At 67.3% G+C, this 57,671-nt stretch carries 50 protein-coding genes; 20 read left to right on the forward strand and 30 right to left on the reverse strand.

Annotated elements, in window-relative coordinates; translation table 11 throughout:
- Nucleotides 1-101 precede the first annotated feature (101 nt).
- Nucleotides 102-671, reverse strand: a complete 570-nt coding sequence (locus ACFWBU_RS13650) for a 2-isopropylmalate synthase (protein WP_240952125.1) — start codon at nucleotides 669-671, stop codon at nucleotides 102-104.
- A gap of 346 nt (nucleotides 672-1,017) precedes the next feature.
- Here ACFWBU_RS13650 and ACFWBU_RS13655 point away from each other — a divergent pair, with 346 nt between their 5' ends.
- Nucleotides 1,018-1,653, forward strand: coding sequence for a GNAT family N-acetyltransferase (locus tag ACFWBU_RS13655; protein WP_378528497.1), 636 nt, complete (start codon nucleotides 1,018-1,020; stop codon nucleotides 1,651-1,653).
- A gap of 12 nt (nucleotides 1,654-1,665) precedes the next feature.
- Here the strand turns inward: ACFWBU_RS13655 and zapE are convergent, their stop codons facing one another.
- Nucleotides 1,666-2,679, reverse strand: coding sequence for a cell division protein ZapE (gene zapE, locus ACFWBU_RS13660; protein WP_169652362.1), 1,014 nt, complete (start codon nucleotides 2,677-2,679; stop codon nucleotides 1,666-1,668).
- 224 nt (nucleotides 2,680-2,903) lie between these two features.
- Between zapE and ACFWBU_RS13665 the strand changes: the two genes are divergently transcribed.
- The 3 genes from ACFWBU_RS13665 to msrB all read left to right on the forward strand — a co-directional run bounded on the left by ACFWBU_RS13665 (nucleotide 2,904) and on the right by msrB (nucleotide 6,289).
- The gene (locus ACFWBU_RS13665) at nucleotides 2,904-4,463 is read left to right on the forward strand and encodes an alpha/beta hydrolase (RefSeq protein ID WP_378528498.1); all 1,560 of its coding nucleotides are present in this window, start codon (nucleotides 2,904-2,906) and stop codon (nucleotides 4,461-4,463) included.
- 73 nt (nucleotides 4,464-4,536) lie between these two features.
- The gene (locus ACFWBU_RS13670; RefSeq protein WP_378528499.1) at nucleotides 4,537-5,787 is read left to right on the forward strand and encodes a glycosyltransferase family 87 protein; all 1,251 of its coding nucleotides are present in this window, start codon (nucleotides 4,537-4,539) and stop codon (nucleotides 5,785-5,787) included.
- A gap of 73 nt (nucleotides 5,788-5,860) precedes the next feature.
- The gene (gene msrB, locus ACFWBU_RS13675) at nucleotides 5,861-6,289 is read left to right on the forward strand and encodes a peptide-methionine (R)-S-oxide reductase MsrB (protein ID WP_169620703.1); all 429 of its coding nucleotides are present in this window, start codon (nucleotides 5,861-5,863) and stop codon (nucleotides 6,287-6,289) included.
- Here the strand turns inward: msrB and ACFWBU_RS13680 are convergent.
- Complete coding sequence (locus tag ACFWBU_RS13680) at nucleotides 6,252-6,977, reverse strand: HAD family hydrolase (protein ID WP_169620702.1); 726 nt, start codon at nucleotides 6,975-6,977, stop codon at nucleotides 6,252-6,254. The two genes, msrB and ACFWBU_RS13680, sit on opposite strands and share 38 nt — an antisense overlap.
- Nucleotides 6,978-7,067: 90 nt before the next feature.
- Here ACFWBU_RS13680 and ACFWBU_RS13685 point away from each other — a divergent pair, with 90 nt between their 5' ends.
- The gene (locus tag ACFWBU_RS13685; RefSeq protein ID WP_378528501.1) at nucleotides 7,068-8,039 is read left to right on the forward strand and encodes an L-lactate dehydrogenase; all 972 of its coding nucleotides are present in this window, start codon (nucleotides 7,068-7,070) and stop codon (nucleotides 8,037-8,039) included.
- 54 nt (nucleotides 8,040-8,093) lie between these two features.
- Here ACFWBU_RS13685 and ACFWBU_RS13690 read toward each other — a convergent pair whose 3' ends face one another.
- The 4 genes from ACFWBU_RS13690 to hemE are packed head-to-tail and all read right to left on the reverse strand — an operon-like array spanning nucleotide 8,094 to nucleotide 13,598.
- Nucleotides 8,094-10,385 (reverse strand): molybdopterin-dependent oxidoreductase, encoded by a 2,292-nt coding sequence (locus tag ACFWBU_RS13690; protein WP_378528530.1) that lies wholly within the window; start codon nucleotides 10,383-10,385, stop codon nucleotides 8,094-8,096.
- Between the two features lie 59 nt (nucleotides 10,386-10,444).
- Nucleotides 10,445-11,140, reverse strand: coding sequence for a hydrogen peroxide-dependent heme synthase (gene hemQ, locus ACFWBU_RS13695; RefSeq protein ID WP_378528502.1), 696 nt, complete (start codon nucleotides 11,138-11,140; stop codon nucleotides 10,445-10,447).
- 5 nt (nucleotides 11,141-11,145) lie between these two features.
- Nucleotides 11,146-12,504, reverse strand: a complete 1,359-nt coding sequence (locus ACFWBU_RS13700; RefSeq protein ID WP_378528503.1) for a protoporphyrinogen oxidase — start codon at nucleotides 12,502-12,504, stop codon at nucleotides 11,146-11,148.
- Nucleotides 12,501-13,598 carry a uroporphyrinogen decarboxylase gene (gene hemE / locus ACFWBU_RS13705; protein WP_169620698.1) on the reverse strand — a complete coding sequence of 366 codons (1,098 nt, stop codon included), beginning with the start codon at nucleotides 13,596-13,598 and terminating at the stop codon, nucleotides 12,501-12,503. Before hemE ends, ACFWBU_RS13700 begins: the two co-directional genes overlap by 4 nt.
- A gap of 133 nt (nucleotides 13,599-13,731) precedes the next feature.
- Between hemE and ACFWBU_RS13710 the strand changes: the two genes are divergently transcribed.
- From ACFWBU_RS13710 to ACFWBU_RS13720, 3 genes are read left to right on the forward strand one after another with little or no spacing between them, the layout of a single operon-like run.
- Nucleotides 13,732-14,304 (forward strand): DUF3000 domain-containing protein, encoded by a 573-nt coding sequence (locus tag ACFWBU_RS13710; protein WP_169620697.1) that lies wholly within the window; start codon nucleotides 13,732-13,734, stop codon nucleotides 14,302-14,304.
- Between the two features lie 54 nt (nucleotides 14,305-14,358).
- On the forward strand, nucleotides 14,359-15,789 hold the full coding sequence (locus ACFWBU_RS13715; RefSeq protein ID WP_378528504.1) for a wax ester/triacylglycerol synthase family O-acyltransferase: 1,431 nt from the start codon (nucleotides 14,359-14,361) through the stop codon (nucleotides 15,787-15,789).
- Nucleotides 15,790-15,849: 60 nt separating this feature from the next.
- Entirely contained in the window at nucleotides 15,850-17,145 is a 1,296-nt protein-coding gene (locus tag ACFWBU_RS13720; protein ID WP_296551142.1) for a ribonuclease D, read from the forward strand.
- A 7-nt stretch (nucleotides 17,146-17,152) separates the two neighbouring features.
- Here ACFWBU_RS13720 and ACFWBU_RS13725 read toward each other — a convergent pair whose 3' ends face one another.
- Together ACFWBU_RS13725 and ACFWBU_RS13730 are read right to left on the reverse strand one after the other, a co-directional pair.
- Nucleotides 17,153-18,163 (reverse strand): alpha/beta hydrolase, encoded by a 1,011-nt coding sequence (locus ACFWBU_RS13725; protein WP_378528505.1) that lies wholly within the window; start codon nucleotides 18,161-18,163, stop codon nucleotides 17,153-17,155.
- Nucleotides 18,160-18,969, reverse strand: a complete 810-nt coding sequence (locus ACFWBU_RS13730) for an oxygenase MpaB family protein (RefSeq protein ID WP_378528506.1) — start codon at nucleotides 18,967-18,969, stop codon at nucleotides 18,160-18,162. Before ACFWBU_RS13730 ends, ACFWBU_RS13725 begins: the two co-directional genes overlap by 4 nt.
- 352 nt (nucleotides 18,970-19,321) lie before the next feature.
- Between ACFWBU_RS13730 and ACFWBU_RS13735 the strand changes: the two genes are divergently transcribed.
- The 3 genes from ACFWBU_RS13735 (at nucleotide 19,322) to ACFWBU_RS13745 (ending at nucleotide 24,265) form a co-directional block, all read left to right on the forward strand.
- A complete protein-coding gene (locus tag ACFWBU_RS13735; RefSeq protein ID WP_169620693.1) occupies nucleotides 19,322-20,542 on the forward strand; it encodes a thiolase family protein in 1,221 nt (406 codons plus the stop codon).
- 2 nt (nucleotides 20,543-20,544) lie between these two features.
- Nucleotides 20,545-22,686: a 3-hydroxyacyl-CoA dehydrogenase NAD-binding domain-containing protein gene (locus tag ACFWBU_RS13740; RefSeq protein ID WP_378528507.1), complete on the forward strand. Its 2,142-nt coding sequence runs from the start codon at nucleotides 20,545-20,547 to the stop codon at nucleotides 22,684-22,686.
- 181 nt (nucleotides 22,687-22,867) lie between these two features.
- Complete coding sequence (locus tag ACFWBU_RS13745; RefSeq protein ID WP_169652367.1) at nucleotides 22,868-24,265, forward strand: sugar porter family MFS transporter; 1,398 nt, start codon at nucleotides 22,868-22,870, stop codon at nucleotides 24,263-24,265.
- Between the two features lie 13 nt (nucleotides 24,266-24,278).
- Here ACFWBU_RS13745 and dxs read toward each other — a convergent pair whose 3' ends face one another.
- From dxs to ACFWBU_RS13770, 5 genes are all read right to left on the reverse strand, one after another.
- A complete protein-coding gene (gene dxs, locus ACFWBU_RS13750) occupies nucleotides 24,279-26,270 on the reverse strand; it encodes a 1-deoxy-D-xylulose-5-phosphate synthase (protein ID WP_378528508.1) in 1,992 nt (663 codons plus the stop codon).
- 157 nt (nucleotides 26,271-26,427) lie between these two features.
- Nucleotides 26,428-28,035, reverse strand: a complete 1,608-nt coding sequence (locus tag ACFWBU_RS13755) for an MDR family MFS transporter (RefSeq protein ID WP_206038721.1) — start codon at nucleotides 28,033-28,035, stop codon at nucleotides 26,428-26,430.
- Entirely contained in the window at nucleotides 28,032-28,496 is a 465-nt protein-coding gene (locus ACFWBU_RS13760; protein WP_169620689.1) for a MarR family winged helix-turn-helix transcriptional regulator, read from the reverse strand. Before ACFWBU_RS13760 ends, ACFWBU_RS13755 begins: the two co-directional genes overlap by 4 nt.
- A gap of 128 nt (nucleotides 28,497-28,624) precedes the next feature.
- Entirely contained in the window at nucleotides 28,625-29,917 is a 1,293-nt protein-coding gene (locus ACFWBU_RS13765; RefSeq protein WP_296551153.1) for a class I SAM-dependent RNA methyltransferase, read from the reverse strand.
- Nucleotides 29,914-31,911: an APC family permease gene (locus ACFWBU_RS13770; RefSeq protein ID WP_378528509.1), complete on the reverse strand. Its 1,998-nt coding sequence runs from the start codon at nucleotides 31,909-31,911 to the stop codon at nucleotides 29,914-29,916. Before ACFWBU_RS13770 ends, ACFWBU_RS13765 begins: the two co-directional genes overlap by 4 nt.
- 180 nt (nucleotides 31,912-32,091) lie before the next feature.
- On the opposite strand from ACFWBU_RS13770, the gene ACFWBU_RS13775 reads away from it, so the two are divergent.
- From ACFWBU_RS13775 to eutC, 4 genes are all read left to right on the forward strand, one after another.
- Nucleotides 32,092-32,757, forward strand: a complete 666-nt coding sequence (locus ACFWBU_RS13775; protein WP_378528531.1) for a potassium channel family protein — start codon at nucleotides 32,092-32,094, stop codon at nucleotides 32,755-32,757.
- Nucleotides 32,758-32,791: 34 nt separating this feature from the next.
- Entirely contained in the window at nucleotides 32,792-33,445 is a 654-nt protein-coding gene (locus ACFWBU_RS13780) for a TrkA family potassium uptake protein (RefSeq protein ID WP_169620687.1), read from the forward strand.
- 148 nt (nucleotides 33,446-33,593) lie between these two features.
- Nucleotides 33,594-35,006: an ethanolamine ammonia-lyase subunit EutB gene (locus tag ACFWBU_RS13785; protein ID WP_378528510.1), complete on the forward strand. Its 1,413-nt coding sequence runs from the start codon at nucleotides 33,594-33,596 to the stop codon at nucleotides 35,004-35,006.
- Nucleotides 35,003-35,776 carry an ethanolamine ammonia-lyase subunit EutC gene (gene eutC / locus ACFWBU_RS13790; RefSeq protein WP_378528511.1) on the forward strand — a complete coding sequence of 258 codons (774 nt, stop codon included), beginning with the start codon at nucleotides 35,003-35,005 and terminating at the stop codon, nucleotides 35,774-35,776. Before ACFWBU_RS13785 ends, eutC begins: the two co-directional genes overlap by 4 nt.
- A 21-nt stretch (nucleotides 35,777-35,797) precedes the next feature.
- On the opposite strand, the gene ACFWBU_RS13795 is transcribed toward eutC, so the two are convergent.
- Both ACFWBU_RS13795 and ACFWBU_RS13800 read right to left on the reverse strand, forming a co-directional pair.
- Nucleotides 35,798-36,451: a DUF3159 domain-containing protein gene (locus tag ACFWBU_RS13795; protein WP_169652460.1), complete on the reverse strand. Its 654-nt coding sequence runs from the start codon at nucleotides 36,449-36,451 to the stop codon at nucleotides 35,798-35,800.
- A 105-nt stretch (nucleotides 36,452-36,556) separates the two neighbouring features.
- The gene (locus ACFWBU_RS13800; protein ID WP_169620683.1) at nucleotides 36,557-36,934 is read right to left on the reverse strand and encodes an OB-fold nucleic acid binding domain-containing protein; all 378 of its coding nucleotides are present in this window, start codon (nucleotides 36,932-36,934) and stop codon (nucleotides 36,557-36,559) included.
- 133 nt (nucleotides 36,935-37,067) lie between these two features.
- On the opposite strand from ACFWBU_RS13800, the gene ACFWBU_RS13805 reads away from it, so the two are divergent.
- The gene (locus tag ACFWBU_RS13805) at nucleotides 37,068-37,832 is read left to right on the forward strand and encodes an alpha/beta hydrolase (RefSeq protein ID WP_378528512.1); all 765 of its coding nucleotides are present in this window, start codon (nucleotides 37,068-37,070) and stop codon (nucleotides 37,830-37,832) included.
- On the opposite strand, the gene ACFWBU_RS13810 is transcribed toward ACFWBU_RS13805, so the two are convergent.
- Together ACFWBU_RS13810 and dut are read right to left on the reverse strand one after the other, a co-directional pair.
- Complete coding sequence (locus ACFWBU_RS13810; protein ID WP_378528513.1) at nucleotides 37,829-38,785, reverse strand: DUF3710 domain-containing protein; 957 nt, start codon at nucleotides 38,783-38,785, stop codon at nucleotides 37,829-37,831. The two genes, ACFWBU_RS13805 and ACFWBU_RS13810, sit on opposite strands and share 4 nt — an antisense overlap.
- Before the next feature lies 1 nt (nucleotide 38,786).
- Complete coding sequence (dut, locus tag ACFWBU_RS13815; protein ID WP_169620680.1) at nucleotides 38,787-39,257, reverse strand: dUTP diphosphatase; 471 nt, start codon at nucleotides 39,255-39,257, stop codon at nucleotides 38,787-38,789.
- Nucleotides 39,258-39,406: 149 nt separating this feature from the next.
- On the opposite strand from dut, the gene ACFWBU_RS13820 reads away from it, so the two are divergent.
- Nucleotides 39,407-39,841 (forward strand): DUF3093 domain-containing protein, encoded by a 435-nt coding sequence (locus tag ACFWBU_RS13820; RefSeq protein WP_169620734.1) that lies wholly within the window; start codon nucleotides 39,407-39,409, stop codon nucleotides 39,839-39,841.
- Nucleotides 39,842-40,015: 174 nt separating this feature from the next.
- Here ACFWBU_RS13820 and ACFWBU_RS13825 read toward each other — a convergent pair whose 3' ends face one another.
- Entirely contained in the window at nucleotides 40,016-40,318 is a 303-nt protein-coding gene (locus ACFWBU_RS13825; RefSeq protein WP_169620679.1) for a DUF4193 domain-containing protein, read from the reverse strand.
- A gap of 381 nt (nucleotides 40,319-40,699) precedes the next feature.
- On the opposite strand from ACFWBU_RS13825, the gene cei reads away from it, so the two are divergent.
- Nucleotides 40,700-41,383: an envelope integrity protein Cei gene (cei, locus tag ACFWBU_RS13830; RefSeq protein WP_296551167.1), complete on the forward strand. Its 684-nt coding sequence runs from the start codon at nucleotides 40,700-40,702 to the stop codon at nucleotides 41,381-41,383.
- 92 nt (nucleotides 41,384-41,475) lie between these two features.
- Here cei and ACFWBU_RS13835 read toward each other — a convergent pair whose 3' ends face one another.
- Nucleotides 41,476-42,354, reverse strand: coding sequence for an inositol monophosphatase family protein (locus ACFWBU_RS13835; RefSeq protein WP_378528514.1), 879 nt, complete (start codon nucleotides 42,352-42,354; stop codon nucleotides 41,476-41,478).
- A gap of 167 nt (nucleotides 42,355-42,521) precedes the next feature.
- Here ACFWBU_RS13835 and ppgK point away from each other — a divergent pair, with 167 nt between their 5' ends.
- Both ppgK and ACFWBU_RS13845 read left to right on the forward strand, forming a co-directional pair.
- A complete protein-coding gene (gene ppgK, locus ACFWBU_RS13840; protein WP_169620676.1) occupies nucleotides 42,522-43,316 on the forward strand; it encodes a polyphosphate--glucose phosphotransferase in 795 nt (264 codons plus the stop codon).
- 133 nt (nucleotides 43,317-43,449) lie between these two features.
- Entirely contained in the window at nucleotides 43,450-44,823 is a 1,374-nt protein-coding gene (locus ACFWBU_RS13845) for an RNA polymerase sigma factor (protein WP_169620675.1), read from the forward strand.
- A gap of 452 nt (nucleotides 44,824-45,275) precedes the next feature.
- Here ACFWBU_RS13845 and ACFWBU_RS13850 read toward each other — a convergent pair whose 3' ends face one another.
- The 10 genes from ACFWBU_RS13850 to ACFWBU_RS13895 form a co-directional block, all read right to left on the reverse strand.
- Nucleotides 45,276-45,866, reverse strand: a complete 591-nt coding sequence (locus ACFWBU_RS13850) for a thiamine pyrophosphate-dependent enzyme (RefSeq protein WP_378528515.1) — start codon at nucleotides 45,864-45,866, stop codon at nucleotides 45,276-45,278.
- The gene (locus ACFWBU_RS13855; RefSeq protein WP_378528516.1) at nucleotides 45,863-46,381 is read right to left on the reverse strand and encodes a hypothetical protein; all 519 of its coding nucleotides are present in this window, start codon (nucleotides 46,379-46,381) and stop codon (nucleotides 45,863-45,865) included. The genes ACFWBU_RS13850 and ACFWBU_RS13855 overlap by 4 nt, the downstream gene beginning before the upstream one ends.
- Nucleotides 46,378-49,752 (reverse strand): molybdopterin cofactor-binding domain-containing protein, encoded by a 3,375-nt coding sequence (locus ACFWBU_RS13860; protein WP_378528517.1) that lies wholly within the window; start codon nucleotides 49,750-49,752, stop codon nucleotides 46,378-46,380. Before ACFWBU_RS13860 ends, ACFWBU_RS13855 begins: the two co-directional genes overlap by 4 nt.
- Nucleotides 49,742-50,233 (reverse strand): (2Fe-2S)-binding protein, encoded by a 492-nt coding sequence (locus ACFWBU_RS13865; RefSeq protein WP_378528518.1) that lies wholly within the window; start codon nucleotides 50,231-50,233, stop codon nucleotides 49,742-49,744. The genes ACFWBU_RS13860 and ACFWBU_RS13865 overlap by 11 nt, the downstream gene beginning before the upstream one ends.
- A gap of 28 nt (nucleotides 50,234-50,261) precedes the next feature.
- Nucleotides 50,262-51,278, reverse strand: a complete 1,017-nt coding sequence (locus ACFWBU_RS13870) for an ABC transporter substrate-binding protein (protein WP_378528519.1) — start codon at nucleotides 51,276-51,278, stop codon at nucleotides 50,262-50,264.
- Nucleotides 51,279-51,544: 266 nt separating this feature from the next.
- A complete protein-coding gene (locus tag ACFWBU_RS13875) occupies nucleotides 51,545-52,495 on the reverse strand; it encodes an ABC transporter substrate-binding protein (RefSeq protein WP_378528520.1) in 951 nt (316 codons plus the stop codon).
- A 198-nt stretch (nucleotides 52,496-52,693) separates the two neighbouring features.
- Entirely contained in the window at nucleotides 52,694-53,494 is an 801-nt protein-coding gene (locus ACFWBU_RS13880; RefSeq protein WP_378528522.1) for a GntR family transcriptional regulator, read from the reverse strand.
- Between the two features lie 91 nt (nucleotides 53,495-53,585).
- Nucleotides 53,586-54,920: an NtaA/DmoA family FMN-dependent monooxygenase gene (locus ACFWBU_RS13885; RefSeq protein ID WP_378528523.1), complete on the reverse strand. Its 1,335-nt coding sequence runs from the start codon at nucleotides 54,918-54,920 to the stop codon at nucleotides 53,586-53,588.
- Between the two features lie 102 nt (nucleotides 54,921-55,022).
- Nucleotides 55,023-56,114, reverse strand: a complete 1,092-nt coding sequence (locus ACFWBU_RS13890) for an LLM class flavin-dependent oxidoreductase (protein WP_378528524.1) — start codon at nucleotides 56,112-56,114, stop codon at nucleotides 55,023-55,025.
- A gap of 27 nt (nucleotides 56,115-56,141) precedes the next feature.
- Nucleotides 56,142-57,638 (reverse strand): asparaginase domain-containing protein, encoded by a 1,497-nt coding sequence (locus tag ACFWBU_RS13895; RefSeq protein ID WP_378528525.1) that lies wholly within the window; start codon nucleotides 57,636-57,638, stop codon nucleotides 56,142-56,144.
- Nucleotides 57,639-57,671: the final 33 nt, after the last annotated feature.

Here is a 57,671-nt window from a genome sequence, read left to right on the forward strand (position 1 = left end):
CCCCCTTCCTCAGGAAGGGGGCCTTCGTCGTATCCGTCCGGTGGACGCGGCCCTCGATCAGGAACGCGACCGGCGTCGCATCCGAGTCGAGGGCCCGCGGACTACCGGCCCGCCGCCGCCGTGTGGGTCCGGTTGATTCCGGCGATCATCGCGCGAAGAGTCGATTCCACGCCGCTCTCCCCCATGCCCATCACCCACGTGCGACGTGCGCCGGACCCGCAGAGCAGGAACGTCACGTGCAGGTCGCCGAGATCGTGCCGGTGGAACGAGTGGATCTCGATGCCGAAACCGAGGTCGTAGAGCATCGCCGTCATCCCCGCGACGGGACCACACGCGAGCGCGGACGCGGAGTGGATCGTATCGCCCACCGCGATCGTCGCTTCGAACGCCGATCGGCCCGCCGGCAACGTGGTGGCCGACCAGTCACCCAATCGAAGGGGACCGCGCTCGGAGGCGTACACCGCGAGGAACTCCGGCCACGACATTCCGGCGGCTTCGGCACGCAGCGGGAGCGGAAGCGGGCGGCCGTACCGCGCAGCGAAAGGATCGAGGGGCGTAGCACTGCCGGGCGCGCACGCCGGTGCGGCACGCAGAGCGGTTCGACGAGAATCCGACGGACGCGCAAAGGCAGCATCGAAATCGGAGGAGATGAAAGAAGTGAAGGCGTTCATTTCGGGAGGTCTTCCGCGAGAAGGAAGGACCGACGCATAGCTCAACGACCCGCAGCGAGGGGTCGGTCCGAATCAGACCCCGCTACGGCGGTGAACTACGAGTACGCGCTTCATAGGTGCCGACCTTAAAGGGTTTGTGAACGTTCCGCAACAATGAGTTGTGCACGATGTGACGGAAACGTGACCGCAGCAGGTGGAACTCCCCGAAAACACTCGGGTAGCGTGGAACGTGCCATCCCCCCCGATGGTATTGGACCCCAGCCATGACCCCCCATCCAAGGCTGGGGTTCAGCCATTTCCGGGCCCGGAACTTCCCGCCCCGACCACTCGGTGCTTCACTGGATCCATGCCCACGTCGTCGTCACTCGAAGAGTCCGTCTCCGTCGGTCCGGCAGGCATCTGGGATGCCGAGACCATCGCCGGAGTCGCCGCCACCACGTTTCCGCTCGCGTGCCCTCCAGGGGCCGGGTCCGAGGACATCGCGGCGTTCGTCGAGGAAACCCTCAGCGCAGAGAACTTCAGCGAGTACCTGACCGACCCTCGCCGCATCGTGCTGAAAGCCTGCGTCGACGACGAGATCGTCGGCTATCTGATGGCCGTAGATCCGGCGAGTGAGACCACGGTGGACCCCGCGAGTGAGAACTCGGTGGACCCCGCGAGTCAGAACTCGGTGGACCCCGCGAGTGAGAACTCGGCCGCGTACGCCGTACCCGACGTGGTCACCGCACGACCCGCCATCGAGATCAGCAAGCTGTACGTACTTCCGGGACATCACGGCGCCGGAGTATCCGCCGCGCTGATGGACGCGATCGTCGAGCGCGCCGCCGAGCGCAGGCGTGCCGGGCTGTGGCTGGGTGTGAACCAGGAGAACACGCGTGCCCGTCGCTTCTACCAGAAGCACGGCTTCGAGGTCGTCGGTACGCGAACCTTCGTTGTCGGTTCACAGACACACGACGATTTCCTCATGCAACGCGTGCTGTGACCGCCCCGCCGGTCAGCCGGCGGCAACCTCGAAACGGGACAAGGCGAGCAGACGCGACGTGGCACGCAGGTACTTCTTGCGGTACCCGCCCGACAGCATCTCGGGTGTGAAGATCTCGTCGAGCCGTGCGCCGGCGACCGTCACCGGAATGCTCGCGTCGTAGAGGCGATCCGCAAAGACCACGAGACGCAAAGCGACCGACTGATCGCGCGCGGGGTGCACCCCGTTGATGAAGACCGCGGGCACTCCTTCGACGAGCTTGCCGTACCGGGACGGGTGCAGGGTGCTCAGGTGATCGCACAATTCGTCGAAGTCGTCGAGCGTCGCGCCGGAGACCTGGTCCGCACGCTCGATGAGCTCCTCCGACTCGATGGGATCGGGGGCCGGCGGCAGGTCGCGGTGGCGATAGTCGGGTCCGTCCACGCGGATCGTCTCGAAGATCGAGGCGAGCTTCTTGATCTCGCGCAGGAAGTCCTGGGCCGCGAAGCGACCCTCGCCGAGCTGGCCCGGCAGTGTGTTCGACGTGGCCACGATCGACACTCCGCGTGCCGACAATTCGGTGAGCAGCCGGGAGATGAGCATGGTGTCGCCCGGATCGTCGAGTTCGAACTCGTCGATGCACAGGACGCTGTGACTCGACAGTTCCTCGACGGCCTTGTTGAACCCCAGCGCTCCGACGACGTGGGTGAGCTCGACGAAGGTGCCGAAGGCTTTCGGGGACGGTGCGCTGTGGAAGATCGAGGCGAGCAGGTGGGTCTTGCCCACGCCGAAACCGCCGTCGAGGTACAGCCCCGCCCCCTGGGCCGGGGCCTTACGGCCGAACAGGCCGCGCTTGCCGCCCCGGATCTTCTCGACCTTGCCGACGAACTCCTCGGCGGCCTTGACCGCCGCGGCCTGGCTCGGCTCGGCAGGATCGGGGATGTACGACGCGAAACTCACCTCGTCGAACATCGCGGGCGGCACCAGCTGGGCCACCAACTGATCTGCGGGCACCACCGGGTTGCGGTCGACGAGGCGTTCGTGCATTCATCCAGCGTAAGGCCGCAGAGTGAGTGGGTAGCACCGCCCAAGCGGAATGCGACCTACTTCACAGAACGTTCACCATGTGTTCACGAGTCGCGAGGACAATCCACTGCCCCGCGAGGCGGCGCCGATTTCACTCTTACCGGGATCATGTCCGGGCCTCGGGACGGCCGCTCACGTCCACACCTGTGCACTCCCCGATCGGTGACACCTGGCAGGCTGTCCCCATGCGCAGAACCGGTGTGCTCGCGGTAGGATGGATCGCGGTGGCCGCAGTGGCCGCCGCGTGCGGAGCGGGACCATCGGTCCGGCCCGATGTCGCCGTGGTGCGCGAAGGAGTCGATAGCAGCGAACCGACCGTCCAGGAAGACGAGGACGCGGCGCCCGAACTGCCCGTTCCTCAAACGGACCTCACGTGGCGCGACTGCACTTCCGACACCGTGGCGTCCTACTCGCTCCCGTCGGGGCCGACAGGTCTGTCGCTCGAATGCGCCGAAGTGCCGACGCCGATCGACCCCTCCGGTGCTGTTCCCGGCACCTTCCCGCTTGCCGTGCTCCGGGCGCAGCTCCCGGACACCCCGGACGATGTCGCACCTCTGGTCCTCACGACGGGCAGCGACATGCCGTCGACGCGCGCCCTCGCCGCACTCGCAACCGGCCCGCTCTCGGGCGTGCTGACGACGCGTCCGGTGGTCGCGGTGGATCGTCGTGGCATCGGGATGTCGCTGGCCATCGACTGTGTGTTCGGCGCCGACCGTCGCGCCCTCGCCGATCTGGGACAGTTCGGTCGCAGCGGGTCCGCGCCGGAGCGAGTGGCCGAACTCGGCCGCCAGGCCACGATCTCCTGCACCGACTATCTTCAGCCCCAGGAGTTGATGTTCAGCGCGTCCCACGCGGCCGGCGACATCGACCGGCTGCGGCAGGCATGGAACGTCGAGCGCGTGGGCCTCCTCGGCATCGGAAACGGCGCGGCGGTGGGTCTCGCATATGCCGCGGCCTACCCGGGTGCCGTGGGACGGCTCGTGCTGGACTCCCCCGTCGCCGCATCGGGCGACGCAGAACAGATCGCGGAGTCGCGCGCCCGCGGCGCCGAGTCCGCGGTGGACGCGTTCTCGCGGCAGTGCGCAGCGCTCGACTGCTCGCTCGGTGACGACCCCCGGCAGGCTCTCGAAGACCTCCACGCACAGGCCTCGAGCGGCGCTCTGGCACCGGTGTCCTCCAATGCCTTGCTGACGGTGATCACCGCGTATCTCGGCACACCGCGCGGAGATCTTCCCAGCCGGATCCGCGAACTGTCCGACACGCTGGCTTCCGCGCGGGACGGCGATGTGGTGCCACTGCTCGATCTGGTGGGCACCGCCGAACAGATGCTCGCCTCCGACGGCCAGTTCGTCTCGCGGTGCAGCGACGGCCAGCGATGGCCGACGCCGACCCGCGCGGCCGATCTCCAGCGCAACTGGGCGACGCTCTATCCCCTGTTCGGTGCGGACACGGCCGCGGCTACCACCGCATGCGCGGCCTGGCCCACCCTGCCCGCTCCACCCCTGCCCGCAGCCCTCGACACCCCTGTACTCGTCACCGGCGGCGCTGCGGATCCCATTGTCGGCAGCGTGGGAGTCGAATCGGTGACCGGCGCGCTCACCGCCGGCGCGATCGCATGGTCGACCGTGTCCTGGCAGGGTGCCGGTTATTCCGCCTCGCTGCATTCGACGTGCATTCAGGGCCGCATCGAGCGGTACCTGAGTACGGGAGAGCTGCCGCCGAACGGAAGTCTCTGCCCGGCGTGAGACGCGACGCGCCGTTCCCCTGCGTGCCGGGGGACGTGCGCGGTCCCGATCCCGGACGGGGTACCGTGCCGTAGTGTTCCTCAGCAGTCTCGAACCCCGGACGGCACGAACCACCGCAGACGTGGTCAAGGCCGTGGTGTGGCCATTGGCGGTCCTGACCGTTCTTCACCGGGTGGTGATCAAAGCAGTCAACGGTTTCCGGACCGATGATTTCACCCCGGTCTACAACGCGGCGCTCGCGTTCCTCAACCGGCTTCCGGTCTATACCGCGAACTTCCAATGGGTCGACCCGCACTACCTCTATCCCCCGTCCGGGACGCTGCTGATCTCGCCGATCGCCGTGATCGACCCCGAACGATCCCGGTGGCTGTTCATCGTTGCGAACGCCGTCGCCATCCTGATCGCGCTGTACCTGCTGCTGCGCATGTTCGGCTTGCGGCTCGACTCGCCCATCGCTCCCATCCTCGTGCTGGGTGCGTTCGCGTCCGAGACGGTGACCAACACGCTGGTCTTCACCAACATCAACGGACTGGTGCTGCTGGGGGAAGTCGCGTTCCTGGTGCTCCTGCTCAAACGCCGAGATCTCTGGGCGGGCGTGATGCTGGGACTCACGTTCGCGGTCAAACCGATCCTCGCGCCTCTGCTGTTCCTTCCACTCGTACGCGGCCAGTGGAAGGTGTTCCTCACCGCCGCCGGGGTGCCCATCGCACTCAACATCATCGCGTGGCCACTGTCGGTCGACGCGTGGGATTTCGTCGAACTCACGGTGCCGTACCTGCTCGAGTCCCGCGACTACTTCAACAGCGCGATCGTCGGCAACGGGATGTACTACGGGCTGCCCGGCTGGCTGGTCCTGGGCCTGCGCGGTGTGCTCGCCGTGCTCGTGGCGGTGTCGCTCTGGCTGCTCTACCGCTACTGCCGCAACGACGAGGTCTTCTTCGTGTGCACCGCCACCGGTGTGCTCCTGAGTGCGTCGTTCCTGCTGGGATCGCTCGGCCAGATGTACTACTCGATGATGCTGTTCCCGCTGCTCATGACCGTGCTGCTGCCCAATTCCGTGATGCGGAACTGGCCGGCGTGGCTGGCGGTGTACGGATTCATGAGCTACGACTCCTGGTTGTCCGGGCGCTGGGTGGAGGCGGGCCGCGCGGCGGAGTACATGAAGACGACGCTCGGGTGGTCGCTGCTCATCATCGTGATCTTCGCGGTGCTCCTCGACCGTTACCTCGCGGCGCGCCGCGAAGGGCGGCTCGACGACGGTATCGAGCCGTCACACTTGCTCCCCGCCGCGGAGGACACCGATGAGGTCGCCGCACGGGCCTGAGACGTACCGGGCACGGCAGGACGGGACGGGGTGCGTCGTGGCGGCGGTCTCGGAGCGCGACTAGCGTGGGGACATGACTTCCACTCCCCGATCCGAACCCGCTCCCAAGGTTGTGCTGAGCGAGGACGAGTGGCGCGACAAGCTCACTCCCGCCGAGTATGCGGTGCTGCGTCAGGCCGGCACGGAACGGCCCTTCACCGGTGAATACACCGACACCGAGTCCGAGGGTGTCTACGAATGCCGGGCATGTGGCGCCGAACTGTTCCGCAGCAGCGAGAAGTTCCCGTCGCACTGCGGCTGGCCGTCGTTCTTCGATCCCGCCGACTCCGACGCCGTGATCCTGCGGACCGACGATTCGCTGGGGATGCGCCGCGTGGAAGTGCTGTGCGCCTCGTGCCACAGTCACCTCGGCCATGTCTTCGAGGGCGAGGGCTACCCGACCCCCACCGACCAGCGCTACTGCATCAATTCGATTTCCTTGCGCCTGGTTCCGACAACGTAACCCCCGCGTCCTTCAAGGCGCTCCACAGCCCGTCGGGCCGCTCCGTCGTCGGGAGTGGCTCGACGAGGCGGAACGCGCACCCGATCTCTGTAGCGGCGCCGTCCGCTTCCACACTGTCGCCGATCATCAGGGTGCGTTCGGGTTCGACCCCGAGCGCTTCGACGGCATAACGGAAGATCTCGGGCTCCGGTTTGACCGCACCGATCTCGAAGGACAGCGCGAACACGGAGACCAGGTCGTCGATGCCGAGTGCGGCGAAGGCAGGCCGGATGTCGAATGCGATGTTGCTCAGGACCCCCACCGCGATGCCGTCGCCCGCGAGTGCTTCGATCACGGGCACGGTATCCGGGTACACCGTCCAGCTCGTCGGATCGACCACCTTTCCGTACAGCGTCTGAGCCTGCTGCGGGTCCTCGACACCGGATCTGCAGAGCACGGTCAGATACGCCTCCCGATGCCGGCGCGGGTCACGGTCGCGATTGATCCAGGCGTGATGCTCCTCCGCGTCCATCTCCACAGGCTGTCCGGTAGGAGCGGTCAGCCGCCGCATCAGTTCGGCCTGCCGGCTCACGTCGAAGGCCCCACCTCGTGCATCGGTGATGCCGGCCATCCAGCTCTCGTCCTCTTCGAGCCGGAACAGCGTGCCGGAAAAGTCGAACAGAACAGCATCGAACGGTCGCGCGCTCATGGTCCGAGGCTATCGACTCACCGACTGCCCCGCTGTGCGACGCGAACCCGCCGGGTGGCGCCGTCGTGGCTATGGGGCCATGATCGGACCATGGCGACAACGCGCAGCGGGCCCCGGATCGGCACAGCGAAGGTGTCCATCGTCGGCGTCGGCAGCGTCGGAGCGGCGGTGGCATACGCGTGCCTGCTCCGCGGCACCGCGAACACGATTGCGTTGTTCGACACCAACGCGGCTCGGGTGCGCGCCGAGGTTCTCGACCTCAATCACGGCACCCAGTTCACTCCGGCCTGCCGCATCGAAGGCAGCGACGATATTTCCGTGACCGCAAATTCCGACCTCGTTGTCGTGACCGCGGGCGCGAAACAGAAGCCCGGTCAGTCCCGGCTCGATCTCGCAGCGGCCAACGTCGCGATCACACAGTCGGTCACGCCCCGGTTGCTGGCGGAGTCTCCCGACGCGGTGATTCTGTTCGTCAGCAATCCCGTCGATATCGTCACGGCAGCGGCCATCGCGGTGACCGGCGTCGACGACGGCAGGATCTTCGGGTCCGGCACGGTTCTCGACTCGGGTCGTCTGCGCTATCTCATCGCCGAGCGTGCCGGGGTGGCGATCGAGAACACCCACGCGTTCGTCGTCGGCGAGCACGGCGATTCCGAACTCGCGCTGTGGTCGGGAGCGTCCGTCGGTGGCATTCCCATCGACTCGTACACGGTCGACGATCGCGTCGTGTTCGATGCCCGGACCCGCGCAGACATCTTCCACGAAGTGGTGCGCAGCGCCTACGAGATCATCCAGGGCAAGGGTGCGACGAACCTCGCGATCGGGCTGTCGACGGCCCGGATCGTCGAGGCAGTGCTGCGCGACCAGCGGCGCGTGCTGCCCGTGTCCTCGTTGCAGACCGGGATCCACGGCATGCGCGACGTGTGCCTGTCGCTGCCGACCATCGTCGACGCGGGCGGCGCGGACAGAGTTCTGGAGGTGCCGCTCTCGGACGACGAAGCGGCCGGACTGGCCGAATCCGCCGCGACCCTGCACAACGTGCAGAAATCGCTCGGCTTGTAGAAATCGCTCGGCTTGTAGAAATCGCTCGGATTGTAGACCGCGCGTTTCCTCACGTCACGGTCGGCGGGGCCTGATCGTCGGCGGGTCGTACGCGCGGATGGGCGGCAACTCCCCCTCGAACCGTTCGATCTCGACGAGCACGTGCTGACCCGTGCATCCCTGCGCCAGCGACGACGTGCCCGTGTCGGGAGTGAGAACATTCGGGTTGCCGTGCACGCACATGGACTCCGGATCGGCAGGGTCGAGCGGGTCGTACCACGCTCCCGTCGCGAGTTGGACGACCCCGCGGCGCAGTCCTTCGTCGAGCAGCGCACCGGCCAGGCACGCACCCCGGTCGTTGTACACGCGCACCACGTCGCCGGGGGTGATTCCTCGCTCGGCTGCGTCCTGCGGATGGATCCGGATCGGTTCGCGGCCGTGGACCTTGCTCTTCTGACTGGTCGCACCATGGTCGAGCTGGCTGTGCAATCTGCTCTTGGGCTGGTTCGCGATCAAGTGCAGTGGGAACGTCTGTGCCCGCTCACCGCCGAGCCACTCCTCCGGTTCGTACCACCTCGGGTGGCCCGCGCAGTCGTCGTATCCGAAGCCGTCGATGTCCGCCGAGAAGATCTCGATGCGCCCGCTCGGTGTGCGGAGCGGATTGTGCTCCGGGTCGGCGCGGAACTCCTCGAACAGCGTGAGGTCGTCCTCGGTGCGCATGCGGACGTGGCCGCGACGCCAGAATTCCGCGAACGGTGGCGGGTCCTCGAGCCGGCGCTCGTCGGCGAGGACGTAGCCGCGCCACTGCCCGTACAGATGCTCGAGCCACTGCGCCGACGTGCGCCCCTCCGTGAACCGCTCCCCGAATCCCAGTCGGTGCGCGAGGGCGGAGAAGGTGTCGTAGTCGTCGCGGGCGTCGGCGAAACGGGGTGCGGCCGCCTGCATTGCGACGAGCAGCGGATCGTTGCGCGTGCACGACAGATCGTCGCGTTCGAGCGCGGTGGTGGACGGCACGACGATGTCCGCGTGCTTGGCCATCTGCGTCCAGTACGGGTCGTGGACGACGATCGTGTCCGGCCGCGTCAATGCGCGGCGCAGGCGGGCGAGATGCTGATGGTGATGGAACGGATTGCCGCCCGCCCAGTAGACGAGACGGGTATCCGGAAATGTCAGCCGTCGGCCGTCGTAGTCGAACTGCTCTCCCGGATGCAGCAGAAGATCGGAGATCGCGGCGACGGGGATGAAGTCCTCGACGTCGTTGTTGCCCTGGAACAGGGTGGGCAGCGGGTAGGGCACGGGCGCGCGGCCGGGTTCGTTCATCGATCCGTACCCGTGGCCGAATCCCCCACCGGGAACACCGATCTGACCCAGCATGGCCGCCAGGGTGATACCGGCCCACGGTGCCTGCTCACCGTGTCGTACCCGCTGCAGCGACCACGTCACCGAGATCAGCGTCCGGCCGGAGGCCATCCGGCGAGCGAGATCGACGAGGGTGGCGGCCGGCAGACCCGACAGTTCCGCAGCCCATTCCGGTGTCTTGGGAACACCGTCGGTGCGGCCGAGCAGGTACGCCTCGAACCGGTCGTATCCGGTGCAGTAGCGGTCCAGGAACTTGCGATCGGCCAGACCTTCGGACGCGAGGACGTAGGCGAGCGCCAGCATGATCGCGACATCGGTGCCCGGGCGGGGTGCCAGCCATTCGTGCTCGCCGTGGACGTCGTCGCGCAGCGGGGTGATGGACACGATGCGTCCTCCGCGGGCGCGCATCCGGTCGAGGCCGCCGCGCGTCGGATGGTCGCTGGTGCCGCCGTCGTTGACGCCGGTGTTCTTGAGCGGCACACCACCGAAGCACACGAGCAGGTCGGTCTCACGCGCGATGACGTCCCAGTTGGTGGAACGCGCGAACAGTTTCCAGTGGGCCCCGACCACTCGCGGCATGATCACGCCGGTCGCGCCCAGCGAGTAGCTGTGCACCGAGCGGGTGTATCCACCGAACATCTTCAGGAAACGGTGCACCTGGCTCTGTGCGTGATGGAAACGTCCGGGCGACGACCAACCGTACGATCCACCGAAGATCGCGCGGTTGCCGTGACGCTCCGCTACTCGCGTCAGTTCCGCGGCGAGCAACTCGGTGAGTTCGTCCCAGGAGACGGCGACGAATTCGTCGCTGCCGCGGTCGGTGCTCGGTCCCGGCCCGTGTTCGAGCCATCCCCGCCGGATCGCGGGACCCGTGATCCGGGAGCGGTGCCGCACCGATCCCGGAATGTTCTGCAGGATCGGCGACGGGTCGGCGTCCCCCGCGTAGGGGTGCGCGGCGACGACTTCGCCGTCACGCACCTCCGCGGAGTACATACCCCAGTGCGCCATCTGGGAGAAGCGTGCTCCGGGCAGCGCGGAGCCGTCCGTACCGATCGGACCGGTCACGGTCAGGGCAGCGACTCGATGAGCGCTTCGACCTCGACGCGCGGACCGGTGAAGAAGGGTGTTTCCTCGCGCACGTGCATCCGGGCTTCGGTCGCACGCAGGTCGCGCATGAGATCGACGATCCGGTCGAGTTCGGGTGCCTCGAAGGCGAGGATCCACTCGTAGTCGCCGAGTGCGAACGAGGGCACGGTGTTCGCGCGGACGTCGGGGTAACCGCGTCCTGCCTTGCCGTGATCGGCGAGCATGGTCCGGCGCTCGGCGTCGGGCAGCAGGTACCACTCGTAGGAGCGGACGAACGGGTAGACGCAGACGTATGCGCCCGGCTCCTCACCGGCGATGAACGCCGGCACGTGGCTCTTGTTGAACTCTGCGGGGCGGTGCAGCGCGACATTCGACCACACCGGCGCGCTGGCCCGGCCCAGGTCCGTGGTGCGCCGGAAATCGGCGTAGAGCTTCTGGAGGTCTTCGAGCCGCTCGGCGTGCGACCAGATCATGAAGTCGGCATCCGCGCGGGTACCGGCGACGTTGTAGATGCCGCGGACCGTGACGTCGGTGTCGTCGAACTGGGCGAAGAACTCCTTCGCGTTCTTGATCGCCGCTGCGCGGTCGTCGTCGAGAAGGCCCGGCTGCACCTGGAAGACGGACCACATGGTGTAGCGGAGGGTGGAATTGAGTTTGTCGTAATCGAGACGTGCCATACCGTTCATCCTGCCATTCGTGCGGCGAGTCGTGCCGCCGCGGTGGTTCCCGACGCGACGCATGCGGGGACGCCGACACCGTGCAGCATCGCGCCGGCGATTTCGAGTCCGTCGACTTCCGCGACTGCGGCGTCGAGCGCGCCGACGACATCGTTGTGCCCGGACCGATACTGCGGAAGCCCCCCGTGCCAGCGCTGCACGTAGGAGGCCACCGGCTCGTCCTCGACTCCGGTCACGGCGGCGAGGTCGGCGCGGGCGAGGGTGACGAGTTGCTCGTCGGAGGCGGAGAGCAGCGCGTCGTCGCCGTAGCGCCCGAACGACGCCCGGGCGAGCGCGACGTCACGCTGCGCGAGATGTGGCCACTTCCGGCTCGACAGGGTGAACGCCTTCGCGGCGAGTTCTTCTCCGGTCGCCACCAGAATCCCGGAGTTCTGCGGCAACGCCGAACCGCCGGGGAGAGCGAGAGCGACGACGACCGACGACGCGAGGGGTATCTCTGCCGCAAGGTCCGCGGCCGTCGGCACCGCCTCGGCCAGAAGCGCGGCGACCTCGGTGGCGGGTACCGCCAGCACAACTCCGTCGACCTCGCCGACGGGGTCGAGCGACCATCGTCCGTTGCTGCGGCGCAGCCCGCCCGCGGTGGTCTCCAGGTGGATCTCGGGCGCGGCCGCACGCTCGAGCGCTGCGAGCAGCACCCCGTAGCCGTCGCGCAGAGTGCCGAAGACGGGGGTGTGCGACGGTGCCGGGAGTGCCGCCGCGACCGCGGCGGTCAGGCTCGTCGCACCGGCGTCGAGTGCGGCGGCGAGCGCCGGGACGGTGGCGCGGACACCGGCGGTGTCGGACAGTCCCGAGTAGACCCCGCCCAGGAGCGGGTCGACACTGCGGCGGACGACCTGCTCGCCGAAACGCGAGCCGACGAGCGCGGCAACCGACATGTCGCCGGCCCGATCCCAGTTGAGCGGCACGCCCGGTTCGTCGCTGATGCGCTGCAGCGTCTCGTCGTCGACGAGTCCTTCGACGGAACGGGCGTCGGCGGGGATACCCATGAGCGTCCCCGCGGGCAGCGGCCGAAGCCGGCCCCCGGCATAGAGCAGTGGCCGCGCGCCCGACGGATGGACGATCTGGTCGCTCAGGCCCAGTTCGTCGAGCAGAGCGGGAACCTCGGGCCGACGCGCGATGAAGGCTTCCGCGCCCACGTCGACGGGCCCGTTCGCGAGGTCCACGGTGTGCAGTTTGCCGCCGAGTCGCGGGGACCGTTCGAGTACGACGATTCGGGCATCGGGGCCGAGTGCGCCGCGCAAGCGGTAGGCGGCGACGAGGCCGCTGATGCCACCACCGACGACGGCGACGACAGGGTCGGTCACAACGAATGCACCAGCTCGACGACGCGGGTGAGCATGTCGGGATCGGTGTCGGGCAGCACACCGTGGCCGAGGTTGAAGATGTGGCCTGTCGCACCGGCCGCGAGTGCGCGGTCCGCTTCGGCGACCACGCGCCGGACCTCGCGTTCGATGACGTCCCAGCCGGCGAACAGGATGGCGGGATCGAGGTTGCCCTGCAGAGCCTTACCCGGCCCGACCCGCTGCGCCGCCACATCGAGCGGGATGCGCCAGTCGACTCCGACGACGTCGGCTCCGGCCTCGCCCATCGCGCCGAGCAATTCGCCTGTGCCCACACCGAAATGGATCCGCGGTACCTGGGCGGCAGCGAGTTCTGCGAACACGCGCTCGGAGTGCGGGAGCACGTATTCGCGGTAGTCGGACAACGGGAGCGCCCCGGCCCACGAGTCGAACAGCTGGATCGCGTCGACGCCGGCTGCCAGCTGGGCGCGCAGGAAGGTGATGGCCATGTCGGTCAGACGCCCGAGCAGCGAGTGCCAGGTTGCCGGATCGGAGTGCATGAGCGCCTTGGTGCGCTCGTGGTTGCGGCTCGGGCCACCTTCGACCAGGTAGGACGCGAGCGTGAAGGGGGCTCCCGCGAAACCGATCAGCGGAGTGGTGCCCAGTTCCTTGGTCAGCAACGTCACGGCGCGAGCGACCGCGCCCACTTCCTCGGCTTCGAGGTGCGGAAGGGCGGCGACATCGGCAGCGGTGCGCACCGGGTCGGCGACAACCGGCCCGGTTCCGGCGACGATGTCGAGATCGATTCCCGCAGCCTTGAGCGGAACCACGATGTCGGAGAACAGAATTGCGGCATCGACCTTGTGCCGGCGTACCGGCTGCATCGTGATCTCGCAGACGAGTTCGGGGTCGAAGCACGATTCGAGCATGCCGACGCCCGCGCGGATCTCCCGGTATTCCGGCAGCGAACGCCCCGCCTGGCGCATGAACCACACCGGGCGGTGCGACGGCTGCATCCCCCGGGCCGCAGCCAGCAACGGAGCCTCCGGCAACGCTCTGCGCGACGGGTACTCCGCGGGCACCGCGGAAGCGACGTTCGTGTTTTCCAAGCCGGTCATCGATCCTCGTTCTTCGGTCTCGTCGGGTTCGGTCGGACCCCGGTTCGAAGCCCATGCTGCCACGCTCCCCCGCACCGCCGGAACCGGCGCGCCTCCCGCGTGCACTGCGTCACCGGCGCTAACGTCCGCTGTCGTGACCACCTCACCCGAGCCGGCCCGCTTCCGCGCGGCCGTCGAATCGATGAAGGCGGCCACCGTCCGCAGCGAGATCGAAGTGGCACCGATCAGACCACCGCAGCGACTGGCACCGCACAGTTTCGCGCTGGGCGCCGAGGTCCTGCACGACGAGTCCGACGGTGTCCCCGAGGAATCCGAAGGCGATGCCTTCGGCCGCCTCATCCTCCTGTACGACCCGAACGGTGACGAAGCCTGGCACGGCACCACTCGGCTCGTCGCGTACATCCAGGCCGACGTCGACGCCTCACTCGCCGCCGACTCGCTGCTTCCGGATGTGGCCTGGAGCTGGCTGGTCGATGCCCTCGAAGCGCACGGCGAGCCGTTGACCGCACTCGGCGGAACCGTGACGGCGACGAGTTCGGTGCGGTTCGGCGACATCGCCGGCCCTCCGCGAGCGCATCAACTCGAGCTTCGCGCGTCGTGGACTCCTCGCTCCGACGTGCTCGCCCCGCACGTCGAAGCCTTCTGCGATGTCCTCGCATACGCCGCGGGTCTTCCGCCTACCGGCGTAGCGCAACTGCGGTCCTGACGGATACGCCCGATTCGGGCCTTCGGGAGACGGTCGAGTTCTAGCCTGAGGGGCATGCAGCGCCTCAGTGGTCTCGACGCCGGCTTCCTCTACCTCGAAACCCCCAGCCAGCACCTGCACATCTGCGGGTTGCTCGTCCTCGATCCCTCCACGGTGCCGGACGGATACGACTACCGGGCCGTCCGCCGGGAGTTGGACGCACGCCTCGACGCGGTCCCCGCCTTCCGCATGAAGCTCGCCGACAGCCGCTTCAATCTCGACCATCCGGTCTGGGTCGACGACAAGGACTTCGACCTCGACCGCCATCTGCATCATGTCGCGGTACCGTCTCCGGGCTCGCGGACCGAACTCGCCGACCTGTGCGGCCACATCGCCGCGCAGCCGCTCGACCGTGCGAAGCCCCTGTGGGAGATGTGGGTGGTCGAAGGACTCGACGACGGTTCGATCGCGGTGATCCTCAAGATGCACCACGCGGGCGTGGACGGGGTGTCGGGTGCGGCGATGATCGCTCAGCTGTGCAGCCTCGACCCGGCGGCACCGCGCCCCGACACGATCGCCCCCGGCGTCGGCGGCGGAAACGAGATCTACATGGCGGTCGCCGGCGCGGTGAACGTCGCCCTGCGTCCCCTGCACCTGGCCCGGATGCTTCCGTCCGCCGTGACCTCGGTGGCGTCCTGGGTGGCACGAGCGCGCCGTGGAGACGCCATGCCGGCCCCCTTCACCGCGCCGCGGACCCCGTTCAACTCGACGATCACCGGCCACCGGGCCGTGGCGTTCGCCCAACTCGACCTCGCGGATGTCAAAGCCGTGAAGAACGCGTTCGGCGTCAAGGTCAACGACGTGGTGATGACCCTCGTGGCGAGTGCGCTGCGCAGTTACCTCGCAGGCCGGGGCGAACTCCCCGACAGTCCGCTCGTCGGGATGGTGCCGGTCTCGGTCCACGAGGAGTCCGACCGGCCGGGACGTAACCAGGTGTCGGCGATGTTCGCGGGCCTGCACACCCACATCGAAGATCCGGTCGAGCGCCTGCGCGCACTCGCCGACGCGAACGAGGTGGCCAAGGACCACAACGCCGAGCTGGGCGCGAACATGCTGCAGGACTGGTCGCAGTTCATGGGAGCTGCGGTGTTCGGCGCAGCCATGCGCACGTACGCCGCATTGCGGCTCGCCGACAAACACCCCGCGATCCACAACCTGGTCATCTCCAACGTGCCCGGTCCCCCGCAGGCGCTCTACTTCCTCGGAGCGCACGTGACCGCGCTGTACCCGTTCGGCCCGCTCTTCCACGGAGCCGGACTCAACATCACGGTGATCTCGCTCGAAGACAAACTCGATGTCGGCCTCATCACCTGCCCGGAACTGGTCCCGGACCTGTGGGTACTGACCGACTGTCTGGCGCCGGCGCTCGACGAGTTGCTGGCCGCCGCGGAGCAGGCCCGGTCATCGGACGACGAGGACTCGAGCATCGACGGCGTGAGCCGATGAGCGCCCGTTCTGCGCGCGGCACAATCTCGCTTTCCCAGGACAGCCGCTAGAGTCACGCCCATGTCTGCAGGCCAGGACCACGAGACGGTAGTGCCCGAGCACAGCTCTCCCACTGGCGGTGATTCCCCGAACGAGCACCCGCCCGCGGCGACGGTGCCGCTCCTCGAGCCGCGGGAGGGCGTACCCGAGGTGGTCACCACCGCCGCGGGTGTCGCCGAGGCGGCTGCGCTGCTCGCCCGCGGGCACGGACCGCTGGCCGTCGACGCGGAACGGGCCTCCGGCTACCGCTACTCCGCCCGGGCCTATCTCGTCCAGTTGCGGCGCAACGGCGCCGGCACCGTGCTTCTCGACCCGATCCCCACGGCAGCCGACCTCGCGCCGCTCGCGGAAGTGATCAACGACCTCGAGTGGGTGCTGCATTCGGCCGACCAGGATCTTCCGGGCCTGGCAGAACTGGGCCTGCACCCCGCTGTGCTGTACGACACCGAACTGGCGGGCCGGCTCGCCGGGTTCCCGCGGGTCGGGCTCGCTGCGATCGTCGCCGACACGCTGGGGTTCGAACTGAGGAAGGGGCACGGGGCCGCGGACTGGTCGACGCGTCCGCTGCCCGACTCCTGGCTGAACTACGCGGCGCTCGACGTGGAAATCCTCGTCGAACTCCGCGACGCGATGGCCGAGGAACTGGAACGGCAGAACAAGACGGAGTGGGCCGCGCAGGAGTTCGAACACATCCGGCTGGCCGGACCACCCGCACCGAAGCCCGAACGCTGGCGGCGAACGTCGAAGATCCACACGCTCAAAGACCCGCGCCGTCTCGCGATCGTGCGCGAGTTGTGGATCACCCGGGACGAGATCGCCGCGAACCGCGATATCGCGCCGGGCCGCATCCTTCCGGATTCGGCGATCATTGCGGCGGCGGAGGCCGCGCCGGCCACCCTCACCGACCTGCGCGCCCTCCCGGTCTTCGGTGGACCTCGTCAGCGGCGGTCGTCGCGGCTGTGGTTGTCGGCGATCGATCGTGCCCGCGCCCTGCCCACGTCGGAACTGCCTCCGGTCACCCCGCCGTTCACCGGTCCTCCGCCCGTGGGCCGGTGGGCCCGGCACCATCCCGAGGCTGCCGCACGACTGACGGCCGCGCGCGCCGAACTCGCAGCGCTGAGCGAGGAGGTGTCGGTTCCCGTCGAGAATCTGGTGAGCCCCGAACTCGTTCGGCGCCTGTGCTGGGACTGGGACGTCACGCCCGGGTCGGATGCCGAGGCCTACATCGAGGAGAAGTTCGCGGCCGGAGGTGCCCGGCCGTGGCAGCGGGCGCTGACGGCACCGCGGCTGGCGAAAGCTCTCGCGCCGGCGGAGTAGCGACCGGTCAGGACGGATCTGCTCCTCGTGCGAGAGCGTCGCGCACGAAGTGTCCGAGGTGCCGGGCCGCAGCGGCCGCCTCGGGGACGAGCGGGTGGAATGCGTGCCACACGTGTACCTGTCCGGGCCAGATCTGCAGTTCGTGGGGCACGCCCGCCGCGGCGAGAGCCTCCTCGAGGGCCTGCGTGTCGCCGGTGATCGCTTCGGTTTCCCCGCCCTGGACGAAAAACGGCGGCCAGTGCGACCCGGGAGTCGCGGCGAGCAGATCGAGGCGAGGATCGGCCGGGTCGCCGTCCGGGGCGTAGGCGCGCCGCGCACGGTCTGCGAACTTCACCGACAGGAACGGATCACGCCGGGCCGCTTCACGTTCCCAGCCGGTGCGGAGCCACAGGTCCAGCCACGGAGAGACGAGTGCGACCCCGGCGGGCAGATCTGCGCCTTCCCGGTCGAGTTCGACGACGAGTCCGTAGGCGAGGTGGCCGCCGGCGGAATCTCCGGCGATCACGATGTCGCGGGCAGCGTAGCCACGTATCCGGAGGTGGTCGAACCCGGCGCGGACGTCGTCGGGCGCTGCCGGGAACGGTGCTTCCGGTGCGCGACGGTAATCGGGCAGGAATGCGGGGACTCCTGCGGCACGGGCGATTCGGGCGGCGACGCCGATGTGCGACGCGGACGACCCCATCACGAAGCCTCCCCCGTGCAGGTAGTAGAGAACGTGCGGCGAGTCGCCGGTCCCGGGCGGGAACACCCATCGGCCGGGGACCGGTCCGGTGCGGTCGCGCGCGACGCGTGTGCCCCGCGCGAGGTCGAGGCGACCGGCGACCGACAATCCGAGACGCAGACCGCCGAGCGGCACCGGGCCGAGCGGGACGACGTCCGCGAGGATCCGGGCGCTCACGGCGAGGACGGCCGCGAGGGCCCGGCTACGGCGGCTCCCGCGCCCGGGAGGCACTACGGCGACGGTGGCGCGCCCCTCGGCGCCACGGCCGCTTACCGGCCCGACAGGCACACGGCTCACGCGGGCGCCCCGTCCGCCGTGGCCGAACGTGCCCCGAACCGGCGACGCGCGTCGCGCAGGACGAGCGACGCGGGAAGGTGGCGCACCCGGAGCGGAAGCGCCCGGTACAGCGGCGCGGCGACCCGCATGGCGCGGTCGAACCTGCGCTGCTGAGGGTCCGTCCAGAGGAGGCCGTAGGCGTCGCGGATGCGGGCATCGAGAAGACCGACGGTGAGGAAGCGGGCGGGTGACATACCCGCGCGGATGTACCACGGCGCGTGCCCGCCGCGTAGCAGTGCGTGCGCGTAGGCACGGACGGTGTCGTCGACGACGAGATCTGCGACGACGCTGTCCCAGTAGTCCTCGAATGCCGCGAGGTCGGCCGGCCACAACTCGGCCGGAACCTGGAGCGCGGTGCCGTAGACCGCGAACTCCCGGTACATCCGCTCGGCCTCCGACCGGTCGAGAGGCCCGAAGAAGCGTTCGTAGATGTCGCGGCCACCGTGGAACATGACCGCCGCGATCCACAACTGCAACTTCGGGTCGAAGGCGTTGTATCCCTCTGCCCGGACGGGCGCATGAGCACGGTTGACGAACCGGACCACCGCGCGCCGCTCCTCGTCGCTGCCGAACGCCACAAGAAAGATGTACGCGCTCGTGTTCCGGAAACGAGCAATCGGGTCCGTGAGGGCCTTGCTGTGCTCGGCTACTCCGCGCCCGACCGGGGCAAGTGCAATCTCCGTGAGGAAGCGTCGAGGGGAACTGAGCAGGAACACTGCCTCACCTACCACGCCCTGCACCGTGGGGTCGGGCCGACGTCGCATCATGGAGTGCAATGTATCCGCAGATCAAGCAGTGTCAAGAGGAACGAGTCCGATGGCGATGCCCGTGCGCCGTGTCGCCGCTTGGTGGGAATGCTCGTTAACTTGCCGAGGGGTGACGCGTGCATCCGGCGTCACCATGTCAGTCGGCGCCTACGGGCACCGCGGGGAGCGAGAACACACTGCTCACAGGCGTGCGCCGGGGTGACCCGCATACCGGCGCCAAATCGCAGGTATTAAGTTACTCACCGGTAATGACAATGTAGGCTTGTCCGCGAGGCCGGTCGCCGTCTGGCGATCGAGCACTCCTCGCCACGGCACGTGTCGGCGAGTAATCGCTCCATCAGGAGGAATCCGCGTGGCTCCCACCACCTCAACACAACGCAACGTCGTCTTCGTCGACGGAATCCGGACTCCGTTCGGTAAGGCCGGCCCCAAGGGCATGTACGCCGAGACCCGTGCCGACGACCTCGTCGTGAAGGCGATCCGTGAACTGCTGCGCCGCAATCCGCAGCTCGACCCCTCCCGTGTCGACGAGGTCGCAGTCGCGGCCACCACACAGACCGGCGACCAGGGCCTGACCATCGGCCGGACATCCGCGATTCTCGCGGGCCTGCCGGAAACCGTGCCCGGCTTCGCCATCGACCGCATGTGCGCAGGCGCCATGACGGCCGTGACCACCACGGCATCCGGGATCGGCTTCGGTCAGTACGACGTCGTCATCGCCGGTGGTGTCGAGCACATGGGCCGCCACCCGATGGGTGAGGGCGCGGACCCCAACCCGCGTTTCCTCGCCGACAAGCTGGTCGATCCGAGCGCGCTCGTCATGGGCAACACCGCCGAGAACCTGCACGACCGGTTCCCGAGCATCACCAAGGACCGCACCGACGCCTACGCGGTCAACAGCCAGAACAAGTACGACGCCGCCAAGAAGGCCGGCTGGATCGCCGACACGCTGGTTCCCGTCGCGACTCGCTCCGCCACCGGCTGGGGCCTCGCCACCGAGGACGAGCCGCCCCGCCCGGGCACCACGATCGAAGATCTCGCAAAGCTCAAGACGCCGTTCCGCCCCGCCGGCCGTATCACCGCGGGCAACGCAGCGGGTCTCAACGACGGCGCGACGGCCGCGATTCTCGCGGGCGAGGACACCGCACGTGAGCTCGGTCTGCCCGTCGGCATGCGCATGGTCGGCTTCTCCTTCCAGGGCGTCGATCCCGCGGTTATGGGCATCGGCCCCGTCCCGGCGACCGAGAAGCTGCTCGCCCGCACCGGCCTGAGCATCGAGGACATCGGTCTGTTCGAGATCAACGAGGCGTTCGCCGTGCAGGTGCTCGCGTTCCTCGAGCACTTCGGCATCGACGACGACGACCCGCGCGTCAACCAGTGGGGCGGTGCGATCGCGTGCGGCCACCCGCTCGCCTCGTCGGGCGTCCGCCTGATGACCCAGCTGTCGCACCAGTTCGCGCAGCATCCCGAGGTCCGCTACGGCCTGACGACCATGTGCATCGGTCTCGGCATGGGCGGCACCGTGATCTGGGAGAACCCGAACCACGCCGATTACGAATCCGGAGCCGCATAACCATGACATCGGACACCGCACACGGGACGACCGACGCGACGGGGATCGCGTCCGCGTTCGCCGACGAGGTCGTCACCCACGCGTACACCAAGCTGCTTTCCGTCCCCTGCATCGAGGGCCCGGTAGCCCTGATCACGCTGGACAACGGCTTCGACCACACCAAGCCGAACTCGTTCGGTCCCGCGGGACTGCTCGCCTTCGACAAGGCGCTGGACGAGGCGTTCGCCGCCAACCCGGCCGCGATCGCCGTCACCGGCAAGCCGTTCATCTTCGCAGCGGGCGCCGATCTCAAGGGCGTTCCCGCCGTCACGCGCCGTGAACAGGGCGTGGAGCTCGGAACCCTGGGACACAACGTGTTCCGCCGTCTGCGCGACACGACGATCCCGACCTTCGCCTTCGTCAACGGTCTGGCGCTCGGCGGCGGACTCGAGGTCGGACTGCACACGCACTACCGCACGGTCGCCGACAACGTTCCGGCGCTCGGCCTGCCCGAGACGATGCTCGGCCTGGTCCCCGGTTGGGGTGGCACACAGCTTCTCCCGAACATCGTCGGCCCCGACAACGCGGTCACCCTGATTCTCGAGAATCCGCTGAACAACGGCCGCACCATCAAGGCCAAGCAGGCCGAGGCGCTCGGTTACGCCGACGTCGTGCTGGCATCGGCCGATTTCCTCGAGCAGTCGCTCGCGTGGGCGTCGAAGGTGCTCGCGGGCGAGATCGTGCCGGCGCGTCCGGAGATCGACCGCGGGGCCGGCTGGGATGCCGCCATGGCACGCGCCAAGGCCCTCGTCGCCGGAAAGACCCGCGGCTTCTCCCCCGCCGCCGAGCGTGCGATCGAGCTCCTCGAACTCGCCCGCACCACCGACATCTCCGATCCCGAGTCGCTGAGCAAGGGCTTCGACGCCGAGACCGAGGCGCTCGCCGACCTGCTGATGTCCGACGAACTGCGTGCGGGTCTGTACGCATTCGATCTGGTCAACAAGCGCGCCAAGCGCCCCGCCGGCGCTCCGGACAAGTCCCTCGCCCGCAAGATCAGCGGCGTCGGCATCGTGGGCGCGGGCCTGATGGCCAGCCAGCTCGCGTTGCTGTTCGTCCGTCAGCTCAAGGTGCCGGTGATCCTGACCGACATCGACCAGGATCGCATCGACAAGGGTGTCGGCTACGTCCACACCGAGATCGACAAGCTGCAGGGCAAGGGCCGGTTGTCGCCCGACGCCGCGAACCGCCTCAAGGCGCTCGTCACCGGTTCGCTCGACAAGGCCGCGTTCGCGAAGACCGACTTCGTGATCGAAGCCGTGTTCGAGAACATGGACGTCAAGAAGCAGGTGTTCAGCGAGCTCGAGCAGCACGTCACGCCCGAGACGATCCTCGCCACGAACACCTCGTCGCTGTCGATCACCGAAATGGCGTCGGGCCTGCAGCATCCCGAGCGGGTCGTCGGATTCCACTTCTTCAACCCGGTCGCCGTGCTGCCGCTGCTCGAGGTCATCCGGGGCGAGAAGACCGACGACGCCACGCTGGCAACGGCATTCGCGACGGCCAAGTCGCTGAAGAAGTCCGCCGTGCTGTGTGGCGACAAGCCCGGCTTCGTCTTCAACCGCCTGGTCACCCGCACCCTCGGTGAGGTCATGACCGCTGTGGACGAAGGCACCCCGTTCGAGGTGGCGGACAACGCCGTCGGCGCGCTCGGCATGCCGATGTCGCCGTTCACGTTGCTCGCGCTGGTCGGGCCCGCCGTCGCCCTGCACACCGGGGAGACCCTGCAGGCCGCGTACCCCGACCGCTTCGTGTCGTCGCCCGGCCTCGAGGCGCTGGTGGAAGCCCGTAAGCCCGGCGTGTGGTCGTACGCCGACGGGCAACAGGTCGTCGATCCCGAGGTCGCCGCACTGTGGCCGCAGGGTGACTCCCCGTCCACCGCGGAGGAGGTGCTCGAGCGCACCCGTCGGGCATTCGCAGAGGAGATCGCGATCATGCTCGACGAAGGTGTCGTCGCAGCACCCGAGGACATCGACCTGTGCCTGATCCTCGGCGGCGGCTTCGCGTTCTGGAACGGCGGCATCACGCCGTACCTGGATCGCACCGGAACGTCGGAGGCCGTCAACGGCAAGCGTTTCCTGGCCCCGGGCGTCGCCGACGTCGCGTAGCACCGGTTGCGCTCGGCGCACCTGAAAAGAAGGCGTGTCGCCCCCTGGGGCGGCACGCCTTTCTTCGTGTGAAGATCGTCCCCCGCAACCTGTCGCGGCGTAGTGTCCCCGATGAGCAATTGCCGTAGCTTTCCGACCGAGCAGCGCCCCCGGGTGGTGCACGACGTCAGCAGGAGCTTTCATGACGCAACCGTCGTCCGCACACGCTGCCAAGGTCATCGCGGTTACCGTCGCCGCTGCAGTGGGCGGATTCCTGTTCGGGTTCGACAGCTCCGTCATCAACGGCGCTGTGGACTCGATCGAGCAGAATTTCGCGCTCAGTTCGTTCGTCACCGGGTTCGCCGTCGCGATCGCGCTGCTCGGCTGCGCGGTAGGTGCCTGGTTCGCCGGCAGGCTCGCCGATCGCTGGGGCCGCAAGCGAGTCATGGTGCTCGGCTCGATCCTGTTCCTGGTCTCGTCGACCGGTTCCGGCCTCGCGTTCAGCGTTCCCGACCTCATGCTCTGGCGGGTTCTGGGCGGACTGGGCATCGGCATCGCGTCGGTCATCGCGCCGACCTACATCTCCGAGATCGCACCGGCCCGGTACCGCGGCGGTCTCGCCTCGCTGCAGCAACTCGCCATCACCCTCGGCATCTTCGCGGCCCTGCTGTCCGACGCGGTGTTGCAGAACGCCGCGGGCGGTGCGTCGAACGACCTGTGGTGGGGACTCGAGGCCTGGCGATGGATGTTCCTCGTCGGAGTCGTCCCCGCTGCGGTCTACGGCATACTCGCGGTGCTGATCCCCGAGTCGCCGCGATACCTGGTGGGGCAGGATCTCGACGAGGAAGCCGCCGAGGTCCTCGCCAACGTGACCGGTGAGCTGGAACCGGAAGAACGGGTACGCGAGATCCGGCTGACACTGCGGCGCGATACGAAGGCGTCGTTCGGAGATATCCGGGGCCCGGTCTTCGGGTTGCAATCGATCGTCTGGGTCGGCATCACGATGGCGATCTTCCAGCAGTTCGTCGGCATCAACGCGATCTTCTACTACTCGACGACTCTGTGGCAGTCGGTGGGATTCACCGAGAACGAGTCGTTCACGACCTCGGTGATCACCGCCCTGATCAACGTGGTGATGACCTTCGTGGCGATCCTGTTCGTGGACAAGATCGGCCGGCGACCGCTGCTGATGACCGGTTCCCTCGGGATGTTCGTCAGCCTGTTGCTGGCCGCGATCGCGTTCTCCCAAGCCGAGGGCGGAGGCGACGACGTGTCGCTGCCGGCACCGTGGGGTGCCGTGGCACTCGTCGGCGCGAACGCGTTCGTCATCTTCTTCGCCGCCACCTGGGGACCCATCATGTGGGTCATGCTGGGCGAGATGTTCCCGAACCGAATGCGGGCTGTCGCGCTCGGTATCAGTACGGCCGCGAACTGGATCGCGAATTTCACCGTGACCCTGGCCTTCCCGCCGTTGACATCAGCGGTGGGCCTGTGGTTCCTCTACGGATTGTTCGCGTTCTTCGCGTTGCTGTCGTTCTTCTTCGTCAAGACGAAGATCCGGGAGACCAAGGGAATGGAACTCGAGGACATGCAGACCTGATCCCCGGCGGGGATCAGCCGACCTCCCGCTCGAGTTCCGCGTTCGTACCCTTCGGGGCTACACCGGTGCCGTTTCCGGCCGACGCGCTGCCGTGTGCGGCCGCCTTCGGAGACGCGACGGTGTGCGGGGTAGCAGTCCATCCCGTCACACGGCGTACGACGTCCTCGACGGTGAGCCCGAGTTCCTGATGGATCTCGGAGCGCGACGCGTGATCGAGGAACCGCTGCGGCACCCCGAGGGCGCGCAGGGGTACGTCGATGTCGCGGTCGCGGAGCGCAGCGGCCACCGCCGACCCCACACCACCGTGCTTACCGCTGTCCTCGATCGTCACGACGAGCCGGAATGCGCGCGCCAGTTCGGTGATCGATTCGGGTACGGGGAGCACCCACCGCGGATCGACGACCGCGACGCTGATCCCCTGCTCCGCGAGAACCTCGGCGGCGTCGAGTGCGAGTCGCACGAATGCACCCACCGCGACGACGAGCACGTCGCCGGAGCGTTCCTCGGGCATCCGCAGCACGTCGACGATTCCGTCGATGCGTTCGACGGCCGGGATGTCTTTCCCGACCGAGCCTTTCGGAAAGCGCAGCACGGTGGGGCCGTCGGAGACGTCGAGTGCTTCGGCAAGCTCTTCTCTCAAGGTCGCCGCGTCGCGCGGCGCAGCCACGCGAATGCCGGGGACGATGCCCAGGAGGGAGAAGTCCCACATGCCGTTGTGGCTCGCGCCGTCCGATCCGGTCACGCCCGCTCGGTCGAGCACCATCGTGACGGGTTGCTTCAGCAACGCGACATCCATGAGCAACTGGTCGAAGGCGCGGTTGAGGAACGTCGAATACACCGCGACGACGGGATGCAGGCCACCGAGCGCGAGGCCGGCGGCGGACGTCACGGCGTGTTGCTCGGCGATACCGACGTCGAAGGTGCGGTCGGGGAACCGCTCGGCGAACTTCGAGAGTCCGGTCGGGCCGGGCATCGCCGCGGTGATGGCGACGACCTCGTTGCGTCCTTCCGCCTGGGCGATGAGTTCCTCGGAGAACACCGATGTCCAGTCGGGTGAGGACGACGACGATGTGGCCACACCGGTGCGCGGGTCCATGACTCCGGTCGCGTGCATCAGATCGGCCAGATGATTCTCGGCCGGTGCGTACCCGGCACCCTTGCGGGTCACGGCATGGACGATCACGGGGCCGCCGTAAGCCTTGGCGCGACGCAGAGCCGCCTCCATGGCCGGCTCGTCGTGGCCGTCGACCGGTCCGAGGTACTTGATCCCGAGATCGGTGAACAGCACCTGCGGGCTGACCGCGTCTTTGACGCCGGCCTTCATGCCGTGGAGCACCGAGTACGCCGTGGGACCGACCACCGGAAGCCGCTTGACGATCCGGCGGCTGTTGTCGAGGGCACGTTCGTATCCGGGCTTGAGGCGCAGCACCGCGAGATGGTCGGCGAGTCCGCCGATCGTCGGTGCGTAGGAACGGCCGTTGTCGTTGACGACGATCACCAGCGATCGGTCGGCACCGGCGGCGATGTTGTTCAGCGCTTCCCAGCACATTCCGCCGGTGAGCGCTCCGTCGCCGACGACCGCGACGACCGTGCGGTCGGGTTCCTCGGTCAGCGCGAAAGCTTTGGCGAGGCCGTCGGCGTACGACAGCGCCGCCGACGCATGCGACGACTCGATCCAGTCGTGCTCGCTCTCGGACCGGGACGGGTAGCCGGACAACCCCCCGCGCTGGCGCAGGGTGTCGAACCGATCTCTGCGTCCGGTGAGGATCTTGTGGACGTAGGCCTGGTGGCCCGTGTCGAAGAGGATCGGGTCGCGCGGCGAGTCGAAGACCCGATGCAACGCGATGGTCAGTTCCACGACGCCGAGATTGGGCCCGAGGTGTCCCCCGGTCGCAGCCACCTTCTCGACCAGAAAATTGCGGATTTCCCCGGCGAGCTGCGTGATCTCGGTGGGGGTCAACCGACGAAGATCGTCGGGGGACTGTATGCGGGACAAGACACCCACCTGGAGAAGCTCCCTCCGGCTCGGGATTCGCGCGTGGCCGCGCGAGCAAGTGATCACCAGTCTACGGAGCGATTGCAACAAGGGGGTGAGCGCACTCCGCAGAGACGGCGCCCGATATCGTGATGCACACGACATCGGGCCCCGTCCGCATCGTGCGTCACACGTCGGTCGTGTCCTTGGTGCGCTCGTCACCGGTCGGCTCCTCGACGAGGTCGATGGTGGTGCGCAGTTCCCGGTTGGGGATGACAGCGACTGCGAGCAACGTGATCACTGCGAAGCCTGCGGCCACGAGGAAGAGCGTGCCGGTGGCGTCACCGTAGGCGTGCTGCACGATCTCGACGACGGGCGCGGGCAGCACACTCAGGTCGAGGCTGCCTCCGCCGCCGGCCCCGGCATCGATGCCGAGCTTCGCGAATCCTTCGGCCGAGATCGTGGCGACTCGCGACGCCAGGATCGAGCCCAGGACGGAGACGCCGATCGCGCCACCGAAGGTGCGGAAGAACGCGACGGAGCTACTGGCCGCCCCGATGTTGCGCACGCTGACGGTGTTCTGGACGGCGAGCACGAGGTTCTGCATCAGCATGCCGGTGCCGAGACCCACGATCGCGATATATCCGCTGATGGCGAGCAGCGACGTGGTGTGGTCGATGGTCCCGAGCAGCGCGAAGCCGACGAGTTGCAGGACCGCACCCCCGATGAGGAAGCCCTTCCACTTACCGAAACGCGTGATGAGCTGACCGGACAGCATCGAGGAGACCAGGGTTCCCGCCACCATCGGAATGGTGAGCAGACCCGCCTCGGTGGGGCTGTATCCGCGTGCGGTCTGGAAGTACTGGCCGAGGAACGTGGTGGCGCCGAACAGGCCGACACCGACGGCGATGGACGCGATGATCGCGAGCGCCGTGGTGCGCTCGGAGACGATCTTCGGCGGGATGATCGGGTCGGCAACCTTCGTCTCGACGATGATCGTCGCGATGAGCAGCGCCAATCCCACGCCGACGTAGAGCGCCGATTCGGCGGAGATCCACTCGTAGTAGCCGGCCTTCCCGGCGAAGGACACCCAGACGAGCAGCACGCTCACCGCAGCGGTGATGAGGGTCGCACCGAGCCAGTCGATGTTGACATTCTGCTTGCGCACGGTCTCGATGTGCAGGGTGCGCTGGAGCAGGACGAGAGCCACGACGGCGATCGGTACACAGACGTAGAAGCACCAGCGCCAGCCGAGGGTGTCGACGATGACGCCGCCGAGGACGGGACCGCCCGACATCGCGACGGCCATGACCGCGCCCATGTATCCGGAGTAGCGACCGCGCTCGCGGGGCGGGATGATGCTGCCGATGATCGCCACCACGAGGGCGGTCAGACCGCCCATGCCGATGCCCTGCACCACACGAGCAGCCAGCAGGATCGGCACGTTGTGCGCGACGCCGGCGAGCACCGACCCGACCACGAAGACCAGGATCGACAGCTGTACCAGGAGTTTCTTGTTGAACAGATCGGCGAACTTGCCCCAGATCGGGGTGGATGCCGCGTTCGCGAGCAGGGCGGTGGTGATCACCCAGGCGTACTGGGTCTGGGTCCCGTTCAGGTCGGCGATGATCGTGGGCAGCGCCGTCGACACGATCGTGCTGCTCAGCAGCGCGGTGAAGAGCGCGGCGAGCAGACCGGAAAGAACGACGAGGATCTCGCGGTGCGTCATCGGCGCATCGGCCTCTGCCTCAGGACCTGGCGGAAAAGCGCCGTGCCTGGAGTCGGTGGTGGTCATGAAGAAGTCCTTTGGGCGGTGGCGGTAGCTATCGGAAGCAATGAAGCGTTGAGCCGGCGGAGAACTGCGATCGCGTCGTCGACCTGCTGCTGATCCCAGTCGGCGAGTTCGGCGGACAATCGCTCGGTGCGCAGTTCGCGGACCGACTCGAGAACGTCCAGTCCCTTCCGCGTACATCGGAGGGTGTGTGCTCGCCGGTCACCGGGGTCCGGGCGTCTTTCGACGAGCCCCCGTTCGACGAGTTCACCGATCTGCCGGCTGAGCGAGGACTGACTGACGCACATCTCCGCGGCGAGTTCGCTGGGTCGGCACTCCCCCGCTCTCGCGAGGAGGATCAGCACCCCGACGAGCGTGTTGGGAAGCACTGCGGTCTCGTTGTGCGCGAGCGCCGAGCGCATCGTTCTACCCAGCAGAAAGATGGCGTCCACGAGTTCGTGCGCCGTCTCGGTCCGAACCGGCACGAAAACCTCCGAAGAAAAGTATTTGGTTACGACATGCAACTATAACATATAGTTGCTTGCTGTAACCAAATACTTCACGAAACGGACGAACCTCCCAGCGGCGTCACCGGCCGCTCAGGAGACCCTGCTCACCGGGTGAACAGCGCGAGGCACTCCACGTGATGAGTCGACGGGAACGCCGCGAACGCGCGGACTTCGGCGAGCTCGAAACCCTGTGCGCGGTACAGGCCCACGTCACGGCCGAATGCCGCGGGGTCGCATCCGAGGTGGATGACCCGGCGGGGCCCCGCCTCCGCGATGGCACTCACGACCTCCTTGCCCGCACCGGCGCGCGGCGGGTCGAGCACGACGACCTCCGGAGCCGGAAGCTCGCCGACGAGGCGCTCCACGCGTCCGTGCCGGAACGAGATCTGGTCCAGGTCCGCCAGCGCAGCCGTACCGTCCTCCACAGCGGTCCGCGACGACTCCACGGAGATCACACTCCCCCGGCTTCCCACCTGTCCGGCGAGCGAGGCGGCGAAGACACCGACTCCGCCGTACAGGTCCCAGACGGTGCTTCCCTCCGATGCCTGCGCCCACTCCGCGACGACCCCCGAGTACGTGGTCGGCGCCCCTCGATGGGCCTGCCAGAAACCGGTTGCCGCGACGGTCCACTCGCGATCGCCGACCCGTTCGACGGGTCGTCCCGATCCCTCGACGACCTTCTCCGCGCGAGGCGCACTCGTCGCAGCCCGGCGCGCGGCGGCGCCGCGGCGGCCGGGGCTCTTGTGACCGGTACCCGAAATCACGGGAGGTGCGATCTCGACGATGTGCCGGTCGCCGTTCGCATCCAGCACCACCTGCAGTTCGGCGCCGGGACGCCACACCTGGTCCGGCAAACCCCGGTAGGCGGCGGCGTCTATCTGTGGGCACGCAAGCTCGGGAACGACGTCGTTGCTGTGGTACCGCCGGTACCCGGGGCTGCCCGCGGCGTCGACCGCGAGCCGGACACGGGTCCGCCACAAGGTGCCGTTCGGCGACCCGCCCGGGATTTCCTCGACGGTGATGTCGCGCTCGACACCGCCGAGTCTCCGCAGCTGTTCGCTCACCACCGCGGCGGCAAAGCGGCGCTGCGCGGGCACGGAAGCGTGTGACATGTCGCAGCAGCCCGCACCGCCCGGCCCGGACACCGGGCACAGCGGATCGACCCGATCCTCGGAGGCTTCCAGGATCTCCACCGCGTCGGCGAAACAGAACGAGCCGCCGCGGTCCTCGGTGATCGACGCGAACACCCGCTCCCCCGGAAGGCCGTGGCGGACGAAGATCACCCGGCCTTCGAACCGGGCGACGCAGAAACCGCCGTGCGCGGGGTTACCCAAGATCACCTCTACCCGGCGTCCGGACCAATCCGTGCGCGTGCCCTGTCGTTCCTGCCGACTCACTGCTGTTCCTCCTTGTCGAGACCCCGGCGCACCGCTCCGGGCGCCGAATCGATCCGTTCTCGTCCCACCGCTGCCGACGAGCGCAGCTGCCAGGGCACGCTCGTGACCATCACCCCGGGTTGGAAGAGGAGACGGCTTTTGAGACGTAGCGCACTCTGGTTGTGCAGGATCTGCTCCCACCAGTGACCCACCACGTACTCCGGGATGAACACCGTCACGACGTCACGCGGCGAGTCACGCCGGACACGCCGGACGTAGTCGAGCACGGGCCTGGTGATCTCACGATACGGCGACTCGACGACCTTCAGCGGAATGGTGAGGTCGCTGCGCTCCCATTCCCGGACCAGCTTGCGGGTGTCCTCCTCGTCGACGTTCACGGTGATCGCTTCGAGAGTGTCGGGCCGGGTCGCCCGCGCGTACGCCAGGGCGCGCAATGTCGGCAGGTGGAGGGTCGACACGAGCACGATCGAGTGGGTCCGGCTGGGCAGAACACCGTCCCACTCCGCACCTTCGAGTTCGGCCGCGATGGTGTCGTAATGACGACGTATCGCCTTCATCACACCGAAGATCACCACCATCGTCGCGACCGCGATCCACGCGCCCGCGGTGAACTTCGTGACGAGCACGATCAGCAGCACGGCCGTGGTCGCCACGAAGCCGATGACGTTGACTGACCGTGAACGCTGCATCCGGCCCCGGCTCGCCGGGTCCGTCTCGGTGGCAAGGAATCGGGTCCAGTGCCGGACCATTCCGGCCTGTCCGAGACTGAAGGCGACGAACACGCCGACGATGTAGAGCTGGATGAGCTTGGTCACTTCTGCGTCGAAGACCCACACGAACACGATGGCCAGACCGGACAGGAACACAATGCCGTTGCTGAACGCGAGGCGATCGCCGCGGGTGTGCAGCTGACGCGGGAGGTACCGATTCTGTGCGAGTACCGAGGCGAGCACGGGGAACCCGTTGTAGGCGGTGTTCGCGGCGAGCACGAGGATCACCGCCGTCACGACCGCCATCAGGAAGAACGCCGCCGGAACGTCGCTGAAGATCGTCTGGGCCAGCTGCGCGACGAGGGTTTTCTGCTCGTATCCCTCGGGGGCACCCCGGAGCTGGGTCGCCGGATTCTCGGCCACCACCACGCCCAGACGCTGGGCGAGGAACACCACCCCGAGGAACAGCGTCACGGCGATCGCTCCGAGCATGAACAGTGTGGTCGCGGCGTTCCGGGCCCTGGGCTTACGGAAAGCCGGTACCCCGGTGCTGATCGCTTCGACACCCGTCAGTGCCGCGCAGCCCGACGAGAAGGCCCGCGCGAGAAGGAAGATGAAGGCGATCGCGGTGAGGTCCGTCTGCTCGGCGACAAGCTCGAACTCCGCCGATTCCGCTCGCAGGTCCTCCCCCAGGACGAAGATCTGAACCAGCCCCCACCCGAGCATCGCGAGCATGCAGGCCACGAACGCGTACGTCGGGAAGGCAATGGCCTTGCCCGCCTCCCGTAGCCCCCGCAGGTTCACCGCGGCGAGTATCGCGATGGCGGCGATAGCGAAGAGCACCTTGTGCTGCGCGACGAAGGGCACCGCCGAACCGATGTTCGCCGCGGCCGACGACAACGACACCGCGACGGTGAGCACGTAGTCGACCATGAGGGCGCTGCCGACCGTCAGACCTGCGGTGGCCCCGAGATTTTTCGTCGCGATCTCGTAGTCGCCGCCGCCCGAGGGGTAGGCGCGCACATTCTGCCGGTAACTCGCCACGACGATCACGAGAACGGCGGCGACTGCGAGGCCGATCCACGGCGAGAACGCGTATGCGGACAAGCCGGCGATGGACAGGACGAGGAAGATCTCCTCCGGCGCGTATGCCACCGAGGACAATGCGTCGGAGGCGAATACGGGCAGGGCTATCCGCTTGGGCAGCAGATCGTGCCCGAGAGTATCGCTGCGGAACGGGCGACCCAGCAGGAGCCGTTTCGTGGCGGTGGAAAGCTTGGACACCTGCAAAGCCTAAGCCGTCCGCCTGGTGGAACACTGCATCGGACGCCGGTGTCCGTTTCCGCACGCCACCGACGCTTCGCCGAGTCCGACCGCGCGCCCGACCGCCGGGCGGTACGGTTCCGTTCGGCGACCACCGACCGTGGTCGCCTCCTCGACGATCGACGAAACGGAGTGTCCACGGTGTACGTGGTGGTGATGGGGTGTGGCCGGGTGGGTTCGTCCGTGGCCACCGCGCTCGTGCGACTCGGCAACGAGGTGGCGGTCGTCGACCGGGACCCGAGCGCATTCCTGCGGCTGGGACCGGATTTTCCCGGCCACACGGTCGTGGGGATGGGATTCGATCGGGACGTGCTGATCCGGGCCGGCATCGAGCAGGCCGACGCGTTCGCCGCGGTGTCGTCGGGTGACAACTCGAACATCATCTCGGCGCGTGTGGCCCGCGAGATCTTCGGGGTCGATCGTGTGGTCGCGCGGATCTACGACGCGAAGCGCGCGGCCGCCTACGAGCGCCTCGGCATCCCCACCGTCGCCACCGTGCCGTGGACCACGGACCGGTTCCTGCACGCGCTCACCCACGACAGCGAGGCGACGCGGTGGCGGGATCCGACCGGCTCGGTCGCAGTGGCCGGCGTCGACGTCCACGAAGGCTGGGTAGGTCGGCGCGTGACCGAACTCGAGGAAGCGACCGGTTCCCGCGTCGCGTTCCTCATCAGGTTCGGCACCGGCCTGCTGCCGGATCGCAGGACCGTGATCCAGGCAGACGATCTGGTCTACATCGCTGCCGTTTCCGGTTCTGCGGCCGAGGCGATCGCACTGGCCGAGAACCCTCCGGCGGAAGACAACTGAGCACGATGACCCCGTCAACCGAGAGGATCCGTCGATGAAGGTCGCCATCGCAGGCGCGGGAGCCGTGGGACGGTCGATCGCCCGCGAACTCGTGCGCAACAACCACGAGGTCATGCTGCTCGAGCGCAAACTCGACCACGTCGAACCCGCTGCCGTGCCGGAGGCCGAGTGGGTGCACGCCGACGCGTGCGAGCTCAGTCTGCTCGAGGCTGCCGGTCTCGAAAACTACGATGTGGTGATCGCAGCGACCGGCGACGACAAGGTCAACCTCGTGCTGAGCCTTCTCGCCACCACCGAGTTCGGGGTGCCGCGCGTCGTGGCCCGCGTCAACGACCCCCGCAACGAATGGCTGTTCGACGAGTCGTGGGGGGTCGACGTGGCGGTGTCGACCCCTCGCATGCTCGCGGCGCTGGTCGAGGAGGCCGTCACCGTGGGCGATCTGGTGCGATTGATGACATTGCGAAGGGGTGCGAACCTCGTCGAAATCACCTTGCCCGACACCACCGCGCTCGCAGGCAAGCCGGTGCGCAAGCTGCAGTTGCCGCGGGACGTCGCGCTGGTGACGATTCTTCGCGGTGAACGAGTCATCGTGCCGCAACCCGACGACCCACTCGAGGGGGGAGACGAACTGCTGTTCGTCGCTGCGCAGGATGTCGAAGACGAGTTGCGCGCGGCCGTCGGCGTCTAGCCTCCCACTCCGCCGGGACCCCGGGACGATTCCCGTGCCTGGTCCCGGTTCCGGCCCTCACCCGACCGGCGCTGCACGGCGCACCTCGGTACGCTGTGCCGACCATGCCGCCGAGGCGTGACCGAGGGACTTCGGAGGTGACCGAACCATGACCGTGTATCGGCAGCAGATCGCCGGTGTCGCATACGAATTCCAGGGTCTCGTGGATCTCCTGGCGAAAGCGTCGCCGCGGCGGTCGGGCGACGAACTCGCCGGGTGCGCCGCGCATTCCGACGCCGAGCGTGCGGCGGCTCAGTGGGCGCTCGCGGACGTGCCGCTGTCGGCATTTCTCACCGAGGCGATCGTTCCGTACGACACCGACGAGGTAACCCGTCTGATCATCGACTCCCATGACGCCGACGCGTGTGCGCCCGTCGCGCATCTGACGGTCGGCGGCTTCCGCGACCACCTGCTCACCGTCGCGGCGCAGCCGGACCCTGCCCCCGCGCTGCGGGCACTCGCGCCGGGGCTGACCCCGGAGATGGTCGCGGCGGTGAGCAAGATCATGCGCAACCAGGACCTGATCGCGGTCTCGCGGGCAGCGACCGTCACGAGTGCCTTCCGCACCACCATCGGCCTCCCGGGACGACTGTCGACCCGGTTGCAACCGAACCATCCGCTCGACGACCCGCACGGTGTCGCGGCGGCGGTGCTCGACGGCCTGCTGATGGGATGCGGTGACGCGGTGGTCGGCATCAACCCCGCGAGCGACTCCCCGCGCGCGGTGGGCGACCTCCTGCGGTTGCTCGACGACATCCGGCAGCGGTTCTCCATCCCGGTCCAGTCGTGTGTACTCACCCACATCACGACGACCATCGACCTGGTGGCGCAGGGCGCGCCGGTCGATCTGGTCTTCCAGTCGGTCGCGGGCACCGAAGGCGCCAACCGCGGATTCGGAGTCGATCTCGCCCTCCTGCGTGAAGGCAACGAGGCGGCGCGGGCGCTGCGCCGCGGAACGGTCGGCGAGAACGTGATGTATCTGGAGACCGGTCAGGGCTCGGCGCTCTCGTCGGGCACACACCTGGGCGCCGGCGGACGCCCAGTGGATCAGCAGACCTTGGAGGCCCGCGCGTACGCGGTGGCGCGTGAGCTCGATCCTCTCCTGGTCAACACCGTCGTCGGTTTCATCGGACCCGAGTACCTCTACGACGGCAAACAGATCATCAGGGCAGGGCTCGAGGACCAGTTCTGCGGCAAGCTCCTCGGCCTGCCCATGGGAGTCGACGTCTGCTACACCAATCACGCCGAGGCCGACCAGGACGACATGGACACCCTGCTCACGTTGCTGGGCGTCGCGGGCACCGCGTTCGTCATCACGGTGCCGGGAGCGGATGACGTCATGCTCGGCTACCAGTCGCTCTCGTTCCACGACGCGCTGTATGCGCGGGAGGTCATGGGTCTGCGGCCCAGCCCCGAATTCGAGGAATGGCTGCGGGCACAGGGCTTGGCCGACGATTCCGGGCGCATCCTGCCCGTCGATATGGCGGCCTCGCCGCTGCGAGCACTCGGAGGGGCGCTGTGACGGACGCGTGGGAGGCACTTCGGCGCCACACGCAGGCCCGCATCGGACTGGGACGGGCCGGCAACGGCTTGCCCACGCGGCGGCACCTCGAGTTCGTCGCGGCGCATGCGGCGGCCCGCGATGCCGTTCATGCACCTCTCGACGTGGAGTCCCTCGCACAGCAGCTGGAGGCGCTCGAATTCGATGATCTGCCCGGACGCCCGCGTCTCGGTGCGCCTCTGACGGTGCGCAGCGCGGCCGCCACCCGGGACGTCTATCTCCGCCGCCCCGACCTGGGACGCCGGCCCGAGGACGGGACCGCACTTCCCCACAGCGGTGCCGACATGGGGATCGCTCTGTGCGACGGCCTGTCGTCGACCGCGCTCCTGGCCCACGGCCCCGCGCTCGTCGCAGCGATCGTGCGTGCGCTTCCCGGGTCGACTTTCGCGCCGCCCGTGATCGCCACGCAGGCGCGGGTCGCACTCGGCGACCACATCGGCGCACAGCTCGGCGTCACGACCATGCTGGTGCTCATCGGTGAGCGCCCCGGACTGTCGAGCGCCGACAGTATCGGCGTCTACCTCACGCATCACCCCGAGCCGGGGCGCCGCGACTCCGAGCGGAACTGTGTGTCGAACATCCATCCGCCCGGCGGGATGACATGTGAGGGGGCCGCGCGGGTGATTGCTGCACTCGTGGACGGTGCGCGGCGGCTCGGCGCCTCGGGCGTCATGCTCAAGGACGGTTCGCGCGGTCCGGCGTTGGCCGACGGAGAACACCGCGCGTTGTAGCGCTGTCTCGTCCGGGCGACGTCACACCTCGCGGTGGCGGCCCGAGGGAGGAATCGGGGTCTCCCCCGGTTCCTCGGCTTCGGCGGCCTCGGGAGCCGGCTCGACGAGACGGTCGGCTTTGCGTACCGCCCACAAGGTCACCAGCAACACCAGGCCGGTGAGCGGCCAGCCCATTCCGATGCGGGCCACGGCCAGCCAGCCGGTTTCGTCGGCGTCGTAGAGGTGGTTCTGGACCAGATAGCGCGCCAGGAACACCAGTGCCCACGCGACGGTCGCGATGTCGTACGCACGGACGGCGTCCTTGTGCGACCGCCACCGTGAGCCCTGCCCGTTCAGCATCCCCCAGACCACGCCCACGAGCGGCCTGCGGACCAGCACCGATACGACGAATGCTCCGCCGTAGATCAGGCTGGCGTAGATCCCGAAGAGGAAGTACCCCTTGGCATCACCGGTGCGATACGCGATGAACGCGCACACCGCGACGCCGATGAAACCCGAGATCGCGGGCTGAATAGGGGTGCCTCGAATCAGCCGCCACGCCAGGACACCGCAGGCGACAGCCACGGCCGCCCAGATCGCGGCCGTCAGGCCCCACCAACTGTTCACCGGCACGAACACCAGGACGGGCAGCGTCGAATACACCAACCCGCTGATGCCACCGAGTTGTTCCAGCATCGTCTGCTGCCTGATGTCGCTCACTCCTACGAGAGTGCCATATTCCCGGGGCTACCCCGGTCGCGGACGTGCGGAGCCCCTTCGCGCCTCACGGTCCGCGCCCGGTCAGGCCGGGCCGCGCAATTCGTAGTAGGGGTTGTAGATCACCCGTCGCCCGTCGCGTTCACCGACTCGTCCCCGTACGAGCAGGGTCTTGCCGGTTTCTATACCCGGGATACGGCGGCGTCCGATCCAGACCAGAAGGATGGAGTCGGTGCCGTCGAACAACTCCGCCTGCACTGTCGGGGCGGCTGCTTTCGAGCACGACTCCACGCTGCGGAGCCGGCCGAACATGGTCACTTCCTGGCCGCGGGTGCACTTGACGACGGGAAGCGCGCCGGTCGAATGAGACGACTCGGCCATCTCTTCTGCGTCGAGTTCCTCGAGATCCTCGGTCAACCGACGAGTGAGCCGGCGTAGGTAACCGGCCGCGGCGGGTGGCATGGCGCGCTCCTGTACACGGTGGGCACATGTGCGTGCCCGAAGTTGTCGTTCGACCGCCACTGTAGACCGATTCCGGGCAAGCACAAGCACACCGAGTTGTGGTCCGGTTTCGAGCATTCGGCAGGATTGTGACATGCCCCGCACTGTGCCCCCCACCCTCGATCTCAGCACTGTCACCGTCGCCGTCGTTCTGCCCGGCACCGGCTCGGATGCGAACTTCGTCGACCGCGTCTTCCGGGGCGCGCTGCGTTCCCGGGGAATCGACGTCGTGGCGGTCGATCCCGACCCTCGGGGAGTCGTGCGCAGCTACGTCCGCGCCATGGATGCTGCCGCGCGCAGCGGCCCGATCCTGGTCGGTGGAGTGTCGATCGGGGCCGCGGTCGCCCTGCAGTGGGCGGCGGAGCATCCGGATCTCGCTGCGGGAGTGCTCGCGGCCCTGCCTGCGTGGACCGGCGATCCTGCCGCGGCGCCTGCCGCGGCGAGCGCGCGATGGACTGCGTCGGAACTCCGTGCTCACGGTTTGGACGCGGTGACGGCCGCGATGGCGGCGTCGAGTCCTTCCTGGCTTGCCACAGAGCTGACCCGATCCTGGAAGGCTCAGTGGCCCGACCTGCCGTCGGCGCTCGAGGAAGCCGCCGGTATGCACGCGCTCGACGTGGACAGGCTGCGCGCTCTCGAGGTGCCGGTCGGGATCGCTGCGGCCGTCGACGATGCGGTCCATCCGTTCGAGACGGCGGAGCAATGGGCGCGGGAGATTCCGCGTGCCGCGCTGGGGAGCCTCCGACTGGCCGACATCGGCGCGGATCCGGGCCGGCTCGGCACGATGTGCCTGACGGCGCTCGACCAGGCGTGCGCCGGCCCGGCCCCGCGTGAGGACCGGACCGGCGGTACGGGCTAGAAGCCCAGCTGCTGCATAGCGGAGCCGGACTCGCCGCGGCGAGGCGGCTGCGGCTGCCGCGTGCTCGGCGGCGGCGGGTTCGTTCCTGCGCGCGCCTGCGGTGCGGGTCCACCCTGACGCGGCGCCGGAGGCGCAGCCGGGGCGCCTTGCGGACCGCGTTGCTGCTGTGGGGCGGCTCCCTGCTGAACGGGTTGCTGCTGAGCGGGTTGCTGTCGCGCCGCGGCTTGTTGCTGCGCTGCCGCAGCGAGCTGCTGCGCGAGTGCTTCGGGAAGGACGACGGGCAACGGCGTGCGCACCGGATACGGCTCTGCTCCTCGTCGCACCACAGTCCCCGCGACGACGGATCGCGCGAGTGCTACCAGTTCCGAATCCCCGCCGGCGTTTCCGGCCGGACCGGCGACAACACACCGAATCATCCAGCGAGGGCCGTCCACACCGATGAACCGGAGGTCCGCGTTCGGCGTCACACCGTGCAGTTCCCTACCCCACGGACCGGATTCCATACTCACGGTCGCGTTGTCGTTGCGCAGGGTCTCGGACAGTTCCGCAGCGACCTCGCGCCACTGACCCGGCGACTTCGGCGCCGCGTACGCCGAGACGGTGATCCGCCCGTACCGGGTGACGAGGTGAACGTTCTGCGGCGCACCGTTCTGCGCCATCTCGACCTGGATCTGGCTTCCCTGCGGGAGGGGCACCAGCACGGAGCCGAGATCGAGACGGGAACCGGTGAGGTCCTCTTCGTCGATCTCGGTGATGTCGAAGGGCCCTTCGTCGCCGGCGGCACCGGTCGCGTGGTCGTATCCCGCCTCGTCGTACGCGCCAGTGCCGTAACCGCCCTCGTCGTAACCGGCCTCGTCGTACCCGGCATCATCGAAGCTGCCGTCGTCCGCGTAGGACTGCTCAGCGCGATCGGCACCGGTATCCGGTCCACGATTCTTGCGACGTCCGAACATGTCAGGAACCTTCCTTCACGAGACCGGCGTGTCCGCCGCTCGATCCGTATCCGCCGCTTCCGCGTGCGGTGTCGTCGAGTTCGTCGACCTCCACGAACTCGGCGAGTTCGACGCGTTGGACCAGCAACTGGGCGATCCGGTCACCGCGGCGCAGCTCGACGGCGTTTTCGGTGTCGTGGTTGATCAGGCACACCTTGATCTCTCCACGGTATCCGGCGTCGACCGTCCCGGGGGTGTTCACCACCGACAGACCGAACTTCGCTGCGAGTCCGGACCGCGGATGGATGAGCCCGACGGTACCGATCGGCAGGGCAACAGAGATGCCGGTCCCCACGAGAGCTCGCTGGCCCGGTTGGAGAGTCAGGTCGGCGGTCGTGCACAGGTCGACACCTGCGTCACCGGGGTGAGCACGGGTGGGCACAGGGATCCCGGGGTCGAGGCGACGCAGCGGGATGCGCGGAAGGTCGGTCACGTGGACCGAGGTTACTCTGCGGATGCCTGTCCCCCGCTGCGGGCGCGAGGCCGTCCGATACGGGCGACTATCCTGGGCCTGTGTCTCGATCCTCTCGCTCCGGAGCGACTCCCGGCCGGACCACCGGCACCCCGACCTTCTCCGAACAGATGTGGGTGCCGTGGTGGTGGTGGCCCATCGGGCTCGGCATCGCTGCGTTGCTCGCGGCGGAACTCCATATGGGAGCGCCGGGCCTCTACGCGTGGCTGCCGTACGTGCTGCTGCTGCCCTTCCCGATCTGGGCTCTGATCTGGCTCTCTCGCAGCAAGGTCGAAGTGGTCGACGGGGAGCTGGTCGTGGGACGCGCACATCTACCGGTGGAGGTCATCTCACGCGGTGTGGTGGTTCCGGCGTCGGCGAAGAGCGCTGCGCTCGGCCGCCAGCTCGATCCGGCCGCATTCGTCCAGCACCGGCCGTGGGTCGGGACGATGGCGATGGTTGTACTCGACGATCCCGACGACCCGACGCCCTACTGGCTGATCAGTACCCGGCGTCCCGCCGAGTTGCTCGAAGCGTTGGGCTGCGACGTTTCCACAGGAAAGTAGCCACAGGGAGCACCCGCGGGAAGCAACCATCAGGTCGCAACCACCCGGTCGCCGCAGCGCCCTGAGGTCGTCACACGGAGTGGCCGCGCGGCATGGTCATGCCGAGCGGCCGCGGGGCGACCTCAGGCTGCGCAGTCGCGGGGCGATCTCAGGCTGCGCAGTCGCGGGGCGATCTCATGCTGCGCAGTCGCGGCAGATCAGGACGCCGTTCTCCTCGGTTGCCAGTCGGCTGCGGTGGTGCACCAGGAAGCAGCTCGAGCACGTGAACTCGTCGGCCTGCTTGGGCACGACGCGCACCGACAGCTCTTCGCCGGACAGATCGGCACCGGGCAACTCGAAAGACTCGGCGGTATCCGATTCGTCGACGTCCACCACAGCGGACTGCGCTTCGTTGCGCCGCGCCTTCAGTTCCTCCAGTGAATCCTCCGACACCTCGTCACTTTCGGTCCGCCGCGGTGCGTCGTAGTCAGTCGCCATGTCCTCTTACCTTCTAATCTTCGTGCGGGCGCTCAGCAGAAGCACCGAAGGTGCTCCCGGCCAAGGCAACGCTCGACGGTGTCATGAAGTTCCCTGGGATAAGTCCGGAACACCGGACATACCCGAATACGTGCATTCGAACCCGCGTCGTGCAACTCCTACGACTCGGGCCGCCGAACAATAGCCGACGCGGACCCGAAATATGCAATCAATTTCGCCGCCCGCCCGGAATTGTCGAGCAATTGTCACCAACACCACAGGAACCCGTGGCATTCCCTCCCCGCGAAGGCAGACACCTCCGGAGGCCTCCACCTTCCGAAGGCGCCGCCCTCTAGAGTGAGTGCGCACCATCACCGGCACGAACACGAGAGGCAGGGCGGCGTGGTTTCCCTGATCACCCAAGGCACCGCTACCGACAAGCGCGGCCGGCCGTTCCGTCACCGCCGGACACTCCCGGCAGCGATCGCCGCGGCGGTCCTTGCGGTCGCGACCATCGTCGTCTGGACCTCGGTGTTCAGTTCGGTCGAACCGGTGACCACCACCGTCGCATGCAACGCTCCGGCCCTCGGCGCATCAGGTCCGGACGGCGCCGAGCCCGCCCCGCTCGGAGACGTCGTCGATCGGTCCACTCTGCTCGACGTCGAGCCCGCGCCCCTCGCTGCCACCCGTGTTCGCGTGTTCAACGCCAACGGCGAGCGTGGCCAGGCGACACACGTCGCTGCGCAGCTGAGCGACTACGGCTTCGCCAGCGCGCCTGATGTTCAGGCCGGCAACGACCCCGTGTACCTGGATCAGAACATGCAGTGCCAGGGACAGATCCGGTTCGGCGAGTCCGGTAAGGCCGCCGCGAGCGCGGTCTGGCTGCTCGCACCGTGCGCCGAGCTGGTCCTGGACGAGCGCGGGGACGACACCGTCGACTTCGCCCTCGGGACGTACTTCAAGGACCTCTCCCCCTCGGCGGACGCGGAAGAGGTCCTGCGGACCCTCCGCGAGGTCCCGGCCGGAGAGGGTTCGGCGCCCCTCGACATCGACCTTCTCACCGCCGCGCGCGACGCCCGTTGCTGATTACTTTTTCACTTCGAGTGCAAAAGGGGACGCCGCTCACTATTTCGACGTGACGCGACACAAAGCATATTCGGGTGAACCGGGCGGAATACTCAATTCGGCGCGGCGTCATTTGCGCCTAATTCGGCGAGTAACTCGTTGAAAGCGACCGCAATACCCGGCGCCGCCGCGACGGTGATCTCTCCGGCGTCGCCGAAACCCTCGGGCACCCGTACCGTCGCGCCCGCCTCGGCCGCGACGAGCGCACCCGCCGCCCAGTCCCACGGATTGAGGCCGTGCTCGTAGTGCGCGTCCACACGACCCGCGGCCACCATGCACAGGTCGAGCGCTGCGGCGCCGATCCGCCGGATGTCGCGGACCCGCGGCAGGAGCGCTGCGACTATCGCGCCCTGATGAGCGCGCCGGCCCGGAGTGTAGGAGAAGCCCGTCGCCACGAGCGACATCCCCAGGTCGGTCACCGGGTTGCATCGCAGCGGCGTCTCCGTGCCGCGCGCGTCGGTGAGGGTCGCGCCCGCGCCCAGGGCAGCCGAGTACGTGTCGCCGGACGTGATGTCGACGACCGCCCCCGCGATCGATCGGCCGTCCACCTGCGCGGCGACCGAGACGGCGGACGCCGGGATGCCGTAGACGAAGTTGACGGTGCCGTCGATCGGATCCACCACCCAGCACACTCCGGTCTCCCCCGTGCCGGCCACCTCGCTGCTCCCGCTCTCCTCGCCGAGAAACGCGTCCCCGGGTCGCAGCTCGCGCAAGCGGGCACGGATCAGGTCCTCGCTCTCGGTGTCCGCCACGGTGACGGGATCGGTATGCGTGGATTTCGTGCGGACCGAATCGGTGCCGTCGGATCCGGGCGGGCCGAAGAGTTCACCGCGACGGGCCCGGACATGGTCGGCGGCCTCCCGGGCAACCGTGACGGCCACCTCGCGCAGGGCGGACAATTCCGATGGGGTGGCGTTTCGCTCGGCAGGCATCTCCTCATCCGAACACACCCGCACGCAGGACACCAGCGCACCACTTGCGGCCCGCGGAAACGGAGATGCACCGGTTCGCGACCCCGCGCCGCGACGGACCACACTATCGTTGCGACACAGGCGCAGTCCGGATTCCCCCGGGCCGATCCGAGCGAGAGGAACACGTGATGACCCAGGACACCCCGACGGTTTCGTCGAAATCGGTGCAGTCGTCGAACCTGGGGTTCGGTGTCGACGTCGGAGGCAGTGGCATCAAGGGTGCGGTGGTGGACCTCGACACCGGGGAACTCGTCGGTGAACGCATCAAGATCCTCACTCCGCAGCCGTCGACACCGGATTCGGTCGCCGCGACGGTTGCCGAAATCGCGGACCAGGCCGGATGGTCCGGTCCGGTGGGTGTCACCCTGCCGTCGGTCCTGATGGGGGGAGTCGTGCGCACCGCCGCCAACATCGACTCGTCCTGGATCGGCACCGATGCGCACGAACTGTTCACGGGCGCACTCGGACGGCAGGACGTGTCCATCCTCAACGACGCCGATGCTGCCGGGATCGCCGAAGATCGCTTCGGCGCGGCGAAGGACACCGACGGAGTGGTCATCCTGCTCACCTTCGGTACGGGCATCGGCTCGGCCGTGCTGCACAACGGCGTCCTTCTCCCCAACACCGAATTCGGCCACATGGAGATCGGCGGGCGCGAGGCCGAACACATCGCGGCGTCCTCGGTCAAGGACAAGCTCGGTCTGTCGTACAAGCAGTGGGCCAAGGAAGTCTCCCGCGTTCTCGAGCACTACGAAGCGCTGCTGTGGCCGGACCTGTTCATCGCGGGAGGCGGGATCAGCCGTAAACATCACAAGTGGATCCCGCTCCTGACCAACCGAACTCCGGTCGTTCCCGCCGAACTGCGCAACGCGGCGGGGATCGTCGGAGCCGCATACGCAGCGAAAACCGGCGTAACACCCTGAGTCGCGCTCATCCTCCCCGGACGGAATCGTTACAATGGTCCTCAGCCGGCCGGAACCGGCCTGATCCCGACAGACCTCTCCGCCGGAACACCTCTGGCGCGACGCCGCACTACCTCGTCACGAAAGGGCGTACGTGGCAGCCACCGACATCCACACCGCTGATTCAGAGAACGAATCCGCACCCGTTGCAGGCGCCTCGGGCGCCGCCGCCGACGCTGACGGCACCGCCGCGGATACCGCGCCGAGCGCCAAGTCGCCAGCGAAGAAGGCCGCAGCAAAGAAGGCTCCCGCCAAGAAGGCCGCAGCGAAGAAAGCTCCTGCCAAGAAGGCCGCAGCCAAAAAGGCTCCCGCCAAGAAGGCCGCAGCGAAGAAGGCCGCCGGAGCGGCTGGCGAGGAAGAGTTCGACGCGACCAGCGTTGCCGATCTCGCCGACCTCGAGATCTCCGAGGGAGAACTCGCCACCACCGAGGATGTCGTGGTGGAAGAGGAAGAGCCCACCGAGAAGGACAAGGCGTCCGGTGACTTCGTCTGGGACGAAGAGGAGTCCGAGGCGCTTCGTCAGGCCCGTAAGGATGCCGAACTCACCGCCTCTGCCGACTCGGTGCGCGCGTACCTGAAGCAGATCGGCAAGGTCGCCCTGCTCAACGCCGAGGAAGAAGTCGAGCTCGCCAAGCGGATCGAGGCAGGCCTCTACGCCGTCTACCGTCTGCAACAGCTCGCCGAGAAGGGCGAAAAGCTGCCCGTCGCGCAGCGGCGCGACATGAACTGGATCTGCCGCGACGGCAACCGCGCGAAGAACCACCTCCTCGAGGCGAACCTGCGACTCGTGGTCTCGCTCGCCAAGCGCTACACCGGCCGCGGAATGGCGTTCCTGGACCTGATCCAGGAAGGCAACCTCGGTCTCATCCGCGCGGTCGAGAAGTTCGACTACACCAAGGGTTACAAGTTCTCCACGTACGCCACGTGGTGGATCCGGCAGGCGATCACGCGTGCGATGGCCGACCAGGCCCGCACTATCCGTATCCCGGTGCACATGGTCGAGGTCATCAACAAGCTCGGCCGCATCCAGCGCGAACTCCTCCAGGATCTGGGACGCGAACCCACGCCGGAAGAGCTGGCGAAGGAAATGGACATCACGCCCGAGAAGGTGCTGGAGATCCAGCAGTACGCGCGTGAGCCCATTTCGCTCGACCAGACGATCGGCGACGAGGGCGACAGCCAGCTCGGCGACTTCATCGAGGACTCCGAAGCGGTCGTCGCCGTCGACGCGGTGTCGTTCACGCTGCTTCAGGACCAGCTGCAGTCTGTCCTCGAGACCCTCTCCGAGCGCGAGGCCGGCGTCGTCCGGCTGCGCTTCGGCCTCACGGACGGGCAGCCGCGCACGCTCGACGAGATCGGGCAGGTGTACGGCGTGACCCGCGAGCGTATCCGCCAGATCGAGTCGAAGACGATGTCGAAGCTGCGGCATCCGTCCCGGTCGCAGGTACTGCGCGACTACCTCGACTGATATTTGACAGCAACGACGCATGAGGGCCGCCCGTCCGGGTGGCCCTCATGCGTCCTTCTACCCTGCCACGGGACAAAGCCGAGGCCGAGAACCAGAGCGCCCTCATTCGGGGACGCCCGGCCAGGAGAACGACCCGACGTGGTTCTGGAGGCTGCACTCGAGGATGTTGCCGCGCCGGATGAATCCGCAGTTGCAGAAGCAACTCAAGACTAGGTGAAACGGGTCCGGCGACACGGCGGAGGCACCGCCACTCGTCGACGACGCCGAGCAGTAACCACACCGCGCCGAGATCATCCGTTGTGAGGCCAGAGGTCCTCGTAGCGGCCCCAAATGGGTGATAACCCCAATGCGGTGCCCGGACCTCAGCCCGGAGTTCCCTCGCAACCGGTACCGGGACGCGCTATCACGTCGACGAAGCCCCTAGTGCGTGTCTTCCGACGCGACCACTTCCGCTATCCTGCGCTGTGGCGCGCGGCCAGCGCCTCCTGGAATTGCAACCGTGCTTCGCCGCCCGAGTACTGCCCCGGACCGCCGTAGGGTGACGGCTCCGATTCCATCTCGACCACGGCGATCGCTGGTCCCGGCATGCCGAGGAATACCGAGAGGAAATCACGATACGCGTCGGGGGTCGTGACCGCGGGGATGTTGCGGGCGTGGGTCCACCCGGCGGCCACGGCCATCGCGGCGAGGTCGGCGCCGTCCGGCGCCCCCAGCGGCTGCCCACCGCCTGTCTCGTAGCACCCGTTGCGAGTCACCACCACATGGAGATTTGACGGGGCGGTACGTGCGATCGTCAACAGCACGCCGAGGTTCATCACGAGGTCCCCGTCGCCTTCGAGCAGCACGAATTGCAGGTCGGGCCTGCTCACGGCGGCTCCGAGCGCGAACGCCGGAGCGGTCCCCATCGGGTCGGACGCGTAGTACGTCAAATTCTCGCCACCGTGGTCGCGCCACGCCCGTCCCGAGGTGCCCAGGCTGGCGATTACCACGGCGTCCTCCGCCAGCGCTGCCGCGAGTGAAGCGGCTCCGTCGGCCCGTTTCATGCGGGTATTCCCTGCAATGCGCGCTTGCTGCACAGCAACACGACCGGCCTACGTGTCATATCGGCTTCATCGAACGCCGCCGTGACGAGGTCAAGGTCATCTTCGGTATCGAGGGTGTGTACCCGCAAGCCGAGGGCCCGGACGACGCCGGCCGTCGCGGAATGCTTGTATGCCTGGTAGTGGAAGTTGTCTCCCGCACGCCCGCGATCCGCGGCGATCACGACGAACGGCAACTGGTGGTGATTGCCGTACCCCGCGAGCGCATTGGCGGACAGCAACACTCCTGCGTTCTGGCACACAAGGACCGAACGCGCCGACATCAGCGCCGCACCCGCGCAGACACCAACGCCGTCGTCCTCCCGGGTGACTCGCACGTGCCTGATGGTGCCTGTGCTGTCGACGCGGTCGATGACCGGGGTGAGCCAACTGTCGGGCAGCGAGGCGGCGACGGTCACGCGCGCGCGGACGAGCGCCGCCACGATGCGGGCAGGATGGTCGGTGGTCGGTGCCGTCATGTACATCGAACCTTTCGGTGTGCTTTCCGTGCGAGCCCACCCGCGGCGTCGATCTTCCAGGCATTGCCGGGCAACGGATGCGCGTGGTGGGAGAGTTCATCGTCGAGAAGTGCGACGAGGTCGTCCTCGTCCGGTCGGGTGCCCCGCAACGCGGTTTCCGTTTGCTCGGGATGCCAGGGAGTGGGTCCGAGAGCACCGAAGCACAGGCGCGCCCGGCTCCATCTCCCGGCGTCGTCCGTCACCACCACCATCGCAAGTGACAGCGTCGCGAAATCACCGTCGTAGAGCCGGATCTTCTCGAAGTGGCCGATCGCCGTGCTGGCTGCTGCCGGGACGGACACCGATTCGGCGATCTCGCCGTGGGTCAGAGACAGTTCGCCGGGACCGGAGTACAGGCCGGTGATCGATACGCTGCGTGAACTGTCCGGCCCGGTGATGCGGATCGTGGCATCGAGGGCAGAGAACACGGTTGCGAGGTCGGAAGGTGTCACCGCTTGGCACCGATGAGCACCGAGTGCTGCGTGATGGAATCGGTGGTCCCCGGTGACCGCGTAGCAAGGACACGTGACTCCCCCACGCTTGTAACAGTCGAACCCGTTGCGGAAGAACCAACATCGTTTGGCCTGTCCGAGATTCCCCCCGACCGTCGCTGTTTCACGTAGCTGCGGAGACGCGATGGTGTCGACGACATCGGCGAGGATCGGTAGTTCCCCGCGTGCCCACTGCCCGAGTTCGCGCAGCGTGACCGCCGCGCCGACAGTCCACGAGCCGTCCGGTTCTCTGGTGATGCGCCGCAGTGCTTCGACCGTACGGGTAGAGACCAGCACCCGCGGGGCGGTCAACCGCTGCTCCCGTTGGACGAGCAGGTCGGTGCCACCTCCGATGACGGCGACGTCGCCGACTGACCGGCTCTCCAGCTCCGAGGTGACTTCGCTCACGGTGGTGGATGCGGCGAGAGCCTCGATCTCGCAGGTACGGACGTCTCGAGCAAATCGTGTGCCCACGCGGTCCAGCAGGTGGTGCAACCCCAACGGGTACAGACGGCGGAACGCCTCGATCTGCCATCGCGACGGTCGCCGTGCAAGCCGGAACGATCGCGCGGGTGCACCGTCTCGCTGCCGGAGTGCCGACAGGACGACATCCGGTGTGATCGGCAGCGACCGGAATCGGATGCCGGTGGCGTCGTACACCGCATTGAGTACCGCCGCGGCGACCGGGACGATCGCCATCTCTCCCACGCTCTTGGCGTCGAACGGACCCGCCGGTTCGGGACCTTCGACGAGGAACGCGCGAATCGACGGAGCGGTCGTCGAGCGGGGTAGCGGGTAGTGGACGTAGCCCGTGTTGACCGGACGTCCGTTCTCGTAGACCAGTTGCTCGCCGAGCACAGCGCCGAGACCCTGCACGATGCCACCGATGATCTGGCCGTCCACGAGCGCCGGGTTGATTGCGCGCCCCATGTCGTGCGCCGCGACGTAGTCGAGGATGCGGATCTGCCCGGTATCCTCGTCCACCTCCACTTCGGCGGCGTGGGCGGCGAACGTATAACTCGCAGAGATGTTAGGGCTGGCGATGCCCGTCCAGTACGGCTCCATGAGTTTTTCGGCATAGTCCGCTTCGACCCGGAGAACCCCATCGCGTGTCTCTGGTGCACGGGCGACGAGTGCGCCGAGCACATCAGGTGTGAACCTGGTGCTCCCGTGCGCACCACCGAGTTCCCAAAGTCGGTCGGCCAACAGTTGTGCGGCCTTCATAACCGCGTGACCACCCATGTGTGTGCCGCGCGAGGACCACGCCCCCATCTCCGGGGGCGCCTCATCCCAGTCGGTCATGACGACATCCACCACCTCGAAGGGCACACCTACGGTGTCCGCGGCGATCTGCGCAAGAATGGTGCGTTGTCCGGTGCCGGCATCGCTGCCGCCGAATTTAACGATTACCCGCCCACCCGTCGTCGCTTCGATCGCGGCAGCACTGGCGTTTCCGCCGGGATAGGCGTAGGACCCACTTCCGTGCATGCCGGCGGCGACCCCGTATCCGCGATACGCGATCCGACTTTCTCGGCCTGCCTTCCAACCGATTTCATGCTCGACAACGTCGAGGCACTCGACAAGGCGATTCGAACCCACCCGAGAACCGGACAGAGCCTGCGACTGTGGCGTGGCGGCGTTGCGGCGGCGGAATTCGAGCGGATCGACGCCGCAACGCTCGGCGAGCTCATCGACGAGACATTCGGAGGCGAGCGCTGTTTGGGGCTGACCGTAACCGCGAAACTGACCGCCGGGCGTGAGGTTTGTGTCGATCAACCGTGCACGCCACGTCACCGCGTCCGGGCGGTACATCGAACCCAGCACCTTGACCCCTGCACTCATCACCGACGGCCCGTAGTGATTGAATGCGCCGTTGTCGACGTCTATGCGCGCGTCGAGTCGGCAGATGCGCCCGTGCCCGTCGGCGTGCATCTCCAACTCTGTGCGGAAGCCGTGGCGGGGCTTGGTAGTCGCGAGTTCCTCGTCGCGGGTGAACTCGACGAGGACAGGGCGTCCCGTCTTCATCGAGAGCAACGCTGCGGCGATCTCGTGTTCGGACACCTTGGATTTCGAGCCGAAGCTGCCACCGACCGCGACATCGCGGCACACTACTTGGCTGGTCTCCAGGCCGAGCAGCGCGGCAAGCTCGTGGATTACGAAATGGGCTGCTTGTGTCGAGGTCCACAGTTCGAGGCGTTCGCCGTGCCACCACGCAAGCGTGGTGTTCGGTTCCATGCACGCGTGCGAGACACGAGGGTACTCGAAGACACCTGAGACGCCGTGCCGGGCGTGCGCGCGCGCGACCGCCTCGTCGCCCCACGTGCCGGACGTCTCGAGGGAGACGTTCGAGCGGGTTCCCCGATCGTGGAGCAACGGTGCGCGACGGGACCGAGCAGCGTCGACGGTGATGCTCGCACGATGGTTCCGGTACCGCACCCGGATGCGTCGCACCGCTTCCGCCGCTGCCTCGGGACTGTCGGCGGCGACGGCAGCGATTTCCTGGCCGTAGAAGTGCACCACGCGAGTCGCGAACGGGGGCCGGTCCGCGAACACTCCCCCGCTGTGGGTGTAGCGGGAATCGGGGGGAAGATCGCGGGCGTCGACGACGGCCCGGACCCCGGGAACCTTCCATGCCGACCGCAGATCTACCGAGGAAATCGTCGCGTGCGACCGAGTAGCTCGCACGATCTTCGCGTACAGCATCCCGTCCGGCCGTAGGTCACCGGCGTACAGTGCGGTACCCGAGGTCTTCTCTTCCCAATCGACGGGACGAACCACGCGCCCGACCGCCGGGCGTGCGGCAACTGTGTGCTGCACGCCGGTCCCGAAGTCATTGTTCATACGTCTCCTCCCCCAGGCGCGATGCGGCTACGCGATGGACAGCGTCTACGATCTGCACGTATCCCGTACACCGGCAGATGTTCCCGGACATCGCGGCTGCGATCTCGTCGCGCGACAGACACCGGTTCCCGGCCTCCTGCAACGCTGCTTCCCGCAATACCGCTTCTGCACGGGCGATCTGTCCCGGCGTGCAGAACCCGCACTGGAACCCTGCGCAGTCCGCGAATGATTCACGCAAATCGCGGGCGGACTCGGCGAGCCCCGTGGCGGTGGTAACCGGTGCCGTGACCGTCGCGGCGAGCGTGACACACGACAGCACGGCTCGGTCTCCGACCAGCACGGTGCACGCACCGCACTCACCTCTTCCACACGCGCCTTTGGGCGCTGTGTGTCCGTTCGAGCGCAGCACATCGAGCAGAGTGTCACCTGGGCGCGTACACACAGTCTGAACCGTGCCGTTCACAATCAGCGCGCTCTGCACGGGTTACTCCGAAGTGTGTTCTGCACAGTTACTCCGCGACGACGGCGAAGTCGGCGACGTAGGATTCCGCAGCCGGCGGGTTGTCGAGAATGCCTTCGCGCTTCAGGAGTTCGCCCATCCGGTCGAGCGCCGCGACGTTCACAGTCGCGGCGTAGGGCGGTTCGGTCAGAGACTTCAGCTGCTCGGCATCCTGCTTGCACGATGCCGACTGCACCTCGTATCGCTCCTCGTGATTCTCGGGGGCTTCGAGTTGTTCGACCGATTCGATCAGTGCTGCCTGGAACGCCTCGAGGGCGGCGGGCTTCGTGGTGCTCGTCTTCTCAGTGGCGACGTATCCGGAGAAGACCAACGGCTCACCACCTCCCGCCGTGACGTACGGGTTGCCGAGCGAGACGAGGTCGAGTTCGGGCAACATGTTCGCCTCGGTGATCTGTGCTGCGTCGATCCTTCCGGTCGACACCGCCGGTCCGAGATCGGCGAAGGGCAGCGCAACGAATTCGACGGTCGAAGGGTCGGCGCCGTTGACCCGCATCCACTCGCTCGTCACGATTTGGTTGATACCGGCGATCTCGTTGACTCCGATCTTCTTACCCTCGAGCGACTTCGCGTCCGTGAACGGCGAGCCGTTCTTCACCGCAACCGAGTTCGCCTTGTTGGTCTCGTCTACCGGCGTCTCGTACGCGGTGGCTATCCATTTCAGCCCGATGCCCTGGTCGATGGCCCGCATCGTGGAGAACGGATTGGAGAAGGCGAGGTCCACCTCGCCGCTCTGGAGGGCCGACAATCCGGCAGCGCCACCCTGCGACTTGATCAGCTCGACCTCGAGACCGTGTTCGGAGAACAGCCCTTTGTCCTGAGCCCAGTAGACCGGCATCTCGTTGCACAATCCCAATGTGGTGATAGAGAGGGGCACCGGTCCGTCTGCAGGGGTTGCCCCGGCGGCAGTGTCGGAGTCCGCACCGCATGCGGTCAGTGCTGCAACAGCCGCGGACACTGCGACGAATGCGGCGATTCGCTTTCCACCGAAACGGATACCGTCGTTCATGAATCGTCCTTCTTCTGATGGAACCGACGCGTCGAAGAGCGGGCATCGTCGGATCACGCGATCAACAGGAGCTTCCGAGCTCGCGCACCGAGTGCGACGGCCGGAGAGTCACTCGTGATCCAACCCATTCGATATTTCCGGCATGCGCCGCCGATGTCTCCGCTGTGTTTCGCCATATGTGACGCACCGCCGCCGCAGTGAACAGCAGAGACGGCGGGCCGGCGGTGGGTTACGCCACCTCGGACCCGCCGCCGGGATCTGACTGATCACCCTGAGGTGACGACGAACTCGGGAACATACGACGATGCCGGCGGCGGGTTCTCGAGCAGCCCTTCCCTCTTCAACAGTTCGGCGTTACGGTCGAGTGCCGCCATGTTCACCGTTGCGATGTACGGCGGTGCGGTGAGCGCCTTCAACGCCTCGACGTCACGCTTGCATGCCGCCGACTCGACCGCGAGACGTGCGTCCTCGTTGCCCGACTCACCGATCTGTTGAACGGAATCCACAAGAGCGGCTTGGAACGAGCGGAACACCTCCGGACGGTGCTCTGCGTCGTTCGCAGCAGCGACATAGCCCGCGAAGACGAGTGACTCGCCTCCACCCGCCGCGACATAGGGATTGCCGAGCGAGACGAGATCGAGTTCGGGCAGCATGTTCGCCTCGGTGATCTGCGCGGCATCGATCCGTCCCGTGGCCACTGCGGGCGCGAGGTCGGGGAACGGCAGCGCGACGAATTCGACGGTCGAAGGGTCGGCGCCGTTGACCCGCATCCACTCACTGGTGATGATCTGATTGATGCCGGCGATCTCGTTGACTCCGATCGTTTTACCTTCGAGCGATTTCGCGTCCGTGAACGCGGAACCATTCTTGACCGCAACGGAATTCATAGCATTGTTCGGGTCGGTCGGCGTTTCGTACGCGGTCGCCACCCATTTCAGGTCGATCCCCTGATCGATGGCGCGCATGGTGACGAACGGGTCGATGAAGGTGACATCGACCTCGCCGCTCTGCAACGCCGACAGGCCGGCCGCTCCGCCCTGCACCCTCACGAAATCCACATCCAGGCCGTGGTCGGCGAATACACCCTTCTCCTGTGCCCAGTACACGGCGACTTCGTTACACAGTCCGAGTGTCGTGATGGACAACGAGGCTGGCCCGTTCGACGTATTCGAATCGACTGCGGAGGGGTCGTCGGCGTCCGCCGAACAAGCCGTCACCGATACGACCGTGGCGGCCACGGCCAGCCACGACACAATGGGAGCACGACCAGATATGCGAGACTTGTACATGTGCGGTCCCCTTCGAGGTCTGACGTAGTGGAACGGTGATCAGCAGGTGGGCACTGATACCGGTTGTGTCACATCTATTTCCACGCATCGGTTTCGGCGGGTTGCGTGGCTGGAGCCAATTACCGATCAAGCACGCGGAGGATTCAGCGCCACGTTGACCATGTCGCTGCGATACCGTGCGTGCGACAAGAGGACCGTCTCGCGACGTTCGTTGAACACCGTGGTGTCGATGTAGAGAATCGGCGTGCCCTGTGCAACACCGAGGGCCGATGCGGCCGATTCGTCCGCTCCGACCGCCGAGATCCTCCGGTCCGCCCCGAGCGTGCCGTGGCCGAAACGGTGCTCGATGATGTCGTAGACGTCGCGGCTCGCGTCCTCACGGGTGAACTCCTCACCGGGACGCAGGGCGAGGTAGTACGTTCGCAACTGCCGCGGAACCCCGGCGAAGGTACTCAGCCGCTCGAAGATCACGAGCGCAGAGGTGTCGGCCGGCATATCGACGCTGATCGATTCGGGCAGATCCGAAGTCACTTTCCACCCGAGGATCACCAGCTCGCTGCGCGGGTCACCGCCCGCTACCGGTATCGAGTCGATCAGCAGGTCGAAGCGACTTCGCTCGTGAACGTTGGTCGTGTACGTACCCGCACCTACTGAACGCTGAACACGGTTCTCGTCTGCGAGAGCCTGTAGCGCGAGTCGGACGCAATTGCGCGACGTGCGGAAACGACGCGCCAACTGCTCGTCCGAAGGCATTCGTTGCCCCGAACCGAGGCGATCCACGACCACACGGAGAAGGTCGCGCAGACGTCGGACCTCGTCGGCGCGGCGGTGCCCGTCCATCCGCAGAAGCGGATCCTTCGCCTCCTCTCGATACACCGGACCGTAAGGCTGGGACGCGATGGCGCGTCGATCCTGCGGGACTGTCACCGAAACGTCCTTCTCTCGCGAGTTCATCGGGTCGTGGGGCCGTCCCGCGCAGCTGAACGGCACGGCTGTTCGGCTCCACCTGTGAGCAGAATTATTCGAACGCAGGCACACCCAGAACGTCGCGAAGCGTCGTACCTTCGTACGAGTTGCGGAAACGGCCACGTCGGCGCAATTCGGGAACGAGCAGACCCACGGTGTCGACTACGTCGCGCGGGGTCGACTGCGGGTGCGAGATCATGAATCCTCCGCGACTACCGGTGGCTTCGTAACTCTCCTCCAGGTAGTCCGCGACATCTTCTGCGCTACCGGCGACTGTGTGGTCGTATCCGGTGGCCGCACGCCAGCTCTCGTCGACCAGATCGTTCCGCGTCATCTGGTGGTCTTCGCCGTACTTCGCGATCAGGTGGCGGAACGACATGGGGCTCGCGTTGCGGGCGATCACCTCGGCCTGGAGTTCACCGACGGTGAACTTCTCCGGTAATGCGGCCAGATCGAGACCCGTCTGGTTGGACAGGAACGTCGCGGCGGCTTCCCACGGCAGAACGTCCCGAAGTTGGTCGCGACGCGCCAGCGCCTCGGAGCGCTCCTGCCCGACTATCACCTGGATGTCCCACAAGATGCCGACAGACTGTGGATCGCGGCCGTTGCCCGCCAGTTCGGCGTCGAGGTCCGTGCGATGACGCACCCGTTGCACGGGGTCCCACGCCCCGCCGAACACCATGTCGGCGAACCGGGCCGACGCAGCGATGCCCCCGGGTGATCCACCCGCCTGGATCAAGACCGGTGCGCCTTGCGGGCTGGGGACTGTGTTGAGTGGCCCCTTGACGTCGAAGAACTCACCGGCGTGATCGATGGCATGCACCTTCGCGGGGTCCGCTACCTGCCCGGTCTCACGGTTCCACACGAACGCGTCGGGCTCGACACTGCGCCAGAGGTCGCGGCACACGTCGACGAACTCCTCCATCCGGCGATAGCGAGCGTCGTGATCGGCAAGTTTCGCGAAGCCGTAGTTGGCGGCGTCCGCTGCCCGTGACGACGTGACGACGTTGAACGCGATCCTGCCGTCGGTGATGTGGTCGAGTGAGTTGAGCAACCGGGCTACGTAATACGGATGCATGAACGTCGACGAGTACGTCAAACCGAACCCGATATGAGACGTGGTCTGGGCGAGCGCAGCGATGAACGGGCTCATGTCCTGGCGGGGCCATCCGATTCCCCAGTGCACCGCGGCGTCGATCGAGTTGCCGTAGGTCGATGGAATGCCGGTGCCGTCACCGAAGAAGATCATGTCCAGACAGCCGCGCTCAGCGGCAAGTGCGATCTCCTGGTACATCTTCAGGTCGGGAAACGTCGATCCCACCCAGGACCCGGGGAGCCGCCAACGTCCTTGGTGGTGAGCGAACGAAAGATCGAGAGCCAAACTCATTTGGTAGGACATGGTGGGCCGACCTCGGCGGCAGCGCGCGGAGCGCGAGTGGAGTGAACCGGAAGCAATCGGTGGATGGAAGACCTCTGGACGCAGCGTCGATCAGGGCAGCAAAGCGTTCTGCGTGTCGTCGGTGAGTGTGAGCGGATGGTCGAGCAAAGGGATCACGTCACGACCGAAACGCTCCATCCCGTCGACGAAGTCGTCGAAGGTGAGCATGATGCCGGACGTTCCGGGTACCGCGGCCAGCGCGTTGAGCCGGGCAGCGATCGTGGCTGCCGAACCGGCCAGGGGCTGAGCCCCGTAGAACGGATTCACCTGTGCGCGATGCCGACCCGCGACAGCCGCGCTGGATCCGTTGGTGGCTGTGTCACGCGAGTACTCGGCGACCATCGCAGCGAGCGCGTCCTCATCAGCGCCCTCGACGTATCGGGCGACGACCCGAGCGGCGTCCTCGTCGGTGTCGGCGATGACCACCGTTGCGTTCGCGATGGCGGTGGGCCGGCGATCACCGGCCGCGCACGCCGCCGCCAGGCCCGCATTGGACGCACAGACAGCCTCGGGAGTCGATCCCGCACCGAAGTGGTAGTCGGCGTACTCGGCGACGAACTGTCGGCCGCGCGGTGACGACCCCGCCGAGACCAGGTCTATATGCCCGGTCGGTTTGGGCCCGATTCGCGCGTCCTCGATCGTGAAGTGTTCTCCATGGAAAGTCGCATGTCCATCGCGCCACAGCGTCTTCATGATGTGGGTGAACTCGCTGAGCACCTCGTACCGGTCGGTGTAGTACTCCTCCCCCGGCCACGCACCCATCTGCGCGTATTCGGTGCGGTTCCATCCGGCGACAAGATTGAAGCCGAATCGACCCCCCGACACATCGTCGAGCGTCGCTGCGGTCTTGGCCGCTACGACGGGGTTGACGGTAAGGGGTGAGATCGTCGAATACAGCTTGATCTTCGACGTCACCGCGCACAATGCGGCAATCAAAGCCGTGGGATCGGCGGTGTCGTCCCAGTGCCGAGTGGCACCGCCGAACCCCCGGTACTTGAGCATGGCCAGGGCGAACGAGAATCCGAGTTCCTCCGCCTTCTCCACGACGCGGCGATTGAGGTCGAAGCTCGGAGCGTACTGCGGGGCCGTCCGGGAAATCACCCAACCGTTGTTACCGACAGGAAGGAAAACACCGTATTTCATTGCGACACATCCATCTCCGGCGCCGACTCAGTGGGAGTCGAACACCTGCTGGTAGAGAACGACCTTGGCGCGAACGGCATCGAGCTCTGCAGGGGTCGGGTTCGCGGGATCGAGAGCCGGTGGCAATGCACCGAATTTGAGTAGGCAGGCCATGAGCAGCATTCGCGCCTTGGGTGCGGTCAGGTTGCCACCCGTGACAAACAGGCCACCCTGACCTCCGTAACGCGACACGTAACCGCCACCGCCGCGACCCACGGCGACCACGGGGAATCCATGTGCGACGGCCAATTTCATGGCCGCAAGGAGGGACTCGTACAGTCCGGCATAGGGCGAGGATCCTTCGGCGACGAAGCCGGCCAGCGGATAGCGCGCGAGATTCGCTCGAATGCGTGCCAGCACTTCGACTTCCCCGTCCACAGTGTCGGAGAAGTCGTCGGCGCCGAAGTTGGTGTACCGCGAGACGGTCACCTTCGGCATTGCATCCGGGAGCAGGTACCCGTCGCCATCCTTGATCGTCACGTCGACCGCTGCCGGCCCCCAACCGGCGGCACGCACACCAGGGACGGTGTCCGGTAACTCCGACAGTCGGACGGCGGAGCGATGGGTATGCCGGGCAACCGGAACAAACGACAGCACCGGATCCCACACAGTGTTCCCAACGATTCCGCCGTGCCCGCCGGTCGCGATGTACCCACCGGGGCGTGCGTCGGCCTTCTGGACCTCCCGTGAGGTGAATATCTGGCCGTTCTGCACCATCACCGCACCGACGCGGTCGACACCGGAATCGTCCTCCCACACCCTCGACGCGATGTACCGCGCTGCCTGGATCAGGTTGTGGTTACCGTCGTTTCCTATTACCCCGTGCGGATACTGAGACGAGTTGGCCACGATCGGCGTACGGGTGTCGATGAGCAGGTTGAGCCAATAAATGGTCTCTTCGGCGGTGGGGCTTCCCTCGAGCCAGATCGCCCCGTCGTATTCTGCACCGTCCAACGTGCGAGCAACGCAGTTCGTCAACCGCGCAAGGGTGGGAAGGGCGGGCTCACGCCGGACCGGCTTGTAGGGGAAGAAGTCCTCTCCTAACGCTTCCGGAGCGATGTCGCCTTCTCCGAGGTCGGTTCTCGCCTCGGCCGGTAAGCCTTTCGTGTAGCCACCTGAAGGAGCAGCGCGGACGAAGTCGTAGTCCGCGATCGAGCCGAGAAGGTTGTTGTGACCGTATTCGTCGATGCCGTAGCGGTCTATCTCCTCGAAGATCCGCGAAGCGTCGGGATAGAACTGCTGCCGCATCTCACCGGTCGCGGCGAAGGAAGTGTCCCACGGGCTCCGATCACGCTGTACCGCGGCGTAGGGCAGGAGATATGCGCCGTCGCCTGGATCGAGAGCGACGCGATACACCGCCTTCGCGGCACCCCGAGGCTCGGACAGCAGATCACCGGTAGCCGGATCGAGGTATCCGTCCGGTTCTCCGTAGAGTTCGGCGGCGTCGACTTCGAGCGGGTGCGCCGAGAGCGCTTCGACATACACGGTGACCGGCGCAGCGAGACGCTGCGACCGCAG

The organism is Rhodococcus sp. NPDC060084, from assembly GCF_042730335.1.
Lineage (GTDB): Bacteria > Actinomycetota > Actinomycetes > Mycobacteriales > Mycobacteriaceae > Rhodococcus.

Excerpts from the sequence above, each read along its gene's own strand:
- ACFWBU_RS13650 (WP_240952125.1), bottom strand. The coding sequence starts at position 671 with ATGAACGCCTTCACTTCTTTCATCTCCTCCGATTTCGATGCTGCCTTT.
- ACFWBU_RS13655 (WP_378528497.1), top strand. The coding sequence starts at position 1,018 with ATGCCCACGTCGTCGTCACTCGAAGAGTCCGTCTCCGTCGGTCCGGCA.
- zapE (WP_169652362.1), bottom strand. The coding sequence starts at position 2,679 with ATGCACGAACGCCTCGTCGACCGCAACCCGGTGGTGCCCGCAGATCAG.
- ACFWBU_RS13665 (WP_378528498.1), top strand. The coding sequence starts at position 2,904 with ATGCGCAGAACCGGTGTGCTCGCGGTAGGATGGATCGCGGTGGCCGCA.
- msrB (WP_169620703.1), top strand. The coding sequence starts at position 5,861 with ATGACTTCCACTCCCCGATCCGAACCCGCTCCCAAGGTTGTGCTGAGC.
- ACFWBU_RS13680 (WP_169620702.1), bottom strand. The coding sequence starts at position 6,977 with ATGAGCGCGCGACCGTTCGATGCTGTTCTGTTCGACTTTTCCGGCACG.
- ACFWBU_RS13685 (WP_378528501.1), top strand. The coding sequence starts at position 7,068 with ATGGCGACAACGCGCAGCGGGCCCCGGATCGGCACAGCGAAGGTGTCC.
- ACFWBU_RS13690 (WP_378528530.1), bottom strand. The coding sequence starts at position 10,385 with ATGGCGCACTGGGGTATGTACTCCGCGGAGGTGCGTGACGGCGAAGTC.
- hemQ (WP_378528502.1), bottom strand. The coding sequence starts at position 11,140 with ATGGCACGTCTCGATTACGACAAACTCAATTCCACCCTCCGCTACACC.
- hemE (WP_169620698.1), bottom strand. The coding sequence starts at position 13,598 with ATGACCGGCTTGGAAAACACGAACGTCGCTTCCGCGGTGCCCGCGGAG.
- ACFWBU_RS13715 (WP_378528504.1), top strand. The coding sequence starts at position 14,359 with ATGCAGCGCCTCAGTGGTCTCGACGCCGGCTTCCTCTACCTCGAAACC.
- ACFWBU_RS13720 (WP_296551142.1), top strand. The coding sequence starts at position 15,850 with ATGTCTGCAGGCCAGGACCACGAGACGGTAGTGCCCGAGCACAGCTCT.
- ACFWBU_RS13730 (WP_378528506.1), bottom strand. The coding sequence starts at position 18,969 with ATGATGCGACGTCGGCCCGACCCCACGGTGCAGGGCGTGGTAGGTGAG.
- ACFWBU_RS13740 (WP_378528507.1), top strand. The coding sequence starts at position 20,545 with ATGACATCGGACACCGCACACGGGACGACCGACGCGACGGGGATCGCG.
- ACFWBU_RS13745 (WP_169652367.1), top strand. The coding sequence starts at position 22,868 with ATGACGCAACCGTCGTCCGCACACGCTGCCAAGGTCATCGCGGTTACC.
- ACFWBU_RS13755 (WP_206038721.1), bottom strand. The coding sequence starts at position 28,035 with ATGACCACCACCGACTCCAGGCACGGCGCTTTTCCGCCAGGTCCTGAG.
- ACFWBU_RS13780 (WP_169620687.1), top strand. The coding sequence starts at position 32,792 with ATGAAGGTCGCCATCGCAGGCGCGGGAGCCGTGGGACGGTCGATCGCC.
- ACFWBU_RS13785 (WP_378528510.1), top strand. The coding sequence starts at position 33,594 with ATGACCGTGTATCGGCAGCAGATCGCCGGTGTCGCATACGAATTCCAG.
- ACFWBU_RS13795 (WP_169652460.1), bottom strand. The coding sequence starts at position 36,451 with ATGCTGGAACAACTCGGTGGCATCAGCGGGTTGGTGTATTCGACGCTG.
- ACFWBU_RS13800 (WP_169620683.1), bottom strand. The coding sequence starts at position 36,934 with ATGCCACCCGCCGCGGCCGGTTACCTACGCCGGCTCACTCGTCGGTTG.
- ACFWBU_RS13805 (WP_378528512.1), top strand. The coding sequence starts at position 37,068 with ATGCCCCGCACTGTGCCCCCCACCCTCGATCTCAGCACTGTCACCGTC.
- ACFWBU_RS13810 (WP_378528513.1), bottom strand. The coding sequence starts at position 38,785 with ATGTTCGGACGTCGCAAGAATCGTGGACCGGATACCGGTGCCGATCGC.
- ACFWBU_RS13820 (WP_169620734.1), top strand. The coding sequence starts at position 39,407 with ATGTGGGTGCCGTGGTGGTGGTGGCCCATCGGGCTCGGCATCGCTGCG.
- ACFWBU_RS13825 (WP_169620679.1), bottom strand. The coding sequence starts at position 40,318 with ATGGCGACTGACTACGACGCACCGCGGCGGACCGAAAGTGACGAGGTG.
- ACFWBU_RS13835 (WP_378528514.1), bottom strand. The coding sequence starts at position 42,354 with ATGCCTGCCGAGCGAAACGCCACCCCATCGGAATTGTCCGCCCTGCGC.
- ppgK (WP_169620676.1), top strand. The coding sequence starts at position 42,522 with ATGACCCAGGACACCCCGACGGTTTCGTCGAAATCGGTGCAGTCGTCG.
- ACFWBU_RS13850 (WP_378528515.1), bottom strand. The coding sequence starts at position 45,866 with ATGAAACGGGCCGACGGAGCCGCTTCACTCGCGGCAGCGCTGGCGGAG.
- ACFWBU_RS13855 (WP_378528516.1), bottom strand. The coding sequence starts at position 46,381 with ATGACGGCACCGACCACCGACCATCCTGCCCGCATCGTGGCGGCGCTC.
- ACFWBU_RS13860 (WP_378528517.1), bottom strand. The coding sequence starts at position 49,752 with ATGAACAATGACTTCGGGACCGGCGTGCAGCACACAGTTGCCGCACGC.
- ACFWBU_RS13870 (WP_378528519.1), bottom strand. The coding sequence starts at position 51,278 with ATGAACGACGGTATCCGTTTCGGTGGAAAGCGAATCGCCGCATTCGTC.
- ACFWBU_RS13885 (WP_378528523.1), bottom strand. The coding sequence starts at position 54,920 with ATGAGTTTGGCTCTCGATCTTTCGTTCGCTCACCACCAAGGACGTTGG.
- ACFWBU_RS13890 (WP_378528524.1), bottom strand. The coding sequence starts at position 56,114 with ATGAAATACGGTGTTTTCCTTCCTGTCGGTAACAACGGTTGGGTGATT.